At 41.9% G+C, this 57,671-nt stretch carries 55 protein-coding genes and 1 riboswitch (2 of these 56 running past the window's edge); of the genes, 41 read left to right on the forward strand and 14 right to left on the reverse strand.

Annotated elements, in window-relative coordinates:
- The 8 genes from xylA to I6H64_RS09545 form a co-directional block, all read left to right on the forward strand.
- Positions 1-930 carry the 3' portion of a xylose isomerase gene (gene xylA, locus I6H64_RS09510; protein WP_002829473.1) on the forward strand. The gene continues 411 nt to the left of window position 1, outside the view, so the window shows 930 of its 1,341 coding nt (coding positions 412-1,341); its start codon lies beyond the left edge, outside the window; the stop codon is at positions 928-930.
- A 64-nt stretch (positions 931-994) separates the two neighbouring features.
- The gene (gene xylB, locus I6H64_RS09515) at positions 995-2,500 is read left to right on the forward strand and encodes a xylulokinase (RefSeq protein WP_005918454.1); all 1,506 of its coding nucleotides are present in this window, start codon (positions 995-997) and stop codon (positions 2,498-2,500) included.
- Between the two features lie 99 nt (positions 2,501-2,599).
- Entirely contained in the window at positions 2,600-3,511 is a 912-nt protein-coding gene (locus I6H64_RS09520; RefSeq protein WP_036685344.1) for an AraC family transcriptional regulator, read from the forward strand.
- Positions 3,512-3,613: 102 nt separating this feature from the next.
- Positions 3,614-5,074 carry an MFS transporter gene (locus I6H64_RS09525; protein ID WP_056985135.1) on the forward strand — a complete coding sequence of 487 codons (1,461 nt, stop codon included), beginning with the start codon at positions 3,614-3,616 and terminating at the stop codon, positions 5,072-5,074.
- Positions 5,075-5,100: 26 nt separating this feature from the next.
- Positions 5,101-6,717, forward strand: a complete 1,617-nt coding sequence (locus tag I6H64_RS09530; protein ID WP_008841962.1) for a glycoside hydrolase family 43 protein — start codon at positions 5,101-5,103, stop codon at positions 6,715-6,717.
- A 230-nt stretch (positions 6,718-6,947) separates the two neighbouring features.
- The gene (locus I6H64_RS09535) at positions 6,948-7,160 is read left to right on the forward strand and encodes a P8 family protein (protein ID WP_002829482.1); all 213 of its coding nucleotides are present in this window, start codon (positions 6,948-6,950) and stop codon (positions 7,158-7,160) included.
- Between the two features lie 447 nt (positions 7,161-7,607).
- Positions 7,608-8,810 (forward strand): GGDEF domain-containing protein, encoded by a 1,203-nt coding sequence (locus I6H64_RS09540; RefSeq protein ID WP_036685610.1) that lies wholly within the window; start codon positions 7,608-7,610, stop codon positions 8,808-8,810.
- Positions 8,811-8,821: 11 nt separating this feature from the next.
- Positions 8,822-9,550 carry an EAL domain-containing protein gene (locus tag I6H64_RS09545; protein ID WP_008841960.1) on the forward strand — a complete coding sequence of 243 codons (729 nt, stop codon included), beginning with the start codon at positions 8,822-8,824 and terminating at the stop codon, positions 9,548-9,550.
- A gap of 247 nt (positions 9,551-9,797) precedes the next feature.
- Here the strand turns inward: I6H64_RS09545 and I6H64_RS09550 are convergent, their stop codons facing one another.
- Positions 9,798-10,202 (reverse strand): hypothetical protein, encoded by a 405-nt coding sequence (locus I6H64_RS09550; RefSeq protein ID WP_036685608.1) that lies wholly within the window; start codon positions 10,200-10,202, stop codon positions 9,798-9,800.
- 92 nt (positions 10,203-10,294) lie between these two features.
- The gene (locus tag I6H64_RS09555; RefSeq protein ID WP_008841958.1) at positions 10,295-11,713 is read right to left on the reverse strand and encodes a C69 family dipeptidase; all 1,419 of its coding nucleotides are present in this window, start codon (positions 11,711-11,713) and stop codon (positions 10,295-10,297) included.
- A gap of 95 nt (positions 11,714-11,808) precedes the next feature.
- On the opposite strand from I6H64_RS09555, the gene I6H64_RS09560 reads away from it, so the two are divergent.
- Positions 11,809-12,441 (forward strand): endonuclease III domain-containing protein, encoded by a 633-nt coding sequence (locus tag I6H64_RS09560; protein WP_008841957.1) that lies wholly within the window; start codon positions 11,809-11,811, stop codon positions 12,439-12,441.
- Positions 12,442-12,647: 206 nt separating this feature from the next.
- Here the strand turns inward: I6H64_RS09560 and I6H64_RS09565 are convergent, their stop codons facing one another.
- Together I6H64_RS09565 and I6H64_RS09570 are read right to left on the reverse strand one after the other, a co-directional pair.
- Positions 12,648-14,453: an FtsX-like permease family protein gene (locus tag I6H64_RS09565; RefSeq protein WP_008841956.1), complete on the reverse strand. Its 1,806-nt coding sequence runs from the start codon at positions 14,451-14,453 to the stop codon at positions 12,648-12,650.
- 12 nt (positions 14,454-14,465) lie between these two features.
- A complete protein-coding gene (locus I6H64_RS09570; protein WP_002832552.1) occupies positions 14,466-15,224 on the reverse strand; it encodes an ABC transporter ATP-binding protein in 759 nt (252 codons plus the stop codon).
- Positions 15,225-15,390: 166 nt separating this feature from the next.
- On the opposite strand from I6H64_RS09570, the gene I6H64_RS09575 reads away from it, so the two are divergent.
- Positions 15,391-15,681, forward strand: a complete 291-nt coding sequence (locus tag I6H64_RS09575) for a hypothetical protein (protein ID WP_002829498.1) — start codon at positions 15,391-15,393, stop codon at positions 15,679-15,681.
- On the opposite strand, the gene I6H64_RS09580 is transcribed toward I6H64_RS09575, so the two are convergent.
- A complete protein-coding gene (locus I6H64_RS09580) occupies positions 15,678-16,241 on the reverse strand; it encodes an LOG family protein (RefSeq protein ID WP_008841954.1) in 564 nt (187 codons plus the stop codon). The two genes, I6H64_RS09575 and I6H64_RS09580, sit on opposite strands and share 4 nt — an antisense overlap.
- A gap of 304 nt (positions 16,242-16,545) precedes the next feature.
- Here I6H64_RS09580 and I6H64_RS09585 point away from each other — a divergent pair, with 304 nt between their 5' ends.
- Positions 16,546-18,471 (forward strand): acyltransferase family protein, encoded by a 1,926-nt coding sequence (locus tag I6H64_RS09585; RefSeq protein ID WP_056985136.1) that lies wholly within the window; start codon positions 16,546-16,548, stop codon positions 18,469-18,471.
- A 317-nt stretch (positions 18,472-18,788) separates the two neighbouring features.
- Here the strand turns inward: I6H64_RS09585 and I6H64_RS09590 are convergent, their stop codons facing one another.
- From I6H64_RS09590 to I6H64_RS09600, 3 genes are all read right to left on the reverse strand, one after another.
- Positions 18,789-19,511: a DUF6198 family protein gene (locus I6H64_RS09590; RefSeq protein WP_005918429.1), complete on the reverse strand. Its 723-nt coding sequence runs from the start codon at positions 19,509-19,511 to the stop codon at positions 18,789-18,791.
- 22 nt (positions 19,512-19,533) lie between these two features.
- Positions 19,534-19,683, reverse strand: coding sequence for a PLDc N-terminal domain-containing protein (locus tag I6H64_RS09595; RefSeq protein WP_232623508.1), 150 nt, complete (start codon positions 19,681-19,683; stop codon positions 19,534-19,536).
- A gap of 125 nt (positions 19,684-19,808) precedes the next feature.
- A complete protein-coding gene (locus I6H64_RS09600; RefSeq protein WP_036685605.1) occupies positions 19,809-20,426 on the reverse strand; it encodes a DedA family protein in 618 nt (205 codons plus the stop codon).
- A 193-nt stretch (positions 20,427-20,619) separates the two neighbouring features.
- Here I6H64_RS09600 and I6H64_RS09605 point away from each other — a divergent pair, with 193 nt between their 5' ends.
- Genes I6H64_RS09605 through I6H64_RS09620 form a run of 4 tightly spaced genes read left to right on the forward strand, consistent with a single transcriptional unit; the run spans position 20,620 to position 23,954 of the window.
- Positions 20,620-21,501, forward strand: coding sequence for an ABC transporter ATP-binding protein (locus I6H64_RS09605; RefSeq protein WP_232623509.1), 882 nt, complete (start codon positions 20,620-20,622; stop codon positions 21,499-21,501).
- Positions 21,494-22,252, forward strand: coding sequence for an ABC transporter permease (locus I6H64_RS09610; RefSeq protein WP_036685602.1), 759 nt, complete (start codon positions 21,494-21,496; stop codon positions 22,250-22,252). Before I6H64_RS09605 ends, I6H64_RS09610 begins: the two co-directional genes overlap by 8 nt.
- Complete coding sequence (locus I6H64_RS09615) at positions 22,245-23,345, forward strand: sensor histidine kinase (RefSeq protein WP_008841947.1); 1,101 nt, start codon at positions 22,245-22,247, stop codon at positions 23,343-23,345. Before I6H64_RS09610 ends, I6H64_RS09615 begins: the two co-directional genes overlap by 8 nt.
- A gap of 3 nt (positions 23,346-23,348) precedes the next feature.
- Complete coding sequence (locus I6H64_RS09620) at positions 23,349-23,954, forward strand: response regulator transcription factor (RefSeq protein WP_008841946.1); 606 nt, start codon at positions 23,349-23,351, stop codon at positions 23,952-23,954.
- A gap of 197 nt (positions 23,955-24,151) precedes the next feature.
- Here I6H64_RS09620 and rlmD read toward each other — a convergent pair whose 3' ends face one another.
- Positions 24,152-25,624, reverse strand: coding sequence for a 23S rRNA (uracil(1939)-C(5))-methyltransferase RlmD (gene rlmD, locus I6H64_RS09625; protein ID WP_008841945.1), 1,473 nt, complete (start codon positions 25,622-25,624; stop codon positions 24,152-24,154).
- A 206-nt stretch (positions 25,625-25,830) separates the two neighbouring features.
- Between rlmD and I6H64_RS09630 the strand changes: the two genes are divergently transcribed.
- Positions 25,831-26,367: a MerR family transcriptional regulator gene (locus I6H64_RS09630; protein WP_002829510.1), complete on the forward strand. Its 537-nt coding sequence runs from the start codon at positions 25,831-25,833 to the stop codon at positions 26,365-26,367.
- A 206-nt stretch (positions 26,368-26,573) separates the two neighbouring features.
- On the opposite strand, the gene I6H64_RS09635 is transcribed toward I6H64_RS09630, so the two are convergent.
- Positions 26,574-27,134: a C40 family peptidase gene (locus tag I6H64_RS09635; RefSeq protein WP_024862848.1), complete on the reverse strand. Its 561-nt coding sequence runs from the start codon at positions 27,132-27,134 to the stop codon at positions 26,574-26,576.
- An 86-nt stretch (positions 27,135-27,220) separates the two neighbouring features.
- Here I6H64_RS09635 and I6H64_RS09640 point away from each other — a divergent pair, with 86 nt between their 5' ends.
- From I6H64_RS09640 to rihC, 3 genes are all read left to right on the forward strand, one after another.
- Positions 27,221-29,572: an ATP-dependent DNA helicase gene (locus I6H64_RS09640; RefSeq protein ID WP_008841942.1), complete on the forward strand. Its 2,352-nt coding sequence runs from the start codon at positions 27,221-27,223 to the stop codon at positions 29,570-29,572.
- A 164-nt stretch (positions 29,573-29,736) separates the two neighbouring features.
- A complete protein-coding gene (locus tag I6H64_RS09645; protein ID WP_002829516.1) occupies positions 29,737-31,008 on the forward strand; it encodes a NupC/NupG family nucleoside CNT transporter in 1,272 nt (423 codons plus the stop codon).
- 100 nt (positions 31,009-31,108) lie between these two features.
- Positions 31,109-32,023 (forward strand): ribonucleoside hydrolase RihC, encoded by a 915-nt coding sequence (rihC, locus tag I6H64_RS09650; protein WP_002829518.1) that lies wholly within the window; start codon positions 31,109-31,111, stop codon positions 32,021-32,023.
- 106 nt (positions 32,024-32,129) lie between these two features.
- Here the strand turns inward: rihC and I6H64_RS09655 are convergent, their stop codons facing one another.
- The gene (locus I6H64_RS09655; RefSeq protein ID WP_005918400.1) at positions 32,130-32,603 is read right to left on the reverse strand and encodes a GNAT family N-acetyltransferase; all 474 of its coding nucleotides are present in this window, start codon (positions 32,601-32,603) and stop codon (positions 32,130-32,132) included.
- A 107-nt stretch (positions 32,604-32,710) separates the two neighbouring features.
- On the opposite strand from I6H64_RS09655, the gene rsmG reads away from it, so the two are divergent.
- The 17 genes from rsmG to I6H64_RS09740 all read left to right on the forward strand — a co-directional run bounded on the left by rsmG (position 32,711) and on the right by I6H64_RS09740 (position 49,037).
- On the forward strand, positions 32,711-33,442 hold the full coding sequence (rsmG, locus tag I6H64_RS09660; protein WP_008841939.1) for a 16S rRNA (guanine(527)-N(7))-methyltransferase RsmG: 732 nt from the start codon (positions 32,711-32,713) through the stop codon (positions 33,440-33,442).
- Positions 33,443-33,451: 9 nt separating this feature from the next.
- Entirely contained in the window at positions 33,452-34,303 is an 852-nt protein-coding gene (locus I6H64_RS09665; RefSeq protein WP_005918397.1) for a ParB/RepB/Spo0J family partition protein, read from the forward strand.
- 13 nt (positions 34,304-34,316) lie between these two features.
- A complete protein-coding gene (locus I6H64_RS09670; RefSeq protein ID WP_005918395.1) occupies positions 34,317-34,517 on the forward strand; it encodes a DUF951 domain-containing protein in 201 nt (66 codons plus the stop codon).
- A gap of 416 nt (positions 34,518-34,933) precedes the next feature.
- Positions 34,934-36,040 carry a redox-regulated ATPase YchF gene (gene ychF / locus I6H64_RS09675; RefSeq protein ID WP_002829526.1) on the forward strand — a complete coding sequence of 369 codons (1,107 nt, stop codon included), beginning with the start codon at positions 34,934-34,936 and terminating at the stop codon, positions 36,038-36,040.
- 26 nt (positions 36,041-36,066) lie between these two features.
- Positions 36,067-36,765 carry a DUF1129 domain-containing protein gene (locus I6H64_RS09680; RefSeq protein ID WP_005918393.1) on the forward strand — a complete coding sequence of 233 codons (699 nt, stop codon included), beginning with the start codon at positions 36,067-36,069 and terminating at the stop codon, positions 36,763-36,765.
- A 26-nt stretch (positions 36,766-36,791) separates the two neighbouring features.
- A complete protein-coding gene (gene guaB / locus I6H64_RS09685) occupies positions 36,792-37,934 on the forward strand; it encodes an IMP dehydrogenase (protein WP_002832530.1) in 1,143 nt (380 codons plus the stop codon).
- Positions 37,935-38,180: 246 nt separating this feature from the next.
- A complete protein-coding gene (locus I6H64_RS09690) occupies positions 38,181-38,675 on the forward strand; it encodes a methylated-DNA--[protein]-cysteine S-methyltransferase (protein ID WP_008841935.1) in 495 nt (164 codons plus the stop codon).
- A 117-nt stretch (positions 38,676-38,792) separates the two neighbouring features.
- Positions 38,793-39,482, forward strand: a complete 690-nt coding sequence (croR, locus tag I6H64_RS09695) for a response regulator transcription factor CroR (protein ID WP_002829531.1) — start codon at positions 38,793-38,795, stop codon at positions 39,480-39,482.
- A gap of 19 nt (positions 39,483-39,501) precedes the next feature.
- Positions 39,502-40,650: a sensor histidine kinase gene (locus tag I6H64_RS09700; protein WP_008841934.1), complete on the forward strand. Its 1,149-nt coding sequence runs from the start codon at positions 39,502-39,504 to the stop codon at positions 40,648-40,650.
- 310 nt (positions 40,651-40,960) lie between these two features.
- Positions 40,961-42,208, forward strand: a complete 1,248-nt coding sequence (locus tag I6H64_RS09705; RefSeq protein WP_008841933.1) for a serine hydrolase — start codon at positions 40,961-40,963, stop codon at positions 42,206-42,208.
- A 217-nt stretch (positions 42,209-42,425) separates the two neighbouring features.
- On the forward strand, positions 42,426-43,214 hold the full coding sequence (locus tag I6H64_RS09710; RefSeq protein ID WP_002829534.1) for an AzlC family ABC transporter permease: 789 nt from the start codon (positions 42,426-42,428) through the stop codon (positions 43,212-43,214).
- A gap of 21 nt (positions 43,215-43,235) precedes the next feature.
- A complete protein-coding gene (locus I6H64_RS09715; RefSeq protein WP_005918370.1) occupies positions 43,236-43,568 on the forward strand; it encodes an AzlD domain-containing protein in 333 nt (110 codons plus the stop codon).
- 274 nt (positions 43,569-43,842) lie between these two features.
- A complete protein-coding gene (locus I6H64_RS09720) occupies positions 43,843-45,126 on the forward strand; it encodes a Firmicu-CTERM sorting domain-containing protein (RefSeq protein ID WP_008841931.1) in 1,284 nt (427 codons plus the stop codon).
- Positions 45,127-45,750, forward strand: coding sequence for an exosortase family protein XrtG (gene xrtG, locus I6H64_RS09725; RefSeq protein WP_008841930.1), 624 nt, complete (start codon positions 45,127-45,129; stop codon positions 45,748-45,750). It abuts the gene before it with no gap.
- A gap of 1 nt (position 45,751) precedes the next feature.
- Positions 45,752-47,092, forward strand: a complete 1,341-nt coding sequence (locus I6H64_RS09730; RefSeq protein ID WP_008841929.1) for a TIGR03111 family XrtG-associated glycosyltransferase — start codon at positions 45,752-45,754, stop codon at positions 47,090-47,092.
- Position 47,093: 1 nt separating this feature from the next.
- Complete coding sequence (locus I6H64_RS09735; protein ID WP_002829539.1) at positions 47,094-47,465, forward strand: 6-carboxytetrahydropterin synthase; 372 nt, start codon at positions 47,094-47,096, stop codon at positions 47,463-47,465.
- Positions 47,466-47,483: 18 nt separating this feature from the next.
- Entirely contained in the window at positions 47,484-49,037 is a 1,554-nt protein-coding gene (locus tag I6H64_RS09740) for a TIGR03766 family XrtG-associated glycosyltransferase (protein WP_008841927.1), read from the forward strand.
- 171 nt (positions 49,038-49,208) lie between these two features.
- Here I6H64_RS09740 and I6H64_RS09745 read toward each other — a convergent pair whose 3' ends face one another.
- A complete protein-coding gene (locus tag I6H64_RS09745; protein WP_036685599.1) occupies positions 49,209-49,652 on the reverse strand; it encodes a GNAT family N-acetyltransferase in 444 nt (147 codons plus the stop codon).
- A gap of 420 nt (positions 49,653-50,072) precedes the next feature.
- A complete protein-coding gene (locus I6H64_RS09750) occupies positions 50,073-51,248 on the reverse strand; it encodes an SAM-dependent methyltransferase (protein ID WP_002829543.1) in 1,176 nt (391 codons plus the stop codon).
- A gap of 154 nt (positions 51,249-51,402) precedes the next feature.
- Between I6H64_RS09750 and I6H64_RS09755 the strand changes: the two genes are divergently transcribed.
- From I6H64_RS09755 to I6H64_RS09775, 5 genes are all read left to right on the forward strand, one after another.
- Entirely contained in the window at positions 51,403-52,293 is an 891-nt protein-coding gene (locus I6H64_RS09755; protein WP_056985138.1) for a hypothetical protein, read from the forward strand.
- Positions 52,294-52,380: 87 nt separating this feature from the next.
- Positions 52,381-52,447, forward strand: a riboswitch (Fluoride riboswitch).
- A gap of 56 nt (positions 52,448-52,503) precedes the next feature.
- The gene (gene eno / locus I6H64_RS09760) at positions 52,504-53,790 is read left to right on the forward strand and encodes a phosphopyruvate hydratase (protein WP_008841923.1); all 1,287 of its coding nucleotides are present in this window, start codon (positions 52,504-52,506) and stop codon (positions 53,788-53,790) included.
- Positions 53,791-53,884: 94 nt separating this feature from the next.
- Positions 53,885-54,574 carry a 2,3-diphosphoglycerate-dependent phosphoglycerate mutase gene (locus I6H64_RS09765; protein WP_002829547.1) on the forward strand — a complete coding sequence of 230 codons (690 nt, stop codon included), beginning with the start codon at positions 53,885-53,887 and terminating at the stop codon, positions 54,572-54,574.
- A 377-nt stretch (positions 54,575-54,951) separates the two neighbouring features.
- Positions 54,952-55,626 (forward strand): hypothetical protein, encoded by a 675-nt coding sequence (locus tag I6H64_RS09770; RefSeq protein WP_232623510.1) that lies wholly within the window; start codon positions 54,952-54,954, stop codon positions 55,624-55,626.
- A gap of 14 nt (positions 55,627-55,640) precedes the next feature.
- A complete protein-coding gene (locus tag I6H64_RS09775; RefSeq protein WP_008841646.1) occupies positions 55,641-56,795 on the forward strand; it encodes a helix-turn-helix domain-containing protein in 1,155 nt (384 codons plus the stop codon).
- Positions 56,796-56,952: 157 nt separating this feature from the next.
- Here I6H64_RS09775 and I6H64_RS09780 read toward each other — a convergent pair whose 3' ends face one another.
- Positions 56,953-57,671: the 3' portion of a DMT family transporter gene (locus tag I6H64_RS09780; protein WP_008841645.1), read on the reverse strand. Its footprint extends 235 nt past the window's final position; 719 of the gene's 954 nt are visible here — the last part of the coding sequence; the start codon falls outside the window, past its right edge; its stop codon occupies positions 56,953-56,955.

A 57,671-nucleotide genomic window follows, 5' to 3' on the forward strand; every position in this document is an offset into this window, starting at 1 on the left:
CTTTGGAATACTTCTAGCTTATTTACCAACCCGCGTTTCGTTGCTGGTGGCGCAACCGCACCATTTGCTGACATTTTGGCATATTCCGCAGCCCAAATTAAACACTCTTTGGAAATCGCTAAACGTGTGAACTCACGTAACTACGTTTTCTGGGGCGGTCGTGAAGGTTACGAATCACTATTAAATACTGATATGAAGTTGGAACAAGATCACATTGCGAAGTTCTTCCGGATGGCTAAAGATTACGCTAATGAAATCGGCTACACCGGCCAGTTCTTATTGGAACCTAAACCAAAGGAACCAACTTCACACCAATACGATACGGATGCCGCAACCACGATTGCCTTCTTGAAGACGTATGGTTTAGATAAAGACTTTAAGCTAAACCTTGAAGGTAACCACGCTTATCTAGCAGGTCATACTTATGAACATGAAGTTCGAGTAGCTCGTGACGCAGGATTGTTAGGTTCCTTAGATGCCAACATGGGTGATAAATTGATTGGCTGGGATATTGATGAATTCCCTAACGATGTAATGGAAGCTACCTTAGTTATGTATGAAATGCTTAAAAACGGCGGTTTGCCAACTGGTGGCTTGAACTTCGACGCTAAGCCAAGACGGCAATCATTTACTATGGAAGATTTATTCTTGGCACACACTGCTGGAATGGACACCTATGCCGCAGGTTTGCGGGTAGCTGCTAAGTTACTTGAAGACCACGTTTTAGATTCCGTTATCGAAGACCGTTATAGTTCGTTCAAGTCCGGGATTGGAGCAGACTTTGAAAATGGCAAAGTCGACTTTACTGATTTTGAGAACTATATCATTGACAAACCACAATCAGAATTAATTGCCGCAACCAAGTCCGGCCATCTGGAACAGTTGAAAGCAACCATCAATAACTACATGTTCACTGTGCTAGGAAAATAAACATTAATTAAACACTAAGAGGGTGGCGTGGGCCGCCCTTTTATTATCAGGAGAGGTGGATATCATGCAAGTAGTTTTAGGGGTTGATTTAGGAACCAGTGCGGTTAAGGTTTCGGCAGTTGACCAAGCGGGCAAAATTGTCGCCCAACAAAGTAAGGAATATCCCTTAAGCCAGCCTGAGCCGGGATTTAGTGAACAAAATCCGGAAGACTGGGTAATGGGGACGACCGTGGCAATTAAACGGTTAATTGATGTAGACAAAATTAAGCCAACGGATATTAAGGGGATTAGTTATTCAGGACAGATGCACGGATTGGTCCTCCTAGATGATCATCATCAGGTTTTACGTCCGGCGATTTTATGGAACGATACGCGGACTACTCAACAATGCAAAGAAATTTTGAATGTAATGGGAAAAGACTTTATTGATATCACCCGTAACGTGCCGCTCGAAGGATTTACTTTGCCGAAATTATTGTGGGTCAAAGAACACGAACCCCAGATTTTTGAGGAAGTAGCTACGTTCCTGCTACCCAAAGACTATGTTCGTTATCGCATGACTGGCAAAATTGCGATGGAATATTCTGACGCAGCTGGCACGGTAATGTTGGACGAAGAAAAACGGAAATGGAGCTCCCAAATTGCGGAAGCGTTCCAACTACCGATGGAAATTTTCCCTCCATTAATTGAATCGATCGGGTTTGCAGGAAAAATTAGCGAAACCTACGCATCGTTTTCAGAATTAAGTACGGACACTCAGGTTTTTGGTGGAGCAGCTGATAATGCGGCTGGCGCGATTGGTGCGGGAATCCTTAATACCAACCAAGTGCTATCCTCAATCGGAACATCTGGGGTAGTTTTAAAGTACGAAGATAACGCGAAAGTTGATTACCAAGGGGCGTTGCATTTCTTTAACCACGCAATTCCTAATAAATATTACACCATGGGGGTTACCTTGGCAGCCGGATATAGTCTGAGCTGGTTTAAGAAACGGTTTAGCAACGACAATAGTTTTACTGATTTTGTTAATGCGGCTAAAAAATCCACCGTGGGTGCGAACGGCTTACTATTTACGCCGTACATCGTTGGGGAACGGACCCCGTACCCGGACGGCGACATCCGGGGAAGTTTTATCGGGATCGACGGCACCCATCGCAAAGAGGACTTCACGAGAGCAGTATTAGAAGGAATTGTTTTCTCCTTCAGGGACATCATGCGGATCTTTGCGGAGAAGGGCAGTAATTTTGATACGGTTGTCTCCATCGGCGGGGGTGCTAAAAGTGCCCTATGGCTACAAATTCAGGCAGATATCTTTAATAAAAAGGTGGTTACCTTGAAAAATGAACAAGGTCCCGGGCTTGGTGCAGCAATGATCGCTGCTGTAGGTGTGGGATGGTTTGATTCTTTAAATGAATGCGCCGAAAAATTTGTTGCGTACGACCAGACGTACTTACCTAACGTCCAAAACGTTAAAAAGTATGATGAACTGTATAACCTGTATAAAAAAGTTTACGGACAAACGGCAGAAATTAGTCACGGATTAATGAATTACCGGCGTGAAATGTTGTAAGTAGACCAAATAACCACGAATAAGGAGCGGAGAAAGGGGCGTTTTACCCAGGTTTCCGCTCTTTTTTAAAATAATTTTTACCAGACGGGAGTGAAAATAATGGAGAAATTTATCCCAATTCCAGTTGTTGACGCAAGTTTATACGTTTTTGGCGGGCACATGCGGACGGTTCCCGGAGGATGGTCATTTTTTGAACAAAAACATCAGGCGTTTGAGTTGATGTGTGTGGTCGATGGGTATCAAACTACTGAAATTAATCAATCCGTTTCGTATAGCTACGGTCCAGGAGACGTCATTATTATTGCACCGGGAACGTTGCATAAAAATTGGAATGCTAATCAATTTAACGATTTAACTTACATTACCTTTCATTTTAGTTTTGAAAATATTCGGTTAGAGTCAGAAATTATTCGTAATTTGGCCAATACGGTGATTTATGCTAAGTCAAAATTGGCACAGGAGTCGCTCAAAACGGCCAAAGAAATCGTTCGATATAGCGAACTAGGAAAACAAGGAGAATTAGGCAAAGATGAAGTCAACATCAAGATTCAGCTGATTATGCTGAATTACCTCTATGATTTGAGCAAATTTATCGAAAGCCACCCGGGTCATTGCAGTAACCGGTTCTCCGAACGGGAAGCAGAGGTTGCTCGTCAGATTGCAATTTTAATTGAAAATAACATCGGCAATCCGGAGAAATTTAATACCTTCCAAGATATTTGCAATGAAATCAAAATTAGTGATGGTTATGGTTACCGAACGTTCAAGAAGGTTTACGGGATGACGCCGCTTCATTACGTAGAAAAGCAGCGTTATCGGAAGGCTAAACTTTTACTCAGTTACCTAGATTATTCGGTTGAAGATGTTGCTGAAATGGTAGGAGTGACAAATTCATCAATGTTTAGCAAAAGCTTTAAAAAATGGAGTGGACAAACTCCACGGGATTACCGCAAGCAATTAGGAAAGAAGCGGATAGTGCGTTCCCTTAAAGATTCGGGTTATTTTGAATAGTCAGATTTTGACAAAAAGTGGGTACAAAGCCTTCTATTATAGCGATTTGTAAGCGGATACAATGATGCTGTAAAACAATTTAGCTTTTAGGAGGCTGATAAGATGGCGAGTAATAACGACGTGGCGAAAGATGAATTCGCTAAATTGTCTTGGAAGGAGCGGGTGAGTTACGGTGCCGGTGACCTAGCCCAAAACCTGATTTTTGGGACGGTGGGCTCGATGCTGTTATTTTACCTGACAACGGTATTTGGCATTTCAGCGACGGTGGGAGCAACCATCTTCCTGATTGTCCGGTGGGTAAACGTTTTTTGGGATCCCTGGGTGGGAGCGGTAGTTGATCGTAGCCATTTTAAAAAAGGCAAGTACCGGCCGTTTATCCTATATTTTGGGATTCCACTGACGATTTGTGCAGCGTTACTATTTTTCCCAATTGAAGCAGTGCGGGGAAATGTATTCTATGCGTTTGTATCGTACTTGGCAACGGCTTTAATCTATTCGTTTGTTAACATCCCGTACGGTGCGTTAAATGCATCGTTAACTCGGGATAACGATGAGGTTTCTGCCTTGACTACGGTTCGGATGACCGAAGCCAACATTGGTAATTTAATGGTTTACACGTTCTTACCGTTATTTATCCAACTGGCTTCGCCAGACAAGCAACTTAAAGATATCGGATTATTTGGAATTAAATTGAATTTGGGGGATTACACTTCACCACATGCGGGCGGCGCGTACTTTTCCGTAATGGCAATTTACATGATTATTGGGTTTGCGTTACTATTATGCACTTATTTTGGGGTTAAAGAACGGGTTTTGCCAACCCAGGAAGAAACCGATGCCGTTAAATATTCCGACTTGTTTGCTGAAATTAAACGTAACAAGCCGCTTCAAGTATTGGGAATGTTCTTTTTAATTGGTTTTACTTTTATGTTTTTTGGAAATACGGTTTGGCCTTTCTATATGCAATATAACGTCGGACACCCAGAATGGATGGCTTCAATTAACTTGATTGGTTCAATTCCGGGAATTTTCCTCGTATTCTTGTGGCCAATCGTCCGGCGTAAAATAGGTAAAAAACAGTTTTTCTACATCTTCTTAGCACTGTTTATTGTCGGTCAAATTATTTTATGGGTTTGGCAAATGCCGCAATTTAGGAACGCTACTGCGTTAGGTTACCTTGGACGCTTCTTACAACAGTGGGGGATTACCTCCGCAACTGGTTACATGTGGTCGCTGGTTCCTGAAGTAGTTTCATACGGTGAATACCAATCTAAAAAACGGGTTGCGGGGATTATTAACGCCATTATGGGCCTGTTCTTCAAGATTGGGTTAGCCTTGGGTGGAATTATTCCGGGCTACATCAACGCGTTCTTCCATTTTGATGGTACTAAGGCAGTCCAAAATTCCTCTTCACTAATGGGGATTCAATGGTCGATGATCTGGATTCCGATTGGATTAGCAGTAGTAGCAATGTGGATTATGAGTAGGTATCCGTTAAGTGATCTTGACGTAAAGCAAATCAATTTAGAAATTGACCAACGTAAGACGCAAGGTGAATTATAAATCGTTTAATAGAAAGGATAATTAAAATGAAAATAGTTAATCCAGTATTACCAGGTTTTAATGCCGACCCTAGCATGATTAGGGTTGGTGACACTTATTATATTGCAAACTCCACGTTCGAATGGTTTCCTGGCGTGCGACTTCACGAGTCAAAAGATATGGTGCATTGGCAACTTTTGCCATCACCATTATCCACGACGACCCTTTTAGATATGAAAGGGAACCCTGCTTCTGGGGGAATTTGGGCACCTGATTTGTCGTATGCAGATGGTAAATTCTGGCTGGTTTACACCGACGTGAAGGTAACCGAAGGTGCATTTAAAGACATGACCAATTACCTAACAACGGCAACGGATATTCGAGGACCGTGGAGCGATCCGATTAAATTAAACGGGGTGGGCTTCGATGCTTCGCTGTTCCATGATCAAAATGGACGTAAATATTTGGTTCAGCAAACATGGGACCATCGAGAATATCACCACCCGTTTGACGGAATCACGCTGACGGAATTTGACGTAACAACCATGAAACTAAAGCCAGAGACCGCGCGAACCATTTATCGCGGTACGGAAGTTAAGCTAGTTGAAGGACCACATTTATACCAAAAAGACGGCTACTATTATCTATTTGCGGCTGAAGGGGGCACGGTATTCACTCATCAAGAGGTGGTTGCTCGTTCTAAAACCTTAGACGCAAACTCTTTTGAAACTGAGCCAGACGGACCTTTCATCACTAATTTTGACACGCCCGATATGGGAATACAAAAGCAGGGTCACGGAGCACTAGTTAACACGCCTAGTGGAGAATGGTACTACGCATCGTTATGTGCGCGACCATGGAACCACGCGAACGAATCCCGCCACGATCCCCGGGGATGGAGTACTTTAGGCCGGGAAACCGCCATTCAAAAAGTAGAATGGGATGATCAAGGATGGCCAAGAATTGTGGGTGGCCATGGCGGTCAGGTTGAAGTAGAAGCCCCTAAGGACGCGATTTTGTCCGCGGGTTCGGCTGACCATTCCCGCCACGACAAGTTTGACCAACCAGCATTGGATTTAGATTGGAATACGCTTCGAGTACCGTTCACGGCTAAAATGGGCCACACTGGAAAAGGCTATCTAGAGCTGGTTGGTCGTGGATCATTAGCAAGTAATTTTGACGTTTCGATGATTGCCCAACGCTGGCAGGCGTTCAATTTTACTGCGGAAACTAAGGTTAAATTTGATCCGTTTAGTTACCAGCAGATGGCCGGGCTAACTAACTTCTATAATGATAAACACTGGTCATGGGTCTTCATTACGCGCGATGAAAATCGTGGAAAAGTTATCGAAGTGGCCGAAAATAATCGTGGAAACTACACTTCTTATTTGAAGGACCACGCCATTAAGGTTCCTGACGATGTTGATGAAGTTTGGCTGAGAACTCAAGTGGAAAAACAAACTTACTATTATGAGTACTCTTTTGATGGTCAGGAATGGCAGCGGATTCCGGTTGAGTTAGATGCGGCCGTGTTGTCAGATGACTATGTTTTACAAACTTACGGCGGATTCTTTACCGGGGCATTCGTTGGCCTAGCTGCCGTGGATTATTCAGGTTATGAAGTACCGGCACAATTTGGGTATTTTGATTATCAAGAAAAATAACGTTTAAGTTCAAGAAGCGGAAACGGTTTATCTGCAGTTTTCGCTTCTTTGTGTTTTGGGGACTGATAAACCGTTATCATACCCGACAAATACACAACCAAAACAAACCAATTTTATATATTAACAAATCGCCCAACCAGTGTTATAACAGAGTCGTGGGGTGCAATAATAAAATGAACGGCATGGTTAGGTTTTAACCATGGTCACCCAGTTTATTGGAGGCTTTTATTATGGCAGAAACATTGAAGACACAACTTTTGGATAAACAAATGAAGGAAGTATTTGATTGGAGTGACGATTCAACTCCAGTACGTGATGCAATGTGGAACCACGTTATGGATTCGAACGGTCACAACACGGTTAAGACAATTGCGGAAGCCAAGAAGTGGGAAAGCATGAGCGATGCTGACCTAAAGAAGACCGCCGAAGATATGTTAAAGTAAAGCACCTAAGCACCACTGTCTCGGACAGATAAAAATACCCTTGAAGCAGCGATATCTCGTAGCTTCAAGGGTATTTTTTTACATGCAAAAGTTGCGTGCTGAAAATAATACTTTGACAAGTTAATTTTTAATAATATTAACTTGCAAAATATCTAATAAAAATCGTATACTTAAGAACGATAATTTAGTCGTCGATATCGGGGAAACGGTGCGATTTAGCGCCACTAAACTGATAACGCAATGGGTTATTACAAAGATTAGTTTTTATTGGAAGATTAAGTTTTGATTTTGGCAATGTGGAATGTTAGAAATGAGCCTTCGCATTTAGTGTGGGTAGGGAAGATTATGTATAATTTTCTTGCGCTAAATGAAGGATACCGGTTATTTCGTTGTTAACGACTACGTGGACGCATTGATTAAAATAGCAAAAGAATAGGAGATATTAAAATGCCTTTTAGTATGGTTGTAAGTCCAATTGGACAATGGTTTGCGCGTTTTTTTAGTTTTAATACGTTGATTATTGCTGCAATTACGATTGGTGTTTTATGCATTTTAACGTTGGTTTCATACGGGATTGACCGCTTTTTTGGCAGGTACGAAACCAACACGGCAATTTATGAAGAGATTAGTTGGTTTGTCAGTCTAGCAATTGCCATGCTTTTTATGCAGGCGACTTTTATGGCCCTACATGCGGATATTGACAATAGCCAACTGGGTTGGCAGTACTCTAATGCGCAGTTCATCATCTTGTTTTACTGCCTATACATTGTGCATCGCAAAACGGTGCTTTTGTTTAACATGGGTTTGCCAATTTATATTTATGGTTTGGCAATTATTCGGCACCAGACGCAGTTTAATATTTTAAATTTGTTGGCGATGCTGCTTTTAATCGCAATAATTTGGGTGGTTTATCGGAATAGTGAATGGCTAATTGATAGCGCCTGGTATTATGCGACCCAGTTCTTATTTGGGGTTGCCTGGTGGTCAATCTTGAAGGGAATTCGTACCATGACGGTTAGTCAAGTACTCTTGCTAACGTTCGAATTTATGCTGATGATGACGATTGTCCATTTCGGAAATATCGAAATTCGGGCAATGATTAAGCGGTATATGAAATTGGAAAAGGATAACGGCTACGATTTCTTAAACGGGGTACGTAACCGGCGGACCTTTAACGAGGTGTCCAATGAGGTATTTGAAGTTTACTCTAACAATGATTTACCGGTAGCGATGGCGATGTTTGACATCGACCACTTTAAGCTTTTTAACGATCAATATGGCCATCAAGTGGGCGATAGTGTTTTAAAATACGTTGCTCAGCTATTCTCAGATGAACTGTTCGAACGTAAAACCAACGCGCAGCTTTTCCGAGTTGGTGGGGAAGAGTTCACAATTATTTTCCGAAACCGGACGTCTGCCGAAGCTGCACCGATTGTGAAGGCTATTCGTGATATTCTAGTTGAGAAGACTTTTGAAGTTAAAGACGGCCTTGACGTCCGGATTACAGTATCGATTGGGGTTACTGACCTTAAGAAGAGTGATCAAAGCGCCAAAGACTTTTATAAACGAGTTGACAAATATTTATATCAAGCTAAAAATAATTCTAGGAATAGTATGTCTGTAGAGGGGGATGTTTCGTCATTAAGTTAGAGAAGGACAAGTTGGATGAATTAGAAGCCGCAGTGGATAAGTTATGTTTTTACGAACAACCAATCTTTGCGGTGAATAACGAGGATACCAAGGGAAAGCTCCAAGAGTATGAATTATTGTTACGTAAAGCTGGGGAAGATAATAAGTTTCCAGCGGTCCTCTTTAAAGAATACATTCGTAATAACGAGAGTAATCGGATTTTCTGCAATTGGATGGCCAATGAATTAAAAGAGTTGGTAAAAAATAAGCCAGACCAATATTTTAGTTTTAACATTGACCCGCAACAATTATTATACCCAAGCACTATCGAGGCTTTGAAGGCTTTAATTCCATACCAAAAGACCTTGATGGTGGAAATCACGGAAGCAATCCCAAGTAAACGGTATTTCGACCAATATTACAATAACTCAATGATTGAACCAATTAAGCAGGTTCACGAGCTAGGTTTCCGCATCGCAATTGACGATGTTTCTAGCGGAATGAATAGTTTTAATATTGTTCGTGAGTATGGTGAATATATCGACCGGATCAAGTTGTCATTGTTGCAATTACGCAACGTAAGTAAAGACCTAGTACAAGAAACGGTGATGTTGTGGCGCTCAATGGCAATTGATAACCAGATTGACTTGATTATTGAGGGAATCGATAACCTCTCGGTAAGTGACTGGTTAGTAGACAATAGTATTAAGCTACAGCAAGGATACTATTGGGGAAGACCGCGGGCGATTGAAAAGAATTAGAGCACGGAGCAACCCGGGTAAGACTCGAGGATTAACGATGTTACGGCGCTAGTCGCGTTTTAGGCGATTAGCGCCGTAATGTTGTTAACCGGAAAAAATTGGTGGCTGGAACACGTTTTGACTAGGCAGCAGAAAACTAACATACATGTAATAAAAAATAGCGCCTAGAATTTCTAAGTGTAAAGTGAACCCCCGATATTGGTCTAAATCCAATATCGGGGGTTCACTTCAGTGTGCTAATTTTGTTTTATTTATGCGATGACGCATCATTCTTTAACAAAAATAAGTAAATTACAATTTTAGTTATGTTAATGATTGACCAATAGCATAAACATATAAAGGCAATTACTCCAATGATAAGATTTGAATTGACCAATTGATAAATGGAGATAAATATCCAAAACATGCAAAAAGAAAACCATTCGATAAAGACTAGTGTTTTATGGTCAGAAAGGTGGTTAAGATGATTTTCATGTACACTATCTACTTGATCAGTAGAGTTGTCTTCGAAACTTAAGATGGCCAAAACCAGAAAAATGGCGGCAGTTACCCCATCTTTTATGACGGGCGACGCAACTAGTAAATCTTGGATAGTAAAAAAAGAAAAGATAATAACCAATAAACTAAGAGCTATAGTAGTTAATTTGTTCATCATGTTTCTCCTAACGATATATTGTTATAAAAAAATAGGAATTTCCGGTTTTTCCGAAAGTTCCTATTTTGATTTTCGATTAGTATTGAATATTAAAGATTCTTATCCATATTAAACGTCAATTTCGAAAGCGTTAATCCAGTAGCAAGCAGATCGTTAAAATGTTTCATTGTGCGCTCTTTCATCGCAGCTACGGTTTGATGGTTGGCTTCGGTTAAGAACTTGGTTAATTCTTCACCAGACAATTCAGCGGCTTGACGATCAATTTCAGCAACCCGGCCACGCAAGAATTCTTTAGAAGCAGTTACGTAGTCCACGTTCTTTTGGATGAATTGGCTATAGTGGCCTTCCACAACGGAACCAACCGCGCGGTACATCCAGTAAGCGTCGTCCAAATTCATGGTTTGCTTAGTAGCGCTGTAGCTAGGATCAGTATCCGTAGCGTTGTTAAAGAACGGCACGTATGGGCTAAATGCTGGGACACCGAAGTTAAGCCAGAAAATTGCGGAACGATCTTCAGGCACGTCGTTACGAATTTGCAAAACGTGCGAATTTTGGGTCCGGTTCATTGAAATTGGCCGGAACTTCAAGCGATCCTTGTCATCACCATGACCAAACGGATCGTATTTAGTTTCGTTGTAGTGCGAACTCAAAATGTTGCCCACGTCTTCAACCGTAATTTTACGACTTGCTTGACGAATGAACGGTAATTCTGAAGATTGCGGGTCCTGTTCGATTTCTGGGTTAAGGTAAAGTTGTCCATACCAAACCCGCGGAGTATTGTAATGTCGGTCTTTTTCAGTATCGGTACCGAAGATGTGACGGAAGTTCCAACCTTCATGGTCAGGATTCAAATGGTATTTTTCAACGAATTCTTGAATGCCTTCCGACCACATAAAGTTGTCAGGGTCGTTGAAATCAACTTGTTGAATTGCCACTTGGTTAGCAGCTACGGCGTAAGAATCGTCAGGAATTCGTTGAGCAACCCAGTGATGCCCCGTGACGATTTCCATGTACCATACGTCATCCTTGTCACTAAAGATGACGCCGTTACCTTCAGGAGAGCCATACTTAGCAATTAACTTACCTAAGTATTCTACGCCCATCCGCGCGGAGTCAATGTAAGGAAGTACCATGGTTGGCATAGTGTCTTCGGCAAGCCCATTAGGAACGAGCGGGTCGTACGCCAGGGTCTTAGGGTTTCCGTAGACACTTTCGGTGGCACTCATGGCAACGTTCTTTTCGTTAAAACCACTTTCGTCATAGATTCCGTCCCGATCAGGATCAATGTTAGGAACGGCGCTGTGACGGTAGCCATTAGCAGGTAATTTTGCTGTGAACCCATTTTGTGAGGAGACGATGGTTTCGTCTACGCCACTTTCAGCGGGATGCATGTAAAAACGGTGCGGTGCGAGTGGCAAGAAAGTGTCGTCGTTACGAGCGACCATGGTCGAACCATCGATTGAGGCTTTCTTACCAACTAAAACGGTTGTGCAGGCTTTTTCAGTCAAATTCAGGACTCCTTTATATTAATTATCTTCTATTCTAACGCAAATTTAATAATTTTAGGCCTTTTATAATAATTTTTTTAAGATTCGCCGATATAATGGGGACGGAGGTGGCAACGGTGCAGGTCAAAACAATTTATCAAACGATGTACGCTCGAATGGGGAAGCAACCTTGGCTAGAAGAATGGCAGGAAACACCCTGGGAAGTCGTGTACGGAGGGATTTTAGTACAAAATACTAGTTGGCGAAACGTGGTCCCTAGTTTAAACAACTTGAAATTAAATTTTAACTTCAATCCGAAGTTAATTTTAGAATTAAGTGACGAAGAATTGCAGCAAAATGTCCGTCCGAGTGGGTTTTATACGCGAAAGGCGGCTACCATTAAAAATATTTTACAATGGGCGAAGGGCTACGATTTTTCAGTTTCACGGATTCAGAATTTAACTTCAAGCCAACTTCGAGCGGAGTTACTTGCATTACACGGGATTGGCCCAGAAACGGCGGATTACGTGATGATGTATGCATTTGAGCACGCGGGATTTATCGCCGATAAATACAGTAGAAGACTTTTTGAAAGAATGGGCTGCCCGTTACCTAAAGGATATGAAGCAGCGAAAAAAATGGTGGAAGCAGAATTAGATTTAACACCAGAACAGTGGAAGAATTTTCACGCGATGATTGTGAATGATGGAAAAGAGAGTGGAAGAACCCGAATAGTTTCTGAAGATTAACGCAACTAAGGCATTGACCGCGGTTTAAGTGGTCAATGCCTTAGTTTGGTTAACTAGAAGAGCTGGATTCTGGGACTCGTTTTAACACGTAAATAATTATATTAACCCGTTAACAGCAAAAAGCCTTCAAGATATTCTTGAAGGCTTTTTGCTGTTTTTAAACTGAATGTAGTTTTTCCAATCCCCGATTGATGCGTTTGTTCCCGTTATTTCTTCTTCGGTAACACGATTAACTTGTAAATCCAAGTAGTCAAGAGGTAGTAAATCAGATATACCACCACGAAAATAATTATTGGATATTGGATATGGTAGTACGGATCGTGCAATAACGGTTTAAACATTTGAAGTCCAAACAAAACGTCGATGACTCCCAAGATTCCTGGAAGAGCGAACAAGACGAAAATTTCATTGTTGATACTCTTCTTCATTAAGGAACGTCGCGTTCCGACCTTATTTAGAAGGTTATAGCGCACGGTATCTTGGCGAGTTCCAGAAAGAATCTTGAACATCAAGCAACTTGTAAGCATTGCAAGGAAGGCAATTCCTAAGAAATAACCGATAAACTCAAGACCACCGTAAATTCCACTGAGCACTAGGTAAGCTGGGTAAGTACCTACTCCGCTAACAAATTCATCTGGTAGTGGATGTGCACTATTTTGCATGTCGTAGAGCTTCTGTAAAGTGTTCCGATTTTCGCCAATGTTTTTGACGGTGATGAGGCTGACGGTGCCCTTTTCACCATTTAACTGGTCAAATTTAGCTGTTGGATAAAATTGAGGCGTAGTATCAATTTTTGAACCGCCTAGGCCAATGAAATCCATGCTATGACTAACGTTAGTTTTTAAATCGTTTAGCGTAGTTTTAACGCGTTTTGCTTCACCAGGATGCGCAGTTGTAGCGTCAAATTTCACCGTATAGTACGGATGTTGTTCAAATTGATCTTCGTTGTAGTAAACGTGTGAGTTAGCAAACTTTTGGTCGTAACTAGTTACTTGGACGTCCGTTAACTTGTTGATCAATTGTTTTTCTTTAGGAGTAGGGTTATTTAGCGCCATTGTGTAAGCACTCTGTAATTTCGCCGAAGAATCAATTTCACGATTAAAGGCGGAACCAACCGTAATTGCTCCTAATGCCAAGGCAAATAGTAACGAAGTAATGGTTAAAATCTTGTTGTAATCCCGGATCCGGAACATGATTTGCGAAAGGGTGAAGTTGTTTAACTTCCGCTGTGCAAATCCGGAGTTCTTTAACCAGTGGATGATTAACGTCATGCTAGAGCGGAAAATCAAGAAACTACCGACTACGATGGTAACTAAAGCAATCGGAATCGCAGAAAGTTGAAGGTCCATAATCTTAGCAAGCGCGTAATAACCAATCCCGACGAGGACAATTCCAGCAACGCCAGAGAAAAGCAGTCCAATGGGATTAATCTTAATTCGGTCGACAGTATCAGTCTGCTTAAGTAGCTTCAAGACTGGCTTCCGAACTAAAGACTGTAAATTAAACAGTGCGGCAATAAAGAACAAAATCAAGTATAACAAGATCGTTGTTAGAATTGCCTTGAAATAGACCGGGTTGAATTTATGAATTTCTAACCCAAGGTGATTAAAGAGCAGTTGTGAAATTCCACCGGTTAATCCTACCCCTAACAGCAAGCCTAAGGCGGTAGCAATAATCCCAACGGTCATGGTTTCGAAAACCATCAAACTACCAACGCGCCGTTTTTTGGCACCCAGCATCATGAATAATCCATAATCATGAAGGCGCATATTCAATAGGAATGAATTAGCGTACATTACGTAAACAAACGTGATGATTACCAATAAAACTTCCCCGAATATAAAGACTGGGCTAGCAAACTTAAAGTTAGCATTTGCCTTGATAAAGCCCTCGTTAGTTGCTAAGTTGGCAAACATGTAGAAAATTGCCGAAGACATTACCAAGCCAGTTAGTAAAACCACGTAATCGCGAAGGTGGTTTTTAATATTAGAAAGAGCTAGTCTGAGTAACATTATGCAAACCTCCTACTGTTCAAACGTACCGAGTTTTTCAAGAATTTCTTGATAGAACTCAGAACGTGAGGTACCGTTGCGCCGCAGCTCTTGGCCAATGACCCCGTCTTTAATGAAGAGAATTCGTTGACAGAAGCTTGCTGAGAACGGATCGTGGGTAACTAAGAGGACGGAAACGCCTTGCTTTTGGTTAATATCCGTCAATAATTCCAACATTTCTCGTGCACTATTAGAATCCAAAGCTCCAGTTGGTTCGTCCCCCAATAGTAATGCTGGTTGATGAACGATGGCCCGGGCAGCGGCAACCCGCTGCTTTTGCCCACCAGAAAGTTCAGTTGGGTATTTCCGCAATAGGTCTTGGATTGACAAAGTTTCTGCAACTGCGTGAACCGCTTGTTTAATAGCGCTGCGACGAACTCCTTGCAAAGAAAGTGGTAAAGCGATGTTTTCTTCCGCCGTCAAAGTTTCCAAAAGGTTAAAATCTTGGAAAATAAAACCAATTTCTTTAGAACGGAAATCAGCGATTTGATTTCCCTTTAGGCGAGTAACGTCCTGTTGGTTAATTAGTACCTGTCCACTAGTTGGCTTATCTAAAGTTGCCAACATGTTCAATAGGGTGGTTTTACCGGAACCAGATGCTCCCATGATCCCCACAAATTCCCCTGTTTGAACATCAAAATTAATTCCCTTTAGTGCTTCGTATTGCCGTTCGTTTTTTCCCCCATAAGTTTTACGCAAGTCCGAAACACTAACAATATTTTGGTTGTTCATAAAAAGCCCCTCCCGAATTACTTAATTACTTATGTGACTAACTATATAAATAAATGAGTGAGATGTCAACCGTAAACTTTATTCTCAATTTTTGCCGCAATATTGTTACAATGGAATTAGTAAAAGATAACGATTTCTTCAATATAAATTATGGGGAGTGGCCACAATGACGCATACCGTTGGAATCATATTAACTATGTTATACGGAGGTTTCTTGATTTATAGTGCACTTCGAATTGAAGCGCAGGTAGAGACCTGGATTATGGCGGCTAACATCATTGTGGGAGCGTTAATGTTGCTAAATTTTATCCAGCCGTGGCTAGGGATAGCCGGATTAATACTGGTATTGCCGGTTTCGTTAGTTAACGGGCAGCTAATTTTTTTCAATATTAACTGGCCTCATTTTGTAGTCCGGGTGATTGTGACAATCCTATTAGTGGTGTCGCTTCTGGCTTAGTATCGCCGGATTGCAGGCGGGGTGTAACTATTGATGAATTGAAAAATTTCGTCTAATGAATCCGAGAATAGTAATTTTTCACGCGCGGGTTTGGCTAAGAATCCATTTTTAACCATGCGATCATAGAATTCTTGCAAGGCATCGTAGTAATGGGCAACGTTGTAAAGGGCGCACGGCTTGGCATTTTCACCAATTAATGACCAAGAGTACACTTCTGCAATTTCTTCAAGGGTGCCGGGTCCTCCGGGGAGTGCCACGAAGCCATCCGCAAGCTCCATCATCCGTTGCTTGCGGACCGGCATGTTTTCAACGACTTCTAGTTTAGAAATTGCTGAGTAACTAGCACCGCGATCGGCAAGGTTCTGAGGGATGATGCCTTCGACGTAGCCGCCGGATTCTAAGACAGCTGTGGCAATTTGCCCCATTAATCCGTATTTGCCACCACCATATACTAGCCCCATTTGATGTTTTGCTAAGTACTGACCTAATTGTTGAGCAGCTGCGGTATAGTGGGGTGATTCACCTTCGGCAGCGCCACAAAATACTGCGATTTTTTTCATGAATGAGAATTCCTTTCTTAATTTCAAAGTTATAGCTATCTTACCACGCCAATTCACGATTTTAATAAGTGATGATGGGGTGGTAAAATCATCTCTGGTACTTCATGGGCGGATGTTTGGTATGCAAACCTCCTCTTTTTGTTTACATTAATGTAGGAATTAGATAAAAATTAAAAATGTTTTATACATATAGTTGGATATTTGGAATGGTTATTATATGATATTAATCATTGAGCGTACATAATTAATCAACATTTATGGGGGAGAAAAAGTTGTTTATTTTGGATGTTAGAGGTAAGCGTGAATGAAAGAGTTTGATGAAGTTTCTTTAGAATACAAAAATACGGGGGCGCGCCGCTACATTACTGGATTTGATGGTTTGCGCGTGTTGGCACTTTTAGGAGTTATTTTCTACCATCTAATGCCTTATAAGGTTCCGGGAGGGTATCTTGGGGTGCCAATCTTTTTTGCGGTATCTGGGTACTTAATCACGGATATTTTTATTCAGGAATGGGATCGTACGGGGAAAATAAAATTAGGGGCTTTTTATTTACGCCGGCTGCGGAGGTTATATCCGACCCTAGTCGTCGTGTTGGTGGCGAGCACCGCTTATATGACCATCTTCGCGCATAATTTATTGTCGCATATCCGAAGCATAATCTTGACCAACCTGACCTTCGTATACAACTGGTGGCTGGTGGGTCACGGGCAGTCATACTTTGACCGGTATAATGGGGAGTCACCCTTTACCCATTTATGGTATTTGTCGGTACTCGGACAATACTATTTTATTTGGCCGCTTTTACTAATTGTGTTGTTAAAAATTTACACCCATCGTCGGGTGCAAGTAGCGGGGATTTTGTTCTCGCTTAGCGTTATTTCAGCAATGATCATGGCAATTCTGTACCATCCGGACACGGTTAACCGCGTTTATTACGGTACGGACACCCGGGTAGCGCCCTTCTTGATTGGTGCGGCGTTGGCTTTTATTTGGCCTTCCACTAGGTTGAAGAAAAACCTTGATTTGCATAAAAATGCCGTTGCGAACATTATCGGATTGATCATCATGGCGTTAATGATCACGTCATTCTTCACCATGCCAGGGACTTCTGCGTGGCCTTACTATGGCGGAATCTTTATTTTTTCGGTATTGTCAGTATTGATGATTGCCATCATTGCCCATCCGGCTTTTATTTGGAATCGAGCGTTGACCAATCCAGTTTTCAAATGGTTAGGAAGCCGGTCGTACGGTATTTACATGTACCAATTACCGGTGATGGTGTTTTATGAACAAAAGGTTACCAACATTGCGGCGCATCCAGTTTTAAATACGATCGCTCCGTTAGTAATTATTTTAGTATTGAGTGAACTGTCCTACCGGTTTGTTGAGATTCCGTTAGCACAGTTTGATTATCGTCATCTAGGCCGTTTCTTGAAGGAGATGTTCGATATCGAATCAGGATTTAGATGGCGTCACGTAGGTGTGGCAGCCGTCTTGTTTGTTACCTTCGTGGCAATTTTTGGCGCAGTCACTGCTCCAGAAAAAGTCTCGCAAAAAACTGATGATTTACAGGCTAAGCTCGCTAAAAATAGCAAGGCTACGGACCGTAAAAATGCTGTCGCGCTAAAAAAACAAAAGGAAGCGCAAAAAGACCATGCCAAATCTAAGGATAAACACGTTAAGTTAACTAAAAAAGAAAAGGCAATTGCTCAAAAGTATCATCTAACGGACCAAGAAATGGGCGCAGCTAAGTCAATTCCATTAACTGGAGTAGGCGATTCCGTTCTAGAAGATACGGGAGCCGATTTACAAGAAATCTTCCCAACCGCGTTTATGTCCGCTAAGGTTGGTCGGCAGGTGGATGAAGCACCGGGATTACTAACTTCCATGAAGAAACAAGGACAACTGAGCGACAACGTGCTAATTAACTTAGGCGCAAATGGCCCGGTAAATGCTAAACAAATCGACGCTATTGAAAAGGTGGTCGGTAAGCACCGGAAGCTCTTCTGGGTTAACGTCCACGTACCTACCCAAACTTGGGAAGGTTCGGTTAACCAAACCTTGAATAAAGCTACGAAGAAGTATGATAATCTGCAAATTATCGATTGGAACGGCCCCGCTAAGAACCAACCGGGTTGGTTCTACGGCGACCACGTTCACCCTAATCCAGAGGGCTCGAAAGAGTATGCGTCGCTAGTAGCAAAGGCAATTATTAAGGCGGTGCAATGAAGGGCTTGAAGTTAGGGATTGAAAAAATTATTTGTTAACATGAGTAAATATGTCATCCAAATTTAAAAAAGAGGTTGTGACAAAAGTCTTTAAACAAAAAAACGGTTCATGAGTTGAAACTTCCTCATGAATCGTTTTTATTTTGGCGTTTTGACTTCAATAGAGCCAAAACGTGTGCCGAAAGTCAGTTTGTTCCGCTTAACCAAAAATTGCCCATTATGCCTGATTTTGGCATAATGGGCAATTTTCAGTTAATGCTCGCAAACTACCCGACTTTTGTCCCACTCTCTTTTTTAGATATTCTAATTATTAAACTTTCATCCCCGTGGCTTCTGCAACACAAAGTGGTGTTTGAAAGAAGGCGCCACGTGTTCATCGGCCCAGCCCTGGACGTACCCTTGAGTGACGAAAGCCCAAACCGTGCCAAAACCAAACGACCAGACTTGGTGATTGGCAATCAAGCTCAATACCGTCATTACTAATGGCGGTACGTAACTTGCCCATTGGGAAGCCGAGGCACGCCCGTGCAGGTACTTAAAACGAAGAATGTAAGAGAGGTCGTCGTTAGGGTGCATGATTAGGTTGGCCCGCTGGTATAAGGAAACCGCGGTGGCGACCCAAAATAACCCAAAAATATCAATAATGATATCTAGTGCAAGCTGATAGGGGTGGCTGAAGTTGGCTTGAAGTTCACCAATCCGTAAAAAATCCCGAAAAAGCGGCACAAACCACTGTACTAGGTAGCTAAAAGGTACCACGAACAGGATGTTGCGAACAAAACGAGTCCAATCTATTCGTTGGGTAAGTAGCATTGCAAGAAAGGCTACCGCAACCCCATAGATCACTAACACGGTCCCCATGACGTGATTAGCCACGGCTGGATCCGTGGAATGGGTTACCCAGTGTGCAATATTAACCGCGGAAGCCGTCCAAACTGCACTCCCCATTCCCGTGGCGATGGTCAGAGCATTTGCTGCGGAATTAATGATAATTGAGATTGTCAGCCAAAAGAACCTTCTTCTGGCATCTTGAATTTTCAAACAGGGTCATCTTCCTTCTACGTTACTCGGATTTCTGGCCGAAAGTAAAGTAAAGCCACGGTCCGATTGGCTGGATAAGGGCGACCAATAACCAAAGGGCGCGGTTACCATGTCGAAAACTACTTGCGGTGAGAATATCTTTAATACGCGAGGAAAGTTGCGGTGATTTCAAACGCTACTAGCGGCAAAAGTTCCTGCTGGCGGCGCTTATTAAGATAATGTTCTTTGGTCATTGTGAGTGTCCTTCCCAACTAAATTATAATTATCCCTATTTTATCATGAAAACGATTTCTTAGTTTAAGCTTTTGTGCGAATTCGTTTGAAATAATAAACTAACCCGCCGATGAGGAGGATTCCAGCTAGTAAAATTGCCACAACGGAAGCGTACGTATCAACCATTGCGGAAACCTCCGCCCATGCGCTGCCCGCTGCTCGTCCTAAAAGAATGAGGACTAAGTTCCAAATTAAGGTGGCAATCGTGGTTAACAAGACGAAGAGGAGCCCCGGCATTTTAGCCATCCCCGCCGGAATTGAAATTAAACTCCGAATTACGGGGACAAACCGCCCAAAAAAGATCGTTTTAAAGCCGTGGCGCTGGAAGAAACTTTGTGCTTTGGTAATGTCACTATCTTTTAGGCGCAATCCCCGACCTAAGCGGCTAGCTACTAGCCAATGTAGGCGTTCCGGATTCAAGTAGCGACCAATTACGTATAAAAGTAAAGCGCCAATAACGGCACCGACCGTGGCGGCGATTACGCTTCCCCACAAGGTCAGTTTAGACGTGAGGGTCATAAATCCCGTAAAGGTCAAAATAATCTCTGACGGAATCGGCGGCAAAAGGTTTTCCAAGGCAATCAAGAGCACAATTGCGAGGTAACCAAAGTCGTTGATGAACTGCGTAATTTGTTGTTCCATAAAATCCTCCATATTGGGGTGTTTTCTCCTATTATTCCGGGTCGGTTGCGAGAAGTCGACGAAAAACCTCTGGCAAACGGGAAACTTAAACAGTTTTTATAAAATGTGACAAATGTCATGGCAAAGTAGTGACATCTAGTACTGAATAAGGAGGCAGCAATTCCCTAGAATATGGGGTATGGAGGATCTGCTAATGAAAAATACGACACTCGTGGAAGTCCACGAATTGAAGTTCAATTATAGTTCAAAAATGGTTTTGCACGGGGTGAATTTAACCGTCCCCACGGGAGAAATCATTGGCTTGATTGGCGAAAACGGTGCGGGAAAAACCACTCTTTTAAAATTGTTATTGGGAATCTTGCATTCCCAAAGCGGTGCAATTCAGTGGAATAAGGTTGCTAAACCAGAAGTGAACACGATGTTTCAAAATAATCTGAAGCTTGTGGGGGTGACCGTGCGGGATTTATTACAACTTACTGCTGCGCAATATCGTAATCCGCGCCCGGTAGCTGACGTAATGGAAGAATTGGCCTTAAGTTCGTTTGCAAAACGCCCCTTAAGCCGGTTGTCGGGTGGACAGTTGCGGAAAGTAGCCTTTGGACTAACGTTGGTTAGCAATGCACAGTTGCTTTTTTTAGATGAACCTACCGTGGGAATGGATGTCAACGCACGACAAATATTCTGGCGTAAAATTGAACAAATGCGCGTTCAGGGAAAGACGGTTTTAATTACCAGCCATTACTTGGCAGAAATTCAGGAAGTTGCCGACCGAATTTTGATTTTAAAAGCAGGCAAAATTAAGTTAAATGGTACTTTAGCTGAACTTCAGCGAGGCTACTTAACTAGTCAAATTAGCTTTGTAACCAATCTTCCTAAAGCTCGTTTCCAAGGGCTGCCGAACGTAAAGCAGGTGCTTGTAAAGGGCCAGCAAGTTACGCTGGAGACCACGGATAGTGATCAAACACTGCGGGCTTTGGCGCCGTGGCTAAACCAATTAAATAATGTAAAAATCACCGCCGCTTCGTTAGAAAACATTTTTACCGCGATGACCAAGGAGGATGACCGCCATGAATAAATTATGGGAGCAGTTGAAATTTGATGGAAAGCGGCTAGTATTCCGCAATCCCTCGTTTTTAATAATGTCGCTGGGGATGCCAGCCTTTTTTTACTGGCTATTCACTAAATTATTTACGAATCCAGCAACTAATAACCGTGAGTTTGCCGGTAGTTATTTGGGAAGTATGATGGTGTACAGCTTGTTGATTACCTTGCTTATGGGGATGTCTACTGCTTTAATCCGGGATCGTAATGAAGGATTGACGGTATTTTTGAAATTAAATCACCACCGCTTAGACAATTATTACGCTTCGTTTTTATTGTGGAACACCCTTAAAAACTTCATGGCAATGGGGATTTTGGGGTTGGTCGCGGCGTATCTGAATGCAATTACTTTAGATCCGGTACAATGGCTGAGTTTATTGGGATTAATTTTAGTGGGGCAAATTCCAATTATGTTGTTAGCCGGGTTGCTAGCTAACGTTAAGCGCCAAGAAACGTTGGGAATGTTAATGAACTTAGTAACCTTTCCCTTGGCAATTGTGAGCGGATTGTGGTGGCCCCTAGAAACAATGCCAGAATGGGTCCAAAACATCGGGCGACATTTGCCCACGTATTTTTTAAATCGTACGATTGGACAAGTAATCAACCATGCTAAAATTAACTGGAGTAGCGTAGTGGGAATTAGCGAGTGGATTTTAATTATGGCGTTGGTAACCGCGGGGGTGGCGCAATTATTTACGAAGAGGAGTTCAGCAATTAATGCGTAGTTTTAAGGAAACTTTGAAAAAGATTAAGTGGGAGACCTACATTTGGCTAATGTACTTGCCGTTTAGCGCGGCATTCTATTTACCAGCCCGGTCGTGGACGGACTATTTTTGGCTGATGATGATGGGAGCGTTTCTCATCGTTTACATATTGGTTACCGAGGTACCTAGATGGCGGAGGGTAACGATTCCGCTGGAATTGCTAATTACCGGCTCGTTTGCCGTACTTTCATTTAACTTTTACATGATTATTTTCACCGCTTGGCAAGTTGCGTTCATCCTTTCAACGATGCCGCGGCGCCACTTTGATTGGTTTTTAATTTCGTACTACGTTTTTTTGGGGCTCGGAATTATCCGTAGTCTACAAACTAATCCGATAGCTGGTGTTGAATATACTATAAATGCGCTAGGATTAATTTTTCCGGTGCTTTCTCCAATAATGTCGTACGGGTTTGCCCGTTCAGTCCAAATCCGAAAACAAATGTCCCAAAATAATCGCCGGCTGGAAAATTTAATTCGACGCGGGGAACGGGACCGGATCGCCCGAGATTTACACGACACCTTGGGACAGAGTTTTTCCATGATTACGGTAAAAACGGAGCTCGCTCAAAAACTATTGGAGAAGGCCCCGGAACGAGTTCCCGATGAGCTTCGCGACATTGCTAAAACTAGTCGCGCCAATCTTCAACTGGTTCGTCAAATCGTTGCCGACTTGCACCAGCAGACCCTGAGCGAAGTTTTGTTGGAACAGGGTAAAAACTTGGCTCAAGCACGTATTTTTATGTTTACGGAGCACGAAGAAGCGGCTAGCAAATGGCCGACTGAAGTTCAGAATTGCTTAGCGGCGGTAATTGTAGAAGCCATAACCAACGTGATCCGGCATTCGCGAGCTTCCCAAGTCTGGATTAAATTTAATCAGGTTGGCGAAAATTATCACCTTGAAGTTCAGGATAATGGGCATGCCAAGCGGTTGACTCGTGAGAATGCTAATGGAATTACGGGGATGTTGCAAAGGGTGCGAGAACAAAATGGTGAATTTCAGATTTCAAGTAATTCCATTGGAACGTTAGTCCAAGTTCAATTGTCAAAGGAGTAAATTATGATTACGCTATTTTTAGCTGAGGATCAAAGCATGCTGAACTCGGCGCTAAGCCAGTTATTAGATTTAGAAGATAATTTAAAAGTCGTTGGGACGGCCAGTGACGGGCAGACGGCCTGGGAGATGATTCAAAAACAATCTCCTGACGTGGCTATTTTAGATATTGAAATGCCGCGGCTAACTGGCCTAGCAGTTGCACAACGAATTCACGAGGAAAAGCTGCCCACGCGCGTGGTGATTTTAACCACCTTTGCCCGGCAAACGTATTTTGAACAGGCGGTTCAAGCCCAAGTAGCTGCGTACCTATTAAAGGATAGCCCAAGTGAAGAATTAATTGGGGCGATTAATCAAGTGATGACGGGGAAAACCATTTACGATCCGGCACTCGTGCAAAGTGTTTTATCTGCGGAGCAAAGTCCGCTAACGAAGCGTGAAACCGAAGTTTTAAAGGTGGCCGCCAGCGGGATGCCGACCAAGGAAATTGCTCAACAGCTTTTTTTGAGTGAAGGGACGATTCGTAATTACTTATCGGCAATTTTTAGTAAGCTAGGGGTTCGAAATCGGCTTGAAGCAGTCGAACTTGCCCAGAATAATCGATGGATATAAAAAGACCCAAGGAATTGAGCCAGTAGTTGAAGCTCTAGAAAATTCCTTGGGTTTTTAACGTATTTATTTAGGGGAGTGGGGCAAACTGACTTTTGGCGCACGTTTTGGCTCTGTTGAAGGCCAAACACCAAAATAACTTTTTAAGGATCTTTTCATCCTGGAAAAGCAGTTTTTTGGTTTTCCCCAGCCTCATTTGATTATGCGTTACGTAGCGTTAGCTTTACAACTGCCTCTACTCGAGCAGTTTGGGGGAACATATCGATTGATTGAATATATTCCACCCGGTATTTCTTCACTAGTGGAACTAGGTCGCGTGCCAGAGTGGATGGGTTGCAGGAAACGTACGCAAAGTGTTTAGGTGCTGATTTTAAAATGGCGTCGATTAGCCGCCGGTCTAAACCAACGCGGGGTGGGTCAACAACAATTCCATCAGGTTGAAAGCCCTCCTTCAACCATTTAGGTAACAATTTTTCGGCAGAACCGACTTCATAGCGAGCGTTAGTAATGTTGTTAAGCCGGGCATTTTCGTTTGCATCAGTAATTGCGTCAGCAATCGTGTCCATTCCCCGAATTTCTTTTGCCTCGCTAGCTAGGGATAAACCGATTGTTCCCACTCCAGAATAGGCGTCCACAATTCGTGAGTTTGGAGTGATCGATAACGCTTTTCGAGCTTCATCGTATAAAGTAACGGTCTGTTGGGGATTCAACTGGAAGAATGCCCGTGCAGATAAATTGAAGGACAATCCGTCAAGTTCTTCACGAATCGTATCTTGTCCGCGAAGCTTTACGGTCTGATCACCCCAAATTAAAGATTGCCGTCCAGGATTGATGTTTTGCATGAAGGAAACAATCTCTGGAAATTGGGTACTTAACTCGTCAATGATTTCCGTTGCGTGTGATAGTTGGGGCGTATTAGTGATGAAAACAACTTGAGTTTCCTGGGTAGCTTGGGCAACCCGCACCACCAATGTTTTTAATTCACCCTCGTTATGATGTTCGTCATAAATATCAACGTCGTACTTGGTGAATAGAGCGACCGCTGCCCGAATAATTTTCATGGTTAACGGATGCTGGACGCTGCAAGTTGCGAGGTCAACGAGTTCATGGGTACCTTCCTTATAAAGTCCTGCACCAATTCGGTCGTCAGCCAGCCGCCGGATTTGGAACTGCGCTTTGTTGCGGTAGGCCACCGGGTCGTCCATCCCGATGGTGGGCCGCAGCTCGTAATCTTGATAACCCGCGGGCCGGAACTTAGTTAGCGCTTGGCGAATGACGTCGCGCTTAAATTCTAGCTGGGCAGGGTAAGCAAGGTGTTCCAGTTCGAAGCCGCCGACTTCATCGGCATAGGCGTCGATCGGCGTTACCCGGTCGGGACTCGCCTTTTTAATTTGATGTAAGACACCGGTAAGATAGCGTGGATGCACTTCAGTGATGGTGGCAAGCACCTTTTCACCAGGAAGCGCGCCCTTAATGAAGCAAATTGTCCGCTGGTAGTAACCGATTCCTTCACCGTTGATACCAAGTCGTTTAATCTTCAACGGAATTACCTGACCTTCAGCAATTTGTTGAGCACTCTTGGGATTATGGTAGTAGTGACGATTATTTTGTTTGCTATTCGTTCGGGATTGCGAACGTGATTTAGATGTTTTAAAATTTTTCTTGTTATTCATAAATTACCTCGATTATTGTGTTCACTCAATTAGTCATTCTAACATAGATTGTTGGGAAACCAGTACGGGAGTAAAATAGGTTTGTCGAATGAAGTAAGCAATAATTTTGAAGTTCACTGAAGTAACAAACCTGATTAAATCGCCTTTTTTGAACTAGAATTGTACTTCAGTTTGTAGTAAAATTAATCATTAAAGTAGGTGAAATAATGGCAAAAGATATTGAAGCAGATGAATATGCAACTGGTTCGGACGTCGTTGAAAAAATCGAACGGATCGGAAGCCTTGCCACGTTAGGTAACTGGGCAAAGGAAATGGAACGTAGCGGCCATAAATTCCAACATGATGGTCGTGGACGACGCATTTACTCTGAAGAAGACATTCAGATTTTAGAAAAGATGAACGAGCTTTTGGGTGAAAAAAACACCCTTAAACAAGCGGTTCAAGCAACTTTGGGAGTTTCATCTTCTAGCGACGAGGACGATGAAGAAGTTGAAGATGAACAGGATCAAGTTGAAGGCGATAGTGTTCCAATGGTTATGGACGAGTCGATGAAACGCTTCATCACGGCCCAAAGCCAGGACATGGCGGACCTTAAAAAACTGCTAACCAAAGTTGTTGAGCAAAACCAAAGCTATCACGAAGAAAACGCTAAGTTAGCTAAGAAAATTGATGACTTAGTAGAAAAGAACCAAAAGGCCTTAGAACAACCTAAAAAAGGTTGGTGGAAACGCCACTTTGGTTAAAATTTAAGGTGGGTTCATTATATTAAAACATGTTGAAGTTAACTCAGAAGCGGGTCATGCAAACGCGTTTTGATCGGATTCTGAACTTCAATTGATGTACTTAACGATACTGCACAAAGGGACTGGGGAACTTTTTAGGCATCTTGGCGATCAAGATGTCTATTTCCCCAGTCCCTTTAAATTACCGCGAAGGGTGCTGTAAATGTTTATTGGTTGGTTAAAACGCGCCCGTATCCGGCGATAAACGGTTGCCACCAAGGTGTGGCATAGCTTTCTCGGATCACCCCACGATTTTGGGCGTCAATCATCAAATGGTTGCCATTAACCACGATGCCTACGTGATCAATGGTTTGACCATGGTTGTAGGAAAAGAAAACTAAGTCGCCGGGACGTACCGCTGTGGCGTCAATACGCTGCGCTTGTTGGAATTGCTGTTCCGCAGTCCGGTTTAAGTTCAGCCCCAGCGCTTGGCGAAAAGCAAATTGAGTTAGCCCAGAACAATCAAAGGCGGTCGGTCCGGTTGCGCCCCACGCAAAAGGTTGTCCGAGGTGCTGATTCAAAACTGTTTCGAGTTGATTGAAAGCCGCTGGGGCAGCCGACGCAGCGGAAAATGACTGGGAGACTTTGGGCTGCGGAGTTTCTGAAATAGAGGCCGTTAATAGCGGTGAATTAGCTGGTAAACTATGTGCAGAAACTGGGGAGTGACCGAAAGAAAATGCACCCATCGTCGCAATTGCGGTAGTAAAAAGTATTGATCTGTAATTCATAAAATTCCTCCTAAGTTGGTTTCGTAGGTAAATACGTTAGCGAGGAACGAAAAATTTTTATTTGAGAAAATTAGCGGGAGAATGTAATGGTACCAACAAAAATCGGGATTCGTCAGTTAGTAGAATTTATTTTGCGAAGCGGGGACCTAAATCCCACGGCAAATAGCCAAAATACAGCGTTAAAAGGTGCGCAGATTCACCGACGGCTGCAAAAAAAGCGGGGCGCAGACTACGAAAAAGAATACGCGGTCAAACGGGTCGTTGAGGTTGCTGGGACGGAACTTACCGTCGAAGGACGGGCTGATGGAGTGGTGATTGGTGACGAACTTTTTATTGAAGAAATTAAAACTTCCGACCCAACGTACGATGAACTTAGTGAAAACACGAAGACGCTATATTGGAGCCAGGCGAAGGTTTACGGTGCCATCCTTAGTCAGGACTTAGATTATGAGCAAGTGACGATTCAGCTGACCTATTATCAGCGACCTACCGACGACGTGTTGGAACAACAACAAACGTTTAGTCGTCAGGAACTGAGTGAATTCTTTGACGAATTGATCAACGAATACCAAGAATGGGTCCGGCGGCAGCGAGATTGGCGAAGTGTGCGAAACCAGTCTGCCCAAAAACTAGCTTTCCCGTTTTCCGAATATCGGGCTGGACAACGGGAGCTGGCGGTAGCAGTCTATAAAACCATCCTCACGGAGCAACGGCTATTCGTGGAGGCACCGACCGGAACTGGTAAAACCATTTCGACGCTTTTCCCCAGCATCAAGGCAATTGGAGAAGCAAAGATGGAACGAATCTTTTACCTAACTGCTAAACAAAGCACCCAGCACGTTGCTGAAGAGGCCCTTGAACTGATGGCTGAAGGTGGCTTGAAGTTAAAGAGTATTACGTTAACGGCTAAAGATAAGATTATTTTTCCAGAAGAGGTGGGGGTTAATCCGGAAAATAATCCCTACATGCTGGGGTACTATGATCGCGTAAAGGATGGGATTCAAGACGTACTAGATCACGAAAATCAATTAACCAAGGAAGTTATTCAAAAGTATGCAAAGAAGCATACGTTGGACCCGTTTGAATTCTCGCTAGATTTGTCGCTTTTTTGTGATCTGATTATTGGAGATTACAACTACCTGTTTGATCCTCGGGTATATTTGCAACGTTACTTCTCTAACGTGGATAAGGGGAATTTCTTTTTAATCGACGAAGCGCACAACTTGGTATCCCGTTCGCGCGAGATGTATTCGGCAGAAATTAACACCGACCAAGTGGTGAAAGCCCAAGAGCTTTTTGAAACTAGTGGTCACGACGTTGACTCTTCGACGGTTAAGCGCTGGTTAAACCGGCTCGGCAACGAACTAACAATCATTCAAAATACATTTGAAAAGGAAAATAAAGAAGCCTTAGTCGACTACCAACCGTTAGGACCGTTGGAAAACGTAATGCTGAAGTTCAACGAAGCGGTGCGGGAATGGTTGCCTAAGCAGCCGGATGGGGACTTAACGGACCAGATTTTGTCGGTATTCTTCGCGTGCAGCGTCTATTTGAAGGTTGCGGAATATTATGACGAAAGTTACCGAATCATCATTAAAAAAACGGAAGTCGGAATTAACGTACAGGAACAAATCCTGGATCCCAGTCCGTACCTTGATGCTTCACTCAAAAAGGGACGCGGGGCGGTCTTTTTTTCGGCTACCTTAAGTCCGGTTGATTACTACCAGGAAACCTTGGGAAGCAGCGATGCTTTATCCTTGCGGATGGACTCGCCGTTTGAGCAACGACAGCAAAATATCTTGATTACCGATTACATTGACACCCGGTTTGCCAACCGCGAGGAAAGTCTGCCACAAATTGTTGCTTCAATTGATACGTTAGTAAGCGCTAAAGCGGGAAATTACCTGATTTTTTGCCCGTCGTACGCGTATTTAGACCAGATTGCCAGTGCCTTTCGCGTACTTCGCCCGGAAGTGCAGGTTGAACAGCAAAATAACCAAATGTCCCCAGAAGACCGAACGGCATTTCTGGATAAATTTCGGACCCCGTCGGCAACAACCTTGGTAGGCTTTGCTGTATTAGGCGGAATCTTTTCGGAAGGAATTGATTTAACTGACGAACAATTGATCGGGGTTGGAATTGTCAGTGTAGGGTTGCCTGGACTAAGCGTGGAACGGAATTTATTGCGGGATTATTTCGACGAAAAAAACGGCCACGGATTCGAATACGCCTATCAGTTGCCGGGAATGAATCATGTTTTGCAGGCGGCGGGGCGGTTAATCCGGACAAAACGTGATCGGGGAAACGTGGTACTCATGGATCAACGTTTTGCGGGTTATCGGTACTTAAAGCTATTTCCGAAACATTGGAGCAATTATCGCCAAATCAGTTCGATTTTTGACCTAAAGAAAGCGGTTAATGGCTTTTGGCAGCGTTAGGTAAAACGATTTACCACAAATTGGAACGGACCACAATAGCAATTGATTGGATTTTGAAAATCTTTTCAAAATCTTTAGATTTTTTATTTACATACTAAATATTTGCCGTTATGATTATTACAACATCTGTTAATAAATTGGATTGTAAGAGGGAGATATTCGGTATGTATTTAGCAGTAAATGTGATTGGAATAATCGTATTTTTGGGCGTTGCCGTCCTATTTTCTAAAGACCGCAAGCATATTGATTGGAAATCAGTCGGTATCATGGTGGTAATTAACATTGTGTTAGCTTGGTTCTTAGTTAACTCTACCGTTGGGATTAACGCAGTTAAGGCTGCCGCGGATGGATTTAAAGGTTTAGTTGATATTTCGTATAAAGGAATTTCCTTTGCACTTGCTGATTGGGTCGACGTAAAGCAAATGAACTTTGTAACGAGTGCGTTGCTACCAATCTTGATGATTGTGCCATTATTTGATATTTTGACCTACATCGGCGTTCTCCCTTGGATTATTAAGTGGGTTGGTAAGGGATTATCCTTCATTACTCGCCAACCAAAGTTTGAATCATTCTTTGCCGTAGAAATGATGTTCTTAGGTAATACGGAAGCTTTGGCGGTTTCTGGTTTACAATTACGGCAAATGAAGTCGGCGCGGTTAGTTACGATCGCAATGATGTCGATGAGCTGTGTTACGGCTTCAATTTTAGGTTCGTACCTATTAATGATGCCTGGTCAATACATAATTGCCGCGGTGCCAATTAACATTATCAACGCAATTATCGTCACCACGGTGCTCAATCCAGTTTCAGTAACGGAAGAAGAAGATACAATTGCTAAGATCGGTAGCAGTGCCGATACTGGAGCAACTACGGAAACCATCGAATCAGGTTCAGAAGAAGTTGCGGAAGAAACCGTTGCTAAGAAGCCTGCTCGGGAACCATTCTTCTCGTTCTTAGGTGATTCAATCTTAGGCGCGGGCCGTTTAATCTTAATCATTACGGCTAACGTAATTGCCTTCGTTGCTTTGGCAGCGTTGATTGATGCTTTATTAGGCAAGATTAACCCAGCACTTTCACTAGAAAACATTCTCGGGGTAATTATGTTCCCATTTGCTTGGCTACTTGGTTTCGATCCGAGTCACGCTTTCCAAATGGCTCAATACATGGGTACTAAGTTAGTTACTAACGAGTTCGTGGTTATGGGTAAGGTTTCACCAATTTTGAAACACTTCACACCACATTTCTTGGCAACCCTCACCGTTTTCTTAACTTCGTTTGCAAACTTCTCAACTACCGGAATGATTATCGGAGCGTTCAAGGGCTTAGTTGACCGGGAAAAGAACGATGTAATTTCTAAAAACGTTGGTTACATGTTGCTTTCTGGAATTTTAGTTTCCTTACTATCTGCTGGATTCATCGGCGTATTCGTTTGGTAAACTAGTTCAAAACTAAAAAAAGAAAAAAGATGGACTCGGAGTTCATCTTTTTTTAGAATGGTAATGAGGACGCTTTCATAAAACCTTGGGAGGTAATTAAATGACAACAAAAATTATTATGGATACTGATCCAGGAATTGATGACGCAGCCGCAATTTCGGTTGCCATCAACAATCCTGAAATTGAATTAGAATTAATCACGACGGTTGCGGGAAACGTAACGGTTGATAAAACTACAAAAAATGCTTTAAAACTAGTTAAGTTCTTTAATGCGGACGTACCGGTGGCTAGTGGTGCTGAACAACCGCTTTTAAAGCCGTTTGAAGATGCGGCTCGGGTGCACGGTGAATCTGGGATGCCGGGCTACGACTTTGGTGAAGAACCCGCAGAGGTACCGGCTAACAACGCAGTAGAAGTTCTTTACCAAACCATTATGGCTAACGATGACCCAATCACTTTAGTGCCGACTGGTTCATACACTAACATTGCCTTATTATTGAAGGAACATCCCGACGTTAAGGGCAAAATCAAGAAAATCGTCGCAATGGGCGGCGCAATCGGAATGGGCAACATGACCAGTGCGGCTGAATTTAACGTCTTTACGGATCCGCACGCGGCTGAAATTGTTTACCAAAGTGGAATTCCAGTAGTGATGGTCGGCCTGGACGTTACCATGAAGGCTTTGCTTACGCCAGAAACCATCGCTACCATCAAAACTTTAGGCAAGCCAGGGGAAATGTTGGGAGCAATTTTCACCCACTATTACGAAGGTAACGAAGGTGGAATTCCGATGCACGACGTAAATACGTTAGCGTATATTTTGAATCCCGAGATGTATCAAACGGAAGCGTACTGGGTTGACGTGGTTACCGAAGGACCCGCGATTGGTGAAACGGTTGCCGATATCCGCGGTGCTTACCACGACGGCAAAACTAACGCAGAGGTATGTGTAGACATCGATGCAGCTGCTTTCAATAAGTGGTTTATTGCGGAAGTTAAAAAGATGCGTGCCTAAATTTATGCCAAGGCGTGAGGAAAGCCGTACGTTACTAACTAATTAATTAAGCAAGCCCCAGCTACGTGTGCAATGTAGTTGCGGGCTTTTTGTGTTAAAAAGCTCCTTAATCGGAAAGTAAGTCTCGCTCAAGGACGATTGCGTCGCGAAGGCGGAGGTTATTTTCGTAAATTGGCTCAGGATAGTAAGCTGAGTTAACAAAATGGTTGGTCAACACTTTGACACAACGGAAACCTAATTTTTGGTAAAGGTATAGCTGTGTAAAACTAGTTGAACCAGTCATGATGCGCAATTTCTGGATTCCCGTCTTAGGGGCGTGCTCAATCACGAATTCCAGTAATCGGCTAGCAAAATGTTGTCGCTGAAATTTAGGCGTGATGGCCAGATTCATAATTTCAGCAGTTTGGTTAGTGAGCGGGCGTACCACAACGAGGCCAATTAAACGTTGAACTGCGACCATTTCAAAAGCGGTACTACGAGATAGGTAGCTGGCGATGCTTTTCAGGGAGGGGTCGGCCAAAAGTAACAGATCGTAGTGTTGTGGGGTAAACGCGCTTACCGGGCGGATGGTTGGTTGCATATAATCCTTCCTTTCAAGTATAAATTGACTTATTGCCAAAACTGGGGGAATTGGGTAAAGTGGAGTTAGGAATATGAAACAATTAATGTTTCACAAGGAGAGAAAAGATGAATCCAGAAAAATTTCGTCAAGCACTTGCCGAACGAGGGTGGACAGTGAGTGACCACCAAATGCGGCAATTTGATACCTATTATAAACGATTAGTGGAAACAAACGAACACGTTAATTTAACCGCAATTACGGACGAAAAGGAGGTTTACCTCAAGCATTTTTACGACTCGGTAACTCCGCTATTAGAGGCGCCACAATTTTTTACTCCGGGAATCGCGTTATGCGACGTGGGCGCAGGGGCAGGTTTCCCATCGTTGCCAATGAAAATTTTGTTGCCCGAATTGAAAGTTACCATCGTCGATTCATTAAATAAACGAATTAAATTTTTACAGGCGTTGGTAGATGAACTAGGTTTAACTGATGTGGAATTGGTTCATGACCGAGCTGAAACGTTTGGTGCTAAAAAATCGGCGTACCGGGCTAGTTTTGCACTAGTTACCGCCCGGGCAGTGGCGCGGTTGAGTGTCTTAAGCGAATTATGTTTGCCGTTAGTTAAGCAAGGCGGCCACTTTATCGCGCTCAAGGCGGCCCACACTGAACAGGAGCTGGCAACCGGACGGCAAGCAATCGCGGTTTTAGGCGGGAAATTATTAGAAGATCGGCAATTTGCTTTGCCGGTGACCGGCTACGAACGGCATTTAGTGGTAATTGAAAAGAAAAAGGAGACGCCCAACAAGTATCCGCGGAAACCGGGAACTCCAAGTAAAGATCCAATTGGCGAGAAATAGAAGGTTATCATGAATGAGAAACAATTAGAAATACAATTGAACGTTCCAGAAAATGCTAGTTACCAGATGGTGGAAGTGGATAAGATTCGTCCCAATCCCTTCCAGCCACGGCGGATTTTTGATAAGAAAAAATTAGCGGAGTTGGCAGATTCCATTAGGGAGTCGGGGATTTTCCAACCGTTAGTTTTACGCCAACCAATTGCAGCGATTGAGCGTTACGAAATTATCGCGGGTGAACGGCGCTACCGGGCGAGCATCATTGCGGGATTAACAAAAGTTCCGGCAATTATCCGTGATTTTTCGGATGAGACCACTCGCGAAGCTGCGATCGTTGAAAATTTGCAACGCGAGGATTTAAGCCCCTTAGAAGAGGCCGAAGCGTATCAAGCAATGATTAAGGAACTGGGATTGACGCAGGCTCAAGTTTCCGAGCGTTTAGGCAAAAGTCGGCCTTACATTGCCAATTACTTACGGTTGCTCGGTTTGCCAACTTCCGTGAAGGAGCTTTTACAATCGGGAAAAATTTCAATGGGGCAGGCGCGAACCTTATTAGCAGTTAAACAAGAACGGCAACTAGAAAAACTCGCCCAACGTACGGTGCAAGAAGGGCTGACGGTGCGGCAGCTGGAAAGCATTGTCAACCAGATCAACGCAACAAAAGCGCCTAAGGCAGAATCTAAAACGGCGCAACAACGCAAGTCTCCGTTCATTAGGGAGATTGAAAACCAGTTGGCCGAACGTTTAGGAACGAAAACGTTGGTAGTGGCCCATTCAAAACAAAAGGGCAAAATTGAAATTAATTACGAATCAATGAATGATTTAAACCGTATTTTGGAACTATTACATATTTCACTAGATTAGGGAGGAAGTTATCATGGAATACGATTTGCACAACGTTGTCCAAATGAAGAAAAAACATGCTTGTGGCACAAACCGGTGGGAAATCATTCGTTTAGGAATGGACATTAAGATGAAATGTTTAGGTTGTCGGCACATCGTGATGCTTAAACGGCGGGAATTTGAACAGAAGTTGAAAAAAGTAATTGCCGAAATGCCAGACGAAGACGAACGTTAATGTTGCAAAATTCGTCAGCAGGCACTTATTTTGCGTCAGAAACGGACAGAACACATTATCAGCCGCTTTCAATTAAGTTTGGAAGGGTAAAGGATGAGATGTGTTCTTTTTTGTAAGCTAAATTACTTTTAGCGAGGTTGGCTTGGGAAATTTAGAATTTTTTATGCCTGAGCTAGCACTAGCAAGCTAATTTGCCGGCTTTACTAAACGCGTAAGCCGGTGCCAGTCGTTTAAAATAACGGGAGGGTTCCCGAGCGTAAATTTCCGCAGTTCGGCGAAGCGAACGCAGGCATAAAACAAAGAAAAAAACATTTGTGGGATTGCCGTTTTAATCTAGTCACCACCTATTATCTAGACCACTTTTTTGATACCATAGAAACAAGAACACGCAATTTTGAAAGGAAAGTGTAATTAACATGTCATTAACAGCTGGTATTGTGGGCTTGCCCAACGTCGGCAAGTCGACCTTATTTAACGCAATTACGAAGGCGGGCGCCGAAATGGCGAACTATCCGTTTGCGACAATTGACCCTAACGTGGGGATGGTAGAGGTTCCCGATGCGCGGTTAGCACGGATTCAAGAAATCATTCCGGCAAAGAAAATTGTGCACACCACCTTTGAATTTACCGACATTGCGGGAATTGTTAAGGGAGCAAGTAAGGGAGAAGGTCTTGGAAACAAGTTCCTAGAAAACATTCGGCAAGTGGATGCGATTGTTCACGTTGTTCGTGCTTTTGATGACGACAACATTACGACGGTATCTGGTAAAGTCGACCCCATCGAAGATATTGAAACTATCAATATGGAATTGAGTTTGGCAGACTTAGAAAGTGTTGAAAAACGGTTAGCTAAGGTGCAACGGGCAGCTAAAGGCCGTGACAAGGATGCTTTGGCAGAATTGGCGGTGCTCGAAAAATTGCATCCGGTTCTTGAAGCCGGCAAACCAGCTCGGGCAGTGGAATTCGACGAAGCTGAAATGCCAATTGTGAAGGGCTTGTTCTTGTTGACCACTAAGCCAGTCCTTTACGTGGCTAACATTGCCGAAGATGACATGGCCGATCCAGAAAGTTCCAAGTACTTTAAAGAAATTAAGGATTACGTTGCCGAAGTGGATCCCGATGCCCAAGTTCTAGGAATTTCTGCCGAAACGGAGCAAGAAATTGCGGAACTTGAAGACGACGAAAAGGCTGAATTCCTTGAAGCAGAAGGTATTGAAGAACCTGGCTTGAACCGCTTGATTCAAGCTTCTTACAACTTACTAGGCTTGCAAACCTTCTTTACGGCAGGTGGTAAGGAAACCCGTGCTTGGACGTTCAAGAAGGGCATGACGGCACCGCAAACTGCGGGAATTATCCACTCGGACTTTGAACGCGGCTTTATCCGTGCGGAAACCGTTTCGTTTGACGACTTGGATAAGTATGGCAGCATGCAAGCAGTTCGGGAAGCGGGACGCTTGCGTCTAGAAGGTAAGGATTACCACGTTCAAGATGGCGACATTATCGAATTCCGCTTCAACGTATAAAATTACTGGATGAGGAGCAATTAAACATGAGTGAAGAACCACGTAACGCAGGTGCACAACAGCGGCATCCGCATTCTGAACATCAACAATCGACGGAATTAACTAAACGTAACGCCGATTTTATGCACCGTTTGCGTAAGGAATTACAGGCAAGCAAATTAAGTGACGAACAACGCCAAGCTGCGTTAATCGACACGGAAACCCAATTGTTAGAAGGACAAAAAAAGGGAACGACCGCAAAACAATTGTTTGGGACCCCAACTGACCGGTTTAAAGCAATTGTGGAAGGTCCTAAAAAGGCTAAAATGGAAGCACAAAGCAATAACATCTGGCTTCGCGCCGCTGATAACGGCCTTATCTTCATGGCCCTTTTTGCGGCAATGTACGCGTTAATGATGTTGATCCAACCGAAGTCGGTGCAGGCAGCTCCTGGACCAGCTGGAATTTTGGCAATTATCTTAACTTCGGCAGTCGGCGGATTGGGGATTGCCTATATTTATCGGTTGTTTGTTAACCGTAAAAAACGGCCTTCTTTGTGGAAGCAAGCCGGAATTACCGTATTGGCGGTAATTTTGTGGATTATTTTCTACACGGCCTTTGGAGCACTGCCACCAGCAATTAATCCGATGCTGCCGTTGGCTGGTTACATCATATTAGCAGTTGCAGCCTTCGCTGGTCGGTGGTATCTTAGACGAAAGTTTCACATTGTTGGCGGTTTACTATAAGTTTGGATAAATAAAGGAGAGTATTGATGAGTAATTGGAATAATAAGTTTACGAAACAAGGATTAACGTTTGACGATGTTTTATTAATTCCTGGCGAAAGCCACGTGTTGCCCAACGAGGCGGACATTACGACGCAGTTAGCAGATAATTTAAAGCTTAATATTCCAATTATTAGTGCGGGGATGGATACGGTCACCGAATCGGCGATGGGCATTGCCATGGCTCGTCAAGGTGGCTTAGGGGTCATCCATAAAAATATGAGTGCGGATCAACAAGCCGCTGAAGTACGAAAAGTTAAGGCAGCGGACGTTGATTTTGACGATAATCCTAAAGCAGCAGTTGATGACCAGGACCGGTTGTTAATTGCTGCCGCTGTCGGCGTTACTAGCGACACGTTTGAACGTGCGGAAGCGTTGATTGAAGCGGGCGTTGACGCCATCGTAATTGACACGGCTCACGGTCATTCAGCCGGAGTTTTACGTAAAATTGCGGAAATTCGTGAACACTTCCCTGACCAAACTTTAATCGCGGGTAACGTGGCTACTGCAGAAGGCACCCGGGCACTTTTTGAAGCGGGCGTCGACGTAGTCAAAGTAGGAATCGGACCTGGTTCAATTTGTACCACCCGCGTGGTAGCTGGCGTCGGGGTCCCCCAAATCACGGCGATTTACGACGCGGCAGGCGTTGCTCGTGAATACGGCAAGCAAATCATCGCGGATGGTGGAATTAAGTTTTCTGGGGACATTGTGAAGGCCTTGGTTGCTGGTGGAAATGCCGTAATGTTAGGTAGCATGCTTTCCGGAACTGACGAAACGCCCGGTTCCATCATCGAAGACGGTGGGAAGAAATACAAAGCATACCGGGGAATGGGCTCGGTTGGCGCAATGGAAAAAGGCTCTGCCGACCGTTATTTCCAAGGCGGCGTTAACGAAGCTAACAAACTGGTTCCAGAAGGAATTGAAGCTCGCGTAGAATATAAAGGCTCGGTTGCCGCAATCATTTTCCAAATGTTAGGCGGGTTACGTTCCGGAATGGGATACGTAGGGGCTGCCACTATCCCCGATTTAGCTGAGAAAGCACAATTCATCCAAATTACTAATGCTGGGTTGGTCGAATCGCACCCGCACGACGTACAAATGACTAAGTTAGCTCCTAATTACCATAAATAAAAACTGAACATTCTTCAGAAGTCGGGGAAAACTCCTTTTCAAGAATAAAATTTTTTGGAAAATCATTTTGGCGTGTTGATTTTAAGAAAGCCAAAAGTCGGTTTGCCCCGCTTGACCTAAAATCGATCATTATGCCAAATTCAAATTTAGGCATAATGGTCGATTTTTAGTTAATACGCATCAATTACCCGACTTCTAGCACACGCTCTTTTTATCCACTCAAACCTTAATTTCTAGGAGGAAAATATGGAAATTTACTACACATCGCTAACCAACGGGACCGCTCGTTACTATCTTGGCTCTACGACAGCGGGATTGGCTTTTGTGGGAACGCCGAATGCTGAGTTGACTGAAATTTACCAATTTTATCCAACCGCTACGTTAATCCAGGATGAGTCAGCTAACTTGCCGGCCAAGCAGCAACTTGCGGAATATTTACAAGGGACGCGGCGCCAGTTTGACTTGTCCTTGGATATGGAAAATGGGACAGATTTGCAACGTTCAGTCTGGCAAGCATTGTTAAAGATTCCGCGGGGAACCACGCTTAGTTATTCTGAACTAGCCCAACAAATTAACCGCTCCGGGGCCGTTCGTGCCGTGGCAACGGCGGTAGCGCGCAACCCGCTTTTAATCGTGGTTCCGTGCCACCGGGTGACTTTAAAAAGCGGTCAGCTTGGTCAGTATCGGGGAGGCTCCCCAATGAAGCACCAGTTGCTTAAATTAGAAGGCGCTTGCTTATAAGGCCAGTATTTTGCCGTTTTTTTAAGGATTACTAAAAAAACGTGCTTAAATTCGGGCATTTATCTTTAAATTTGCTAGACTATAGTAAATGAGCGTAAATTTTAAAGGGGATAAACCATGAAAATTTTAGTAGTCGATGATGATAAGGAAATTGTTGAATTATTAGATATTTACATTAAAAACGAAGGTTACGAACCCGTATCAGCTTACAATGGTAAAGAAGCGTTAACCAAGTTGCATACTGATCCGGACATCAAGCTAATGATTTTAGACATCATGATGCCAGAGATGGATGGGATGCAGGTTGTGCGGGAAGTTCGCAAAGATTCGGAATTGCCAATTTTGATGTTGTCAGCTAAAACTGACGATATGGATAAAATTAAGGGCTTGCTGACCGGAGCGGACGATTACGTTACCAAGCCGTTCAATCCGTTGGAAATTATGGCTCGGGTCAAATCACTATTACGACGGAGTGAAAAGGACGTTACCGATGACGCTCCCGAAATTTTGGACATTGGTCCGTTGACGATTAATAGTGATTCTCACGAAGTTAAGACTTTGGCGGGCAAAGCGGTCCAGTTGACGGCGCTTGAATTTGGAATTTTATACTTGCTAGCTAGTCACCCGAACCGCGTTTTCTCTGCGGACGAAATTTTTGAACGAGTTTGGCAACAAGAAAGCGTCATTTCCGCGAAGACGGTCATGGTTCACGTAAGTCATTTACGAGATAAGATTGAAGAAGCAACGGGCGGCGAAAAAGTAATCGAAACCGTCTGGGGCGTTGGTTATAAAGTGGTGGCACACTAGATTTTTGGGGAGCAAGTGAATGAAGTTAACGGGTCGTGAAAAATACGAATTATTTGGCGAAGGGATCATTACCATTATCCTTTTGCTGTTATTAAATTTATCAGTTTTTATTTTGATTGATGGCGCGTTAAAAACAAACCCTGCATTGTCAAATGCGATTTTCCTAGTTAAAAATTCCATCCGCATTGGTGGAATCCAAATTTGGAGCTACCAAAATATTTTTATTGCCATAATGTTTTTAGCTGATCTAGGCGTGCTGTATTGGCGACTAGAACGACGTTACAAACAAATGCAATTGCGGCATATTATTGCAGAATTGCATTACATTGCTAACGGACACTTTGACCACCGGATTCCGTTTGAATTGAGCGGAGATCACCAACAGGTGGTGGACAGTGTGAATTCGCTAGTTGACAGCGTAATCAGTTCGATGGAAGAAGAACGGGCTCTTAAGCAGTCTAAGGATGACCTGATTACCAACGTGTCCCACGATTTACGGACGCCGCTGACGTCAATTATCGGCTATCTGCGTTTAATTGAAGATCATCAGTATCAAAGTACCGATGATATCCTTAAGTACACGCACACGGCGTATTTAAAGTCGGTCCAGATGAAATCGCTTGTGGAAGATCTGTTTGAATATACGAAGGTTAGTCAATCAAATCCGAAGTTAAATTACAATAAGATTCACGTTGACTCCATGTTGCAACAGCTGGCGGCCAGTTTTGAGCTGGAAGCTAAGCAAAAGGGGTTTGTAATTACTTCGACGTGCGTTCCCGAGGATTTGGAAATGATGGGGGATGCTGAAAAGATTGGCCGAGTGTTCAATAATTTGATTACTAACGCGTTGAAATATGGCGCTGGCGGCAAGCACATTTACCTAAACGCGCACCAAATTAACGATACGGTTATTTTTGAGGTGGCAAATGACGGACAGAAGGTTCCTGCCCAAGCGTTAGGTAAGCTCTTTGACCGTTTCTACCGGGTGGAAGAATCGCGTTCCAAAGCAACCGGCGGGACTGGACTAGGGTTGGCAATTGCGCAAAGCATTGTCGAGATGCATAATGGAACCATCGAGGCCCATTCAAATGATAAACGCACTAGTTTTATCATCCAGTTGCCGTTAAAGCAACCGGTGCGGGGGGCACAGCCAACTAGTAAATATTAAAAAATAAAAATAGCGAAGACGCTAGTGGTCAATCGGGCTAATTAACGTAAGTGGAATGGTGGAGGCCGTTCGATTAATGGAGTGTGAAACCAAAGCTGGGTAGTTTGCGGGCATTAATTGAGTCCCCCATTAATCGCGGGCTAGGCGATTGGTGGGGGATTTGGTTAAGTGCAACAAACTGACTTTTGAAGCACATTTTGGCTCTGTTAGACAACGATCTCCAATTTTTCAGCCATTCGATTGGTGGTTAAGTTAGTGAAAAATGGGCCAGCTAGCGTTTTTAATTACATAGGTATTAAAGGGAGTAGAAATGAAAAAAGTATTATTAGTGATCGCTACGCTGCTATTATTTACCACTGGAGTCACTCCGGCCGCGGCAGCTACGCAAACGTCGTCGTTGGTGAATCCAGAGATAACGGCAAAGTCTGCGCTAGCGATCGATTCGGAAACGGGCCAAGTTTTGTACGAGAAGCACGCTGATCAAGTCTTACCAATTGCTTCAATGTCGAAAGTATTGTCGGCCTACTTAATTATGAAAAGCGTACAAAGTGGTAAAATGCGGTGGGACCAACCGGTAAAAATTAACGCTGATATCGCTAAAATTAGTGAAAATAGCGAATTGACCAACGTTCCTTTGACGGCGGGAAAGTCGTACACCGTCAAAAATCTGCTGGATGCGTCGTTAATTTATTCCGCTAACGCAGCAATCATCGCGTTGGGAAAGGCGCAAGCGGGCAGTTCGCGTAAGTTTGTCGACGAAATGCGTGCCACCGTTCGAAGCTGGGGAATTAAGGATGCTAAATTATATAATGCAGCTGGTTTACTAGAAAATCAGGTTGGTGCTGAAAAATACCCTAACTCACCTAAAAATGCTGAAAATCAAATGTCGGCAAATGATATGGCAGTGGTAATCCAACACGTCTTAAAAGAATTCCCAGAAATTCTGCAGATTACCAAAATTCAAAAGTTAGACTTTGACACCGGCAGTGGTAGGGTCACAATGATTAACCATAATGAATTACTACCTGGCGGAGCGCAGTATGACAACCGGTATCAACTTGACGGGTTGAAAACGGGAACCTCGCTAGCGGCGGGAGAAGACTTCGCAGCAACCGGAAAAGTCAACCAGCGCCGGATAATTAGTGTGGTTTTAGGAGCGAAAACGGACCATCGTTTTACCGATACGAAGGCAATTTGGCAAGCTTTGATGACTAATTTGACGGTGGTAAAAACGAACCTGAAAAATCAAGCTTCCGTAGTGATGGATTCGGCTAAGCAGCGGCAGGTTAAGTTACGGTTGGCACAACCGTTGGCGTATTGGAAAGCTAAAAAGGGCGGCCAAATGCCGAAACTCGACCAGGTTAAGCTAAAGTCCACAAAAACTAAAGCTCCCGTAGATAAGAATCAGGTGATTGCAACGGGACGGCTTACTGGCGCTTCGTTAAGTTTTCTACCAAATAAATCTGCGCGTAAGGTACAATTAAAACCGGTACACGACGTGCAAAAGGCAAGTTGGTGGGTCCGGTTAGGTCGCACAATTTCCGGATGGTTTCACTAGGAAATTTGAAAAGATAATGACTCATTTTTGAAATATTAAGGCGAGAAATCAAGTGAATCGTGCTCACCAAGCGCGTGATTTAGCCATTCTAACGGGGTTCGCAGGTTTTCCAAGCTGCTACTATTAAAAACCAACCTTGCATGTTAAAATTAGTTCGTATGCTTTGCAAAAAATTAATATATTCTTAAAAGATCTAATTTTTTTGGGAGGACAAACTTTGGAACAAGTTGAAACAAAGGCACGTTGGAAGGAAACCTTCAAAGTTGCGTGGCCGCTTTGCTTAAGTTACACACCAATTGGCTTAGCATGTGGTATTTTATTGCACGCAGCTGGTTTCAATACGTTGCTTACCGGTTTAGTTTCTTTGGTTATCTTTTCCGGAGGAGCCCAATTTTTAATTGCACAGATGTTAACGGTGAATGCACCGATTCTAACGATTGTTTTAATGCTTTTTTTCCTTGAATTGCGTTATGCTTTACTAGGATCGAGTTTGTCGAAGTATCTACAGGGAGAAAGTCATACTTCAATATTTACATTCGCGCTTTCATTAAATGATGAAAATTACGCGGTAAATTATTTGAAATTTGCTACAGATAAGAATTGGACCCCCAACGACGCCCGTCAAGTTGAACACTGGTCATTACTATTTTGGACCGTGGCTAACGTGATTGGTTCGTTAATCGGGAGCGTCTTGAAAATTAATTTGACCGTCGTGGATTTTGCGCTAACTGCACTTTTCATTTACATGATTGTAATGCAAGTGAAGTCTCGACTATCATTAGTAATCTGCATCTTTTCTGGAGTTCTCGCAGCGGTTTGCATGATTGTTACTAAGAGTACTTTAGGATTAGTAATCTCAACGCTGCTAGCTTCCTTCACCGGTTTTTTGACGGAAGAGTTATTGGTTAAAAAGCGACCAACCAGTATGTGGCTGCAAGCAATTGGTTCACGTAAGGGCGGACCGATTATCGAAAAAATTGATAAGAAAGAATCAGATATTCTTTAAGTTTGGTAGGAGAAATCACCTATGGAGTTCAGTTCATTTGATCATTTATTGATTATAATTCTCGGTTTTTTTGTGGCTTTTGCTCCACGATATTTGCCACTACTGTTTTTTTCAAAACGCCAGATTCCCGATTGGTTCAACGATTGGATGAAATACGTGCCGATTTCATTGTTTACAGCGCTCGTCGTGAAGGGAATCTTTATTTCAAGTGACTATACTTTAATTACGTCAGGAAACTTAGCGTTAATCTTAGGCGCACTAGTAGTAATTATCATTGCCTACTGGACGCGTTCGATGGCCGTTTCCGTGATTGTTGGATTGGTTACGGTAATGATTTTGACGTTGATTATTTAAATGTAAATAAAAATAATTATTTAAGGCTTTGCATGATAAATTTTTACATATTGTGTGAAGTTTTTTATTTATATAATTGGATTGAATAAGAATTATTAATACAAAATTTAGTTTTCTGTTTACTTTGAACTGATCGGCTTAAAACATGGACTAATGTGGTTTTTTTGCTTTAAAAATAGCGTTTAAGGGTATACAATAATCCGTAAAGTAACGGACAAGATGTTTATATGGATTGACATTAAATGGCAGCTATTAAGGCTACGGGAGTAATTTTATGAAAAAGAAACTTTTAACTAGCACATTATTGGGAGTAGGAACCTTGATATTATTCAGTGGCGGAACCACGCCACCGGTAGTCAATGCGGCTACCGCACCTACAAATGAGACGAACCAGGCGACGACAAATAAGGCGGCACAAAAGATTACGGTCACCAATGTAGGAAATCAAATCCGACTTTTAGTAAACACTGGGACTAGTAATGCTTCGTTACCTAATTTTTTCACTATTGATTACAATCAGCAACAAATTAAATTTAATTTAAGTAGTACAAAAGATGGTGCAGTTACCATAACAGAAAATAACCAGGTAGTTGGTAACGGAGAGATTAGCGATCGGGGAACTAATTTAAAAGCTAGCATAGATGTAAATAAAACAGCCATGAAAGCAGAAGGCACTAAGTCCGCAATAATTAAAATCGGCAATCAGCAAGCGACGACAAATATAGTCAATAAAACGACTTCGACGGCGACTGGTAAGGCAATTGCGGATAAAACAAGTAGTTCCACTAAGGCAAAAGATGAAAGCAATACTAAACAAGCGAAATCTACCAAAGTAATTAATAAAGACGATCAGAACACAACCGATCCAGTTCATCAGGTTTTTCATGAAAATTCTTCCAAACGGAAAGAATCAATTAAGCGAACGCCTAATAGTTACGTAAATGGAGCGCTAAATATCAAAATTGATGGGAAGTTTAGTGATTGGGACAATGTTGAAAAGTCTCCAATGGTAATTAATGGAGATAACGACAATATTAAGTACGCAGCTTTAGTAGCAGATGATCAAAACATTTATTTTTACGTAATGATGCACCCAGTCTTATCAGGGGGTTACACTAGTTTTCAGCCATCGGGCTACGATTTAACCATTGGTGGTAAGGAGTTTTGGATTTCTTTCAACAATAACCAAACGGTTAATTTAGATGTTGGACAAAAACAGGCTGTGTCAATGAATATTTATAGTTCAGATGGCAGCGTGGACTTAAGTAATCAAGCAGTAGTTGCCAAACAAAATATCGATCAAAAAATGGGGGATGGCTCGACCGTTAAGGGCACGGGTTATGTGTTTGAATGTGCAGTTCCGTTTAGTAAATTAAAGGGAATTTCCAATACTAGTGGCCAAACGATTACGTTAAAGAATAGTAATCTTTGGAATGGCGAGCTAACTACTACTGGTGGTAGTACAGGTCCGATACTATTGGCAAGTACCGGAGTGGCAATTGCCGGATGGTCAGTATATCAATTTACGCGTCGAAAACGTAAGTTAGGATTGAAATAAATGAACATTTATTTAATTATTGGGATAGTTATTTGGCTGTATTCTTTATCTATTTTAAAACGAGCTCATCTTTCAGCCTTCCATTTCATAGTTGGTAGTGGAGGGCTTTTTTTCATACTCATGGCGATTAGCGATCCGTATTGGGTATGGTTTTTTACACATGCAGTAATTAACGGGGTAAAAGTAATCACAAATCCGTTCAAGATTTGTGCTGTAATGTCTCAATATGGAATGGTTAACATATTTAATACACTAGCGCCAGTAAATATGAGCATTGACTATGAGTGTTCAGGAATTATTGAAACGGCAGCATTTGTTAGTTTAGTAGTATTTTTACCGCTCTATAATCGGCACGAACGATTGTTTTTTTCACTATTAGGAATGGTGTGGATTTACGTAGCTAACATAATACGATTGCTAGTAGTAATTGTGATTGTTCATTTTGGCGGCGGTCCGGTATTTTTCCTGGCGCATTCAATTATTGGACGAATTGTTTTCTACGTTCTAGTAATTATCTTGTATTACGAAGTTTTTACTTACTCACAGCTTTCACGAAGCTTGTATCGAAGTTTTAAGGGTAAGGTTCGACAAATCAACGTTAAAATAAAGGGGAAGCAGCATTAAGATGGAATATTGGTTAAATTTAACCCTTTTTAAGATGGGTTTTTGGCTTACGTGGGCGCTTATTCCAATTGTCGTTGAAATAATTCCCGCAATTATTTCTGTAATACGGCTTCTAATTAAGACATTACGAACCAAAAAACTTGAAATGCCGGATAAAATGCCCATGATTACGGTAATTGTCCCGGTTTATAATTCTGAAGAAACACTGTATAACTGTATTCGTTCAATCCATGACTCAACGTATCCTACGGATTTAATTCAAGTTATTTTAGCAGACAATCAAAGTACGGATGGTAGTTTCGAAGTTTATGCACGGGCTCAAAATAAGTTTACTGACATGCACATGCAGTTGATTCACACTGCTAAAGGCAAGGCATCAGCACTTAATTCAGCAATATATACCAGTATTGGGACATATATTATTAATATTGATAGTGATGGAATACTAGAAAAAAATGCGTTAATGAATATGGTTTTGCAGTTTGAAAACGACTACGATGTATCAGCGTTGACCGGAACAATTTTGCCACAAAAAGAAATGATTAAAGAGACTAAGGGCTGGGGTCGAAGACTTTTACAAAAAAACGAGTATTTTGAATACGCGCAAGCATTTCTCTCTGGACGAACAATTGAAGCAAATAATAATCAGTTGTTTACTATGTCTGGAGCATTTTCGGCTTTTCGTAAAGATGCCTTGTTGAGCACTTTTATGTATAATACCCAGACAATTGGTGAAGATACAGATATGACCTTTCAAATTAGGGACCGCTTAAAAAGAAAAGTAGCAATCTGTGCAAATGCTATTTTTTATGTAGAACCTATTCCAGGATTAGGTAAACTTTACACACAACGGCAGCGATGGCAACGTGGAGAAATTGAAGTCATTCATGATTCTGCAGCAGATATTTCGATGAAGAATTTTTTTAAGAATTTTTTGATTCGAAGAATGATTATTGACCATACTTTTCTATTTCCTAAAATGATATGGTTGTGTGCCAGTATAGTATTGTTATTTTTCCGTTATTCGCCAATTATGATGGGAATGTCGTACCTTGTTATTTACCTTCTGTATATTTTGGTGGCGATGCTTAACTTTGGATGTATTTGTTTGTTGCTGCGCGAATTTAAAGAAGAAAAACATTTCTATAAATCCCTTTGGTGGGTTAGTTTTACGTTGCCACTTTACAACTTCATGTGTTACTTAATTCGATTTGTGGGTACGGTAAATGGGATGACAAATGCTTCAGCTTGGAATTTACCTACTATGGATAGTGAAAAAAAGAAAATTAAGTCGGTAGTTAAGGAAGACTGGCAGTCTTTACAACAGCATTGGAGGAAGTAATATGCCACTTGTACACACCTATAAAATAAAATCATACGTTAACGCTAGCCATGCAATGCGTTGGAAAGATGGGGAAGGCAAACAACATAACCATACCTGGGAAGTTGTGTGTGAAATTAAGAGTAAAGATGATCACATGATTGTTTTTCGTGATATTGAGAAAAAAATTCAAGATGTGTTAGGAAGCTTTTCAGGGCAATTCTTAAATGAATTACCCTACTTTAAAGAGATTAATCCAACTGTTGAGAACGTAACAATTTGGTTGTTTGATTTGCTTTCATCGATTCTAGAAGAACTTTCAGCTAAGCTAGTGCGAATTGAAGTTGGTGAATCTCCAACCCGGTCATACGTAATCAGTGATATTGACGACTAACAAGGAGCACGGGAATTGATGAAAAAAATATTCCAGTATGGAAACGGGCTATTAATGGGATTATTTAGCGTATTGTTTTTCGCTACCTTATTGTTTGCGATAACATCGCCTAACCTTGTCCTAGGAGACAATCCTAAGACCGGAGCGGGCACAACAATGGTAACTACTACGGGGATAATTATAGTAATGGCTATCGTAGTTACTTGGTTAACGAGTGGACATTTTAAAAGGTGGACTCAGCAAGTTTTTGTGGTGCATAAAAGAATAACGGTAAGTATTCTATTAGCTTTTACAATTTTGTGGCAAATTAGTTTTGTTTTGAACGTGCATCCACCGATTGGATTTGATGTAGGGGCGATTCATGAAGCCTTACATAAGCCAATTAGTCCCGAACTAACCGGCTATTTCAGCCTAAACTATAATAATTTGCCTTTGCTATTGGTTCAACATTTCTTTGCAACTATTTTGCATTCCACAAAGTGGTTAACTTTTGATCTACTGACTTTATTATGGGTCGATTTATCGGCATTAATGAACGTTTTAAGTGTTTGGGTAATCGATGCACGAAAAGTTGTGGCAGCAGTATATATTCATATCGGTTGGTTAATATTTTTTCCGATGATTATTGTTAGCTATAGTGATACGTGGGTTTTACCGCTAGTTTCGGGTTATTTTTTATGCTACTGTTTAATGCGAAAAAATGAATTTTCATGGTGGGTTCGAATATTAGCTGCAATAGGTTTTGGTGTCACTGCTAGTGCTGCATATTTCATCAAACCCTCTGCAATAGTTGGGGTGATTGCGATTGGATTGGGTGAGATATTATTTCAGTTTAAAAAAGATCCCAAAGAATCTGCTAACTCGTTAGAAAACTGGGGGATTCTTGTTATCACAATACTAGCGTTGGGCAGCAGCTATTTGGGATTTAACCACGTTGTTCAAAATCAAAATTATGTTGTATACCATAAGGATCGTCAAATCCCAGCAGTCCATTTTATAAGTATGGGAGTATCAGGTGACGGAGGTTATAATCCTAAAGACGCACTTAAGATGGCGGAGTTTAAAACAAAGAGACAACGAGCAGAGTATTCTAAAAAGGTGTTGTTTCACCGCTTGAAGCAAAAGGGCGTTGTTGGTTATACCAAATTCTTAGTTAAGAAACACCGTAATAATACGGCAGATGGAACTTTTGCTTGGGTCAAAGAAGGACATTTTATTAATGAAAATCCAATCCCAAAAGGAAAAGGCTGGGCAGGTCAATTACGCCAATTTGTTTATTTATATGGCAAACGGTTAGGTGACTTTCGTTTTTGGGCGCAAGCATGGTGGGTAATTTGGTTAATCTTAATTGCCTTCGGTTGGCGTAATCAACGCCGGACTAATCAGGTGATGCGCTTGACCATTCTGGGAGGCTTTTTATATTTATTGATTTTTGAAGGTGGGAGAAGCCGGTATTTGATCCAATTTTTGCCAGCTTACCTAATTTTAGCGTCCCTAGTTTATGATCAATCAATTTTATTTTTTAAACATGTTTATTATTGGGCAAATGGAATTCCCAAAAAAGATAATTAAAAAGCTCGGGAAAAATTATTTTGGTATATTGGCTTTAATAGAGTCAAAACGTGTGCCAAAAGTCAGTTTGTTCTGCTTAATCCAAAAATCGAACATTACGCCAAATGTAGGCATAATGTTCGATTTTTAGTTAATGCTCGCAAATTCCCTGACTTTTGTCGCACACTATTTTTAATCTTTTTGCATATGCAAGATGGGGTAATGGTTGCCTTGGCCATCTAATTCGCTTCTTTGGTAAACCATAAATCCCATATGTTCATAAAATCCCTTTGCAAGGGGATTTTGTTCGTTTACGTCAAGTTTATTCACTGCATAATTGGTTATTCCATATTCTAATAATTGCTTACCTAGTCCCTTACCACGATAGTCGGCGGAGATAAATAACATTTCCAAAAAATGATCATTAATGCCCATAAAACCGACGGGGTGTGCATCGTCATTTTCGACAACGATTAGGTGCGCAACGCTAGTCAAAGCCTCTGGAATGTAACCCTTTATTTTTTGAGTTTCATCATTTGACAAAAATAAATGAGTCGCTTTAACGGAACTTTCCCACACAACTAAGAGATCTTGAATTAATTTGGGAGAAGGGGTATTTATTTCTACTATTTTCATGTTAACGTCCTACTTTTAAATGATTAACTTGATGATAATTTTATTGGATTTTTGCCGAAAAGTCGATGTTGCTTTTAAGACTGCCGCGTAGCTGAAACAAACTTTAAACCCCAACTTCTTCCGGTTAACCAAAATAAGGGATTAATCGCATAAACCGCGGTTAATCCCTTAATTTTTCCGCCTTTTTGCAGCATGGTTCGAAACGAACTCCAGCCACCAATCTTCTCCGGTTAGCAAAACCATAAAACTAATCGCTAAAACCACGATTAATTTCATGAATTTTCGTTTTTTGCCGCGTAGCTGAAACGCGTTCTAAAACCCAGCTCTCTCCGGTTAACCAAATTAGGGGACCAACCGCTAAATTCGCGGCCGGTCCCCTAATTCAGTTATCCTCAAGAGCTACCCAGGTTTTAGAATGCTCTATTTTTCATACATATAATCTCGCGTCATTGGAAGGACCCGACCACTTGCTCCCTTAGTTAGCAAGTATTGGATTACGTCAATGTTGCCAGATTCAAACGAAGCCGCGCATGCTTGTAAGTACAAATCCCACATCCGAACGAATTTTTCGTCGAACATTTCGCGTACTTCGTCACGATGTTTGTTGAAGTTAGCGTCCCAAATTTCAGTAGTCCGTTGGTAATGCCGACGCAATGGTTCCATATCGTCAATTTGGAGACCGCTGTTAACAATGTGTTCGATATTTTCTACCAAACCAGGTACGTATCCACCTGGGAAAATCCACTTGTTTAGCCAGCCGTTGTTAGCCCCGCCTTGTTGCCGGGTGATTCCGTGGATCAACGCGACCCCATCGTCCTTTAAGTACTTAGCTACGTTATCAAAGTAGATCCCCAAGTTTTCCTTTCCAACGTGTTCAAACATTCCTACACTGGTAATGTAGTCAAACTTCTCGTCGCCAAGTTCCCGGTAATCTTGAAGCCGAACTTCTGCAACCCCGCTAAGTCCTTCTTCTTGGATACGTTGGTTAACCAAGTCGTATTGTTCTTGGCTAAGGGTTACACCGACTACCTTTAAGTTAAATTCTTTAGCGGCAGTAAGCATTAGGGTTCCCCAACCACAACCGATGTCTAAAAGAGTTTTTCCAGGTTGTGGGTTTAATTTCCGAATAATGTGGCGAACCTTATTCATTTGTGCCGTTTCCAAGCTATCTTGGTCGCTTTCAAAGTAAGCACAAGAATAAGTCATTGTTGGATCTAACCATAATTTATAGAAGTCGTTTCCAATATCGTAGTGGTTTTGCACATCTTCTTTACTTTCCTTTTCGCCGTGGCCTTGTTTAGGAAGAAAGTGGATGAACTTCTTGTTGTGGAAAAAGCTGTCCGCATTTTCGTAAGCAGAAGTAATTAACTTTTGTAAATTACCATCGACGGTAATCGTACCATCCATGTACGCCTCCCCAAGGGCGATTGAAGCATTCTTAGTAATGCTTTTAATCGGAATGGCCTTTTTAAAAGTAATGGTTGCTTGGGGTTCTCCCGTCCCGTAAACTGCGGAACTTCCATCCCAATAATTAACTTTAATTGGGATATTGAATGAACGTTTTAAAAACGTTTTATAAAATTGTTTCTCAAGCATGATTCAGGTCCTTTCCAAAAATAGTTATACAACTGTTATAACGTGTTTGGGTAAATATTTCAAATGAGAAGCTAATGAAAACGAATTCCCTAATATGGGTAATGAAGCCTTACGTGGTATAATTAAGCAGACACCTGAATGGGGAGGAATACCGATGAAAAAGTGGATTTGGGCGGTTCTAATTTTTTTGGTCGCCGGAGTGGTTGGTGGGTACTCAGTTGCTCATTATCACGAAAATGAACTGCAATATCAACGCAACATCACCAACGGACAAACGGCGATTGCCCAAAAAAATTACGCGGCTGCCAAGAATTATTTTTCACGGGCCCTCACAAAGAAGAAAAATGATCGGGAAGCAACCAACCTCCTCGACCAAACTCGGCAATTTACCCGCGCAGAATCTGAATTTAAAAGTAATGAATTTACCAGCGCGCGGTTAGATTACCAAAACGTGCTGAAAATTTCAGACGGCTCTAGAACGTTGAAAGAGCGTAGTCAAGCGCGGATCAAATTAATTAAAAAAATTAGGGCTAATTTTAAAAAGTTCAGTAAACAACTAAAGAAAGCTAAAAAATTGAACGCGGCGTGGGATTTTTATGCGTCAAATGCGCAGTTAGACTTGCTGCTTAGCAACGAAGAATTTAATAAGGGATATTATGAAACCCTCCATGATCAGGCACTAACGCTGCAACGGTTTAATAATGCTGGGATCGTTGCTGACCAAGGAGCTTTCAATAGTGATACGACGCCGGACAATAACCAAGGGGCGGCAAATAAATCCTTTAAGCCAAAGGTAAAGCCACGATACGAAGGACCGACTACCACCAAACCGGCGGCGCCTAAAAAGAAACCTAAGGACAGTTCTTCTAAAGACGCTTCTAAGGATAAGCCCTCGAACAAGGAATCAAGCGATAAGCCAGATTCTGATGATTCAACTAATTCTTCATCGGAAACGAGCAGCTCTGGCAGCAGTAAACCTTCTCAAACTGAAAAAGAAGCTGAAAACGCCATGGTCGAAGGTCCTTCCGCGTCCTCACAAAAATAATTTTTGGCGCAGTTGTATTTATAAAATTGCGCGAATTTTCAAAAAGCGGGTTGTAAAAATTACTAAGTGGAACTACAATATGGCTGTAACTAAATAGGCGATGACGTTCGCCGTAAAAATAATTAAACATTAATTTGATGACGTCTATTATTTCTAGGAAATTCCTGGAGATAATAGGCGTCTTTTTTGTTTAAGAGGGGGAATTTAGTAATGACACTAGTTATTGAAAATGTTAAGGCACGCGAGATCTTCGATTCACGGGGAAATCCGACGGTAGAAGTTGACGTAACGCTGTCTAACGGGATCATGGGTCGGGCTGCGGTACCTTCGGGGGCTTCTACTGGAGAAAAGGAAGCTGTCGAGTTACGAGACGGCGGTAAACGGTTATCTGGCAAAGGGGTGCTAAAGGCGATTGGCAACGTAAATAACAATATTGCGGTGGCTTTAAAGGGGGTTGATCCCTTCAACCAGGCTAACGTTGACCAAATAATGATTGATTTAGACGGAACTAACAATAAGCGTAAATTAGGCGCCAACGCGATTTTAGGCGTTTCCATGGCTACGGCAAGAGCGGCGGCCAATGCGCTCCACATCCCCCTCTACCGGTACTTAGGGGGAACTGATTTAGAACTTCCGCAAACTTTTCATAACGTAATTAACGGAGGCGAGCACGCTAATAACCAAATTGATATTCAGGAATTCATGATTACTCCGGTGGAACGGACTAGTTTCCGGGAGGGATTTGAGAAAATTGTCAATACCTATCACGTATTGAAAAAAATTATTGCCGATGCGGGTTATTCCACTGGGCTGGGGGATGAAGGCGGCTTTGCGCCGGATTTACCTTCCTCAGAAGATGCTTTAAAAATGTTACACGAAGCGATTGTTAAAGCAGGCTACGTTCCTGGGAAAGAAGTGGCGATTGCTTTTGATGCGGCGGCCTCCTATTTCTATAATCGAGAGACCAAGAATTACGATTTTGAAGGTCGGACGTACACGCCGCAAGAGCTAGGAGAATACTACGGTAAGCTGCTAAACGAGTTTCCAGAAATCATTTCCATCGAGGATCCTTACGGGGAAGAAGATTGGGACAACTTTAGTAAATTTACTAGTGAATATGGGCAAAGAGTCCAAATTGTGGCTGACGACCCGGTCTGCACGAATCCGCGCTTGATTCGGGAAGCTATCAAAAAAGGGATGGCAAATTCAATTTTAATCAAGTTAAACCAAATTGGAACGGTTACGGAAACGCTCGAAGCCATCCGGGTAGCCCGCAAAAATGGCTATACCACGATGATGTCGCACCGTTCTGGTGAAACGGCGGATACATTTGTTGCGGACTTTACCGTGGCCACAAACGCAGCGCAATTAAAGGCGGGAGCACCGGCACGCTCAGAACGGGTGGAAAAATATAACCAGCTTTTGCGGATCGAAGAAGAGTTAGGCAAAGCTGGCACCCGGTTAGCACACTTTCCTAACCGAATTGATCTCGATTAAGAAAACTTCTTTATTTTAGGTTTGTGCTTAGCGGTTAAAAATTGTAAAATTAGAACGTTAGAAATTTATTTGAAGAAAGAGGTATTCAAACGATATGGCAAAATTAGTTTTGATTCGTCATGGTCAAAGTGAATGGAACTTATCAAACCAATTTACTGGTTGGGTTGACGTTGATCTTAGTGATGAAGGTGTTAAACAAGCAAAAAATGCTGGTAAGTTAATTAAGGAAGCTGGTCTTGAATTTGACCAAGCTTACACTTCAGTATTAACTCGTGCCATCAAGACTTTGCACTATGCTTTGGAAGAATCTGACCAACTTTGGATTCCAGAAACCAAGACATGGCGTTTGAACGAACGTCACTACGGTGCATTGCAAGGCCAAAACAAGGCTAAGGCTGCTGAAAAATGGGGCGACGAACAAGTTCACATTTGGCGCCGTTCATACGACGTACTTCCTCCATTGTTAGATGCTAGCGATGAAGGTTCAGCTGCTAACGACCGTCGTTACGCAAACTTAGACCCACGCATCATCCCTGGTGGTGAAAACCTTAAGGTAACTCTTGAACGGGTTATTCCTTTCTGGGAAGATGAAATTGCTCCTAAGTTGCTTGACAACAAGAACGTTATCATTGCTGCACACGGTAACTCACTCCGTGCTTTGAGCAAGTACATCGAAAACATTTCTGATGAAGACATCATGAATCTTGAAATGGCAACTGGTGAACCAGTTGTTTACGACTTCAACGACAAGCTTGAAGTTCAAAGCAAAACTAAGCTTAACTAATTTTATTTAGTTGAGTTGACGAAAAGACTGAGGGAATTTTTCCTCAGTCTTTTTTTAGTAAAAAGTGTAGATTTAAGTCACAAAAATTTTTTCATAATACAATAATTTGTAGATTTTATACTATTTTTATGGAAAATGAAAATGTTTATTGGGTAATTGCATCCGCTAAGTATGATAAATAGCATTACCAAACCAATGTTATGCTTGATGCTTTTATGCAATCACACGATAATAAATGATCGAACACTTGTTTTTTGGTAGAATTAATGTATTATATTAAGTGTTGATACGTAGGCGATTCTAAATGGTTGGTTGACAAAATCACAAATAATTCTAATTTGATAGGGTGATGGTATATGAAATTAAACTCAAAACTAATGGAAGCTTCAATTTCATGGAAAGAAGCACTTGAAGGTGACTTAATACACGATGAAAGCCAAGCGACAAAAAATTTATTAGTAAATAATCCAGAAGATCCATATAACAGTGAGAGTAGAACAGAAACTGATTTACGTATGTCAAATTTAATCACCAATATAAAAAGTATGAATTTGCCAGTTAGAAAAGCTAGGTATCGGTCAACAAACTACCCAGTTGTATTTGATGAAACTAGTGGAACGGCAATACTGTTCTTTAAAGATGCAACCATAAAAATGGCTCAAAAGGCGCCAGATCATTTTATTTGGCATGCATGTTCTGCTATAAATGGTGTGGCTGGTGACTGGAATTATTTAGGACAAAAAAATTTATTTAGTTCAAGCATAGAACGGCTAGAAGATCCAAAAGATGGAAATATAGTTACAAAATTGTTAGGTGAGTGGGCAGATAAAACTAAACAATTGTTAGTTTTTTGTTATGAAGAGCAACATGGTGTTGTAATTTCCTTTATCCGAGAATACGATGGATTGGGTAGAATTATAGACGAAATTAAAGTAGAAAAACCAGTAGTTGCATTAGGCTCAGGTAAATCAACGGATGGTAATTTAGACCAAAATAATGAAGGAGATGTCCCACTTAAGTTACGGGTTAGTGAGGGACAAAATAATAATTAAGGATTTGATTAGTGATGAATGAGCTATTTAATGGGGCAAGGCTTAAAGAAGCAAGGTATTACAATTCTTTATCTATAACCCAATTAGCAAACAAACTATCAATTTCTAAACAGATGGTTTCGAAATATGAAAACGGGAAATCTAGTCCTAGACCAGAGATTATGTTTGGAATAATGAAAGTATTAGGTTTTCCAAAGGAATTCTTTTACGGAAAATACAAAAAGAGATTATATACAAATGGCACATTTTATAGATCTTTATTGACAAGTACTCAAAAACAAAAAGCACCATCTGATGTGGTTATGAGAGCGTCGACAATATATAGAGACTTTTTAGAAAATTACGTTGAGTTTCCAGAAACTGTAAAATATGCTTTTGACGAGCAAGATCCAGAAGTGGCTGCTAGTTTATTGCGACAAAAATGGGGATTGGGTAGCAATCCTATAAGTAATATGATGAATTTATTGGAAAAACATGGATTTACTATTATTTTGTTGCCTGAGAGGATGGAAAAGGTATCAGCTTTCGGATCAAACAGGATAATTGAAAATAGAAAATACTATACAATTGCTGTAGATAAGCAATCGTCGTTCTTTAAACAACAATTTTCACTTGCGCATGAGTTAGGACATTGGGTTATGCATGCCGATTCTTGGAACCCCGAAGATTTAGAAAATAGTGAATATCGAAAAATGGAGCAACAAGCTAATAACTTTGCAGCCGCATTTTTATTGCCTAAGAATTTATTTATTAGGGATGTTACTGGAGTTAAAAAGCTAGATGATATTTTCGAAAAGAAAAAAGTCTGGTATTCATCTGGAGCGGCAATAATTCAGAGAATGCGTCAATTAGGGTTAATTGATGATAATTACTATTTAAGATTACAAAAGCAGATTAGTTATCGACATCTTAGAAAAGTTGAACCGTTTGATCAGGATGCTAGTTATATGTTAAAGAGTCCAAGCTTATTAAGAAGGGCAACGGAGCTTGTTGTAGATAGTGGTATAGTTAGTGCTAGTGAACTACCTAAGAAGATACAGCAAATGTATGGCGTTATGTACCCGAATAGATTGTTAGAATCACTAGCATTATTACCGTACGGTTATTTTGATTTTGCTGAAGGTAACAATGTAGAAAATCTTCTTAAAATTAATACTAATCGGTCATAGATATTAAAAGCAAAGTCAAAGACTTAAAAATTTTTTTACAAATTTAACAATATGGTAGTGCGGAAGTTCGATTTTAAAGTTGAATGGAAATAAGTTACTTCTTCTCTAGAAGAAAGACTGAGGGAATTTTTCCTCAGTCTTTTTTTGCTAGTTAAGTTTAGTGTGTTGAAGTTAATTCGGTAGTATCTGATTGCTTAGCTTTATATCGATTGTAGAGATTGTTGCCAACTAAAGCAGTAATGGTGATGATGCAACCCGCCACCTCAAATAAAGAAACTTGGTATCCGTTAACGATTTTAATTATAAATGAAGTAATTGGTACCAAATTCATAAATAAAATGCCGTTAATCGGAGTGATGATTCGGTTGCCTAAGTTCCAAGTAAAGACTGCTATCACTCCCGCAAAAGTAACCATGTAAATCAAAGCGGTGTGCACCGCAACAATTTGATTTAAAGATGGAAAATGTAACCAACCCAAGATGGTAGCAATGGTTAACGCAATAATTACTGAACATACGCCTAATAAAGCTGTTAACGTTGAATAGCGTAAAATAGACCATTCAGGGAAATCAGCACCTCCAGCGGTATAGATTACCCAGCATAATGCGCCTAAAAGAATTAAAGTTACTGCTAATAAAGTGTTTTGTCCTGAAAAGAGCACGGAAAAGTCGCCTTTAGTAACAACCATAAATACCCCAATGGCGGCTACTATCATTGAGACTAAGGATGCTAACGTAGGCTTTATACCGCTGTAAATCCAAGCAACGAGAACACCTAGTAAAGGCTGAATTGCCATCATTACTGAGGCGATGATGGAACCGGAAGCACCCGCAAGCTGTTGGCCTAAAAAAACTAGAAAGCTGAAGCCTGCAAATG

Origin of the sequence: Pediococcus acidilactici (genome assembly GCF_016127815.1) — a bacterium.
Taxonomy (GTDB): domain Bacteria; phylum Bacillota; class Bacilli; order Lactobacillales; family Lactobacillaceae; genus Pediococcus; species Pediococcus acidilactici.

What these genes read in the sequence shown, in the direction of transcription:
- I6H64_RS09620 (WP_008841946.1), top strand. Translation starts at nt 23,349, where the DNA reads ATGATTACGCTATTTTTAGCTGAGGATCAAAGCATGCTGAACTCGGCG.
- I6H64_RS09540 (WP_036685610.1), top strand. Translation starts at nt 7,608, where the DNA reads ATGCCTTTTAGTATGGTTGTAAGTCCAATTGGACAATGGTTTGCGCGT.
- I6H64_RS09705 (WP_008841933.1), top strand. Translation starts at nt 40,961, where the DNA reads ATGAAAAAAGTATTATTAGTGATCGCTACGCTGCTATTATTTACCACT.
- I6H64_RS09655 (WP_005918400.1), bottom strand. Translation starts at nt 32,603, where the DNA reads ATGCAACCAACCATCCGCCCGGTAAGCGCGTTTACCCCACAACACTAC.
- I6H64_RS09560 (WP_008841957.1), top strand. Translation starts at nt 11,809, where the DNA reads ATGGGGACGGAGGTGGCAACGGTGCAGGTCAAAACAATTTATCAAACG.
- ychF (WP_002829526.1), top strand. Translation starts at nt 34,934, where the DNA reads ATGTCATTAACAGCTGGTATTGTGGGCTTGCCCAACGTCGGCAAGTCG.
- I6H64_RS09665 (WP_005918397.1), top strand. Translation starts at nt 33,452, where the DNA reads ATGAATGAGAAACAATTAGAAATACAATTGAACGTTCCAGAAAATGCT.
- I6H64_RS09605 (WP_232623509.1), top strand. Translation starts at nt 20,620, where the DNA reads ATGAAAAATACGACACTCGTGGAAGTCCACGAATTGAAGTTCAATTAT.
- I6H64_RS09715 (WP_005918370.1), top strand. Translation starts at nt 43,236, where the DNA reads ATGGAGTTCAGTTCATTTGATCATTTATTGATTATAATTCTCGGTTTT.
- rsmG (WP_008841939.1), top strand. Translation starts at nt 32,711, where the DNA reads ATGAATCCAGAAAAATTTCGTCAAGCACTTGCCGAACGAGGGTGGACA.
- rihC (WP_002829518.1), top strand. Translation starts at nt 31,109, where the DNA reads ATGACAACAAAAATTATTATGGATACTGATCCAGGAATTGATGACGCA.
- I6H64_RS09610 (WP_036685602.1), top strand. Translation starts at nt 21,494, where the DNA reads ATGAATAAATTATGGGAGCAGTTGAAATTTGATGGAAAGCGGCTAGTA.
- I6H64_RS09575 (WP_002829498.1), top strand. Translation starts at nt 15,391, where the DNA reads ATGACGCATACCGTTGGAATCATATTAACTATGTTATACGGAGGTTTC.
- I6H64_RS09580 (WP_008841954.1), bottom strand. Translation starts at nt 16,241, where the DNA reads ATGAAAAAAATCGCAGTATTTTGTGGCGCTGCCGAAGGTGAATCACCC.
- I6H64_RS09565 (WP_008841956.1), bottom strand. Translation starts at nt 14,453, where the DNA reads ATGTTACTCAGACTAGCTCTTTCTAATATTAAAAACCACCTTCGCGAT.
- I6H64_RS09525 (WP_056985135.1), top strand. Translation starts at nt 3,614, where the DNA reads ATGGCGAGTAATAACGACGTGGCGAAAGATGAATTCGCTAAATTGTCT.
- I6H64_RS09755 (WP_056985138.1), top strand. Translation starts at nt 51,403, where the DNA reads ATGAAAAAGTGGATTTGGGCGGTTCTAATTTTTTTGGTCGCCGGAGTG.
- I6H64_RS09735 (WP_002829539.1), top strand. Translation starts at nt 47,094, where the DNA reads ATGCCACTTGTACACACCTATAAAATAAAATCATACGTTAACGCTAGC.
- I6H64_RS09770 (WP_232623510.1), top strand. Translation starts at nt 54,952, where the DNA reads ATGGAAGCTTCAATTTCATGGAAAGAAGCACTTGAAGGTGACTTAATA.
- I6H64_RS09550 (WP_036685608.1), bottom strand. Translation starts at nt 10,202, where the DNA reads ATGAACAAATTAACTACTATAGCTCTTAGTTTATTGGTTATTATCTTT.
- I6H64_RS09640 (WP_008841942.1), top strand. Translation starts at nt 27,221, where the DNA reads ATGGTACCAACAAAAATCGGGATTCGTCAGTTAGTAGAATTTATTTTG.
- I6H64_RS09745 (WP_036685599.1), bottom strand. Translation starts at nt 49,652, where the DNA reads ATGAAAATAGTAGAAATAAATACCCCTTCTCCCAAATTAATTCAAGAT.
- I6H64_RS09520 (WP_036685344.1), top strand. Translation starts at nt 2,600, where the DNA reads ATGGAGAAATTTATCCCAATTCCAGTTGTTGACGCAAGTTTATACGTT.
- rlmD (WP_008841945.1), bottom strand. Translation starts at nt 25,624, where the DNA reads ATGAATAACAAGAAAAATTTTAAAACATCTAAATCACGTTCGCAATCC.
- I6H64_RS09645 (WP_002829516.1), top strand. Translation starts at nt 29,737, where the DNA reads ATGTATTTAGCAGTAAATGTGATTGGAATAATCGTATTTTTGGGCGTT.
- guaB (WP_002832530.1), top strand. Translation starts at nt 36,792, where the DNA reads ATGAGTAATTGGAATAATAAGTTTACGAAACAAGGATTAACGTTTGAC.
- I6H64_RS09680 (WP_005918393.1), top strand. Translation starts at nt 36,067, where the DNA reads ATGAGTGAAGAACCACGTAACGCAGGTGCACAACAGCGGCATCCGCAT.
- eno (WP_008841923.1), top strand. Translation starts at nt 52,504, where the DNA reads ATGACACTAGTTATTGAAAATGTTAAGGCACGCGAGATCTTCGATTCA.
- I6H64_RS09690 (WP_008841935.1), top strand. Translation starts at nt 38,181, where the DNA reads ATGGAAATTTACTACACATCGCTAACCAACGGGACCGCTCGTTACTAT.
- I6H64_RS09630 (WP_002829510.1), top strand. Translation starts at nt 25,831, where the DNA reads ATGGCAAAAGATATTGAAGCAGATGAATATGCAACTGGTTCGGACGTC.
- I6H64_RS09750 (WP_002829543.1), bottom strand. Translation starts at nt 51,248, where the DNA reads ATGCTTGAGAAACAATTTTATAAAACGTTTTTAAAACGTTCATTCAAT.
- I6H64_RS09615 (WP_008841947.1), top strand. Translation starts at nt 22,245, where the DNA reads ATGCGTAGTTTTAAGGAAACTTTGAAAAAGATTAAGTGGGAGACCTAC.
- I6H64_RS09530 (WP_008841962.1), top strand. Translation starts at nt 5,101, where the DNA reads ATGAAAATAGTTAATCCAGTATTACCAGGTTTTAATGCCGACCCTAGC.
- I6H64_RS09585 (WP_056985136.1), top strand. Translation starts at nt 16,546, where the DNA reads ATGAAAGAGTTTGATGAAGTTTCTTTAGAATACAAAAATACGGGGGCG.
- I6H64_RS09775 (WP_008841646.1), top strand. Translation starts at nt 55,641, where the DNA reads ATGAATGAGCTATTTAATGGGGCAAGGCTTAAAGAAGCAAGGTATTAC.
- xrtG (WP_008841930.1), top strand. Translation starts at nt 45,127, where the DNA reads ATGAACATTTATTTAATTATTGGGATAGTTATTTGGCTGTATTCTTTA.
- I6H64_RS09700 (WP_008841934.1), top strand. Translation starts at nt 39,502, where the DNA reads ATGAAGTTAACGGGTCGTGAAAAATACGAATTATTTGGCGAAGGGATC.
- I6H64_RS09570 (WP_002832552.1), bottom strand. Translation starts at nt 15,224, where the DNA reads ATGAACAACCAAAATATTGTTAGTGTTTCGGACTTGCGTAAAACTTAT.
- croR (WP_002829531.1), top strand. Translation starts at nt 38,793, where the DNA reads ATGAAAATTTTAGTAGTCGATGATGATAAGGAAATTGTTGAATTATTA.
- I6H64_RS09635 (WP_024862848.1), bottom strand. Translation starts at nt 27,134, where the DNA reads ATGAATTACAGATCAATACTTTTTACTACCGCAATTGCGACGATGGGT.
- I6H64_RS09765 (WP_002829547.1), top strand. Translation starts at nt 53,885, where the DNA reads ATGGCAAAATTAGTTTTGATTCGTCATGGTCAAAGTGAATGGAACTTA.
- I6H64_RS09600 (WP_036685605.1), bottom strand. Translation starts at nt 20,426, where the DNA reads ATGGAACAACAAATTACGCAGTTCATCAACGACTTTGGTTACCTCGCA.
- I6H64_RS09740 (WP_008841927.1), top strand. Translation starts at nt 47,484, where the DNA reads ATGAAAAAAATATTCCAGTATGGAAACGGGCTATTAATGGGATTATTT.
- I6H64_RS09730 (WP_008841929.1), top strand. Translation starts at nt 45,752, where the DNA reads ATGGAATATTGGTTAAATTTAACCCTTTTTAAGATGGGTTTTTGGCTT.
- I6H64_RS09720 (WP_008841931.1), top strand. Translation starts at nt 43,843, where the DNA reads ATGAAAAAGAAACTTTTAACTAGCACATTATTGGGAGTAGGAACCTTG.
- xylB (WP_005918454.1), top strand. Translation starts at nt 995, where the DNA reads ATGCAAGTAGTTTTAGGGGTTGATTTAGGAACCAGTGCGGTTAAGGTT.
- I6H64_RS09535 (WP_002829482.1), top strand. Translation starts at nt 6,948, where the DNA reads ATGGCAGAAACATTGAAGACACAACTTTTGGATAAACAAATGAAGGAA.
- I6H64_RS09670 (WP_005918395.1), top strand. Translation starts at nt 34,317, where the DNA reads ATGGAATACGATTTGCACAACGTTGTCCAAATGAAGAAAAAACATGCT.